This is a genomic window from Paenibacillus sp. P3E (assembly GCF_001909045.1).
Lineage (GTDB): Bacteria > Bacillota > Bacilli > Paenibacillales > Paenibacillaceae > Paenibacillus_AQ > Paenibacillus_AQ helianthi.
In genome coordinates, this window is the sequence record NZ_LVWH01000171.1 from 1 (window position 1) to 57,671 (window position 57,671).

At 49.6% G+C, this 57,671-nt stretch carries 36 protein-coding genes (1 of these 36 running past the window's edge); 29 read left to right on the forward strand and 7 right to left on the reverse strand.

Annotated features, from left to right (window positions below; genetic code table 11):
- Positions 1–39: 39 nt before the first annotated feature.
- Entirely contained in the window at positions 40–864 is an 825-nt protein-coding gene (locus tag A3842_RS17245) for an AraC family transcriptional regulator (RefSeq protein WP_074102204.1), read from the forward strand.
- Positions 865–884: 20 nt separating this feature from the next.
- Here A3842_RS17245 and A3842_RS17250 read toward each other — a convergent pair whose 3' ends face one another.
- Complete coding sequence (locus tag A3842_RS17250) at positions 885–1,475, reverse strand: P-loop nucleotide/nucleoside kinase family protein (RefSeq protein WP_074102205.1); 591 nt, start codon at positions 1,473–1,475, stop codon at positions 885–887.
- Between the two features lie 143 nt (positions 1,476–1,618).
- Between A3842_RS17250 and A3842_RS17255 the strand changes: the two genes are divergently transcribed.
- The 4 genes from A3842_RS17255 to A3842_RS17270 are packed head-to-tail and all read left to right on the forward strand — an operon-like array spanning position 1,619 to position 5,008.
- Positions 1,619–2,770, forward strand: a complete 1,152-nt coding sequence (locus A3842_RS17255) for a DUF116 domain-containing protein (protein WP_178382370.1) — start codon at positions 1,619–1,621, stop codon at positions 2,768–2,770.
- A gap of 50 nt (positions 2,771–2,820) precedes the next feature.
- A complete protein-coding gene (locus A3842_RS17260; protein ID WP_074102207.1) occupies positions 2,821–3,996 on the forward strand; it encodes a YARHG domain-containing protein in 1,176 nt (391 codons plus the stop codon).
- 56 nt (positions 3,997–4,052) lie between these two features.
- Positions 4,053–4,616, forward strand: a complete 564-nt coding sequence (locus A3842_RS17265; protein ID WP_074083405.1) for a TetR/AcrR family transcriptional regulator — start codon at positions 4,053–4,055, stop codon at positions 4,614–4,616.
- On the forward strand, positions 4,616–5,008 hold the full coding sequence (locus tag A3842_RS17270; RefSeq protein ID WP_074083404.1) for a DMT family transporter: 393 nt from the start codon (positions 4,616–4,618) through the stop codon (positions 5,006–5,008). Before A3842_RS17265 ends, A3842_RS17270 begins: the two co-directional genes overlap by 1 nt.
- A gap of 98 nt (positions 5,009–5,106) precedes the next feature.
- Here the strand turns inward: A3842_RS17270 and A3842_RS17275 are convergent, their stop codons facing one another.
- Both A3842_RS17275 and A3842_RS17280 read right to left on the reverse strand, forming a co-directional pair.
- On the reverse strand, positions 5,107–5,649 hold the full coding sequence (locus A3842_RS17275) for an NADPH-dependent FMN reductase (RefSeq protein WP_074102208.1): 543 nt from the start codon (positions 5,647–5,649) through the stop codon (positions 5,107–5,109).
- A gap of 119 nt (positions 5,650–5,768) precedes the next feature.
- Entirely contained in the window at positions 5,769–7,226 is a 1,458-nt protein-coding gene (locus tag A3842_RS17280) for an alpha-L-fucosidase (RefSeq protein ID WP_074102209.1), read from the reverse strand.
- Between the two features lie 121 nt (positions 7,227–7,347).
- On the opposite strand from A3842_RS17280, the gene A3842_RS17285 reads away from it, so the two are divergent.
- The 7 genes from A3842_RS17285 to A3842_RS17315 all read left to right on the forward strand — a co-directional run bounded on the left by A3842_RS17285 (position 7,348) and on the right by A3842_RS17315 (position 15,538).
- Complete coding sequence (locus tag A3842_RS17285) at positions 7,348–8,184, forward strand: AraC family transcriptional regulator (RefSeq protein ID WP_074102210.1); 837 nt, start codon at positions 7,348–7,350, stop codon at positions 8,182–8,184.
- Between the two features lie 389 nt (positions 8,185–8,573).
- Positions 8,574–10,049 carry a spore germination protein gene (locus A3842_RS17290; protein ID WP_371916008.1) on the forward strand — a complete coding sequence of 492 codons (1,476 nt, stop codon included), beginning with the start codon at positions 8,574–8,576 and terminating at the stop codon, positions 10,047–10,049.
- Between the two features lie 26 nt (positions 10,050–10,075).
- Positions 10,076–11,179: a GerAB/ArcD/ProY family transporter gene (locus A3842_RS17295; RefSeq protein ID WP_074102212.1), complete on the forward strand. Its 1,104-nt coding sequence runs from the start codon at positions 10,076–10,078 to the stop codon at positions 11,177–11,179.
- Complete coding sequence (locus A3842_RS17300) at positions 11,172–12,368, forward strand: Ger(x)C family spore germination protein (RefSeq protein ID WP_074083398.1); 1,197 nt, start codon at positions 11,172–11,174, stop codon at positions 12,366–12,368. The genes A3842_RS17295 and A3842_RS17300 overlap by 8 nt, the downstream gene beginning before the upstream one ends.
- A 382-nt stretch (positions 12,369–12,750) precedes the next feature.
- Complete coding sequence (locus tag A3842_RS17305; protein WP_074102213.1) at positions 12,751–14,136, forward strand: DHA2 family efflux MFS transporter permease subunit; 1,386 nt, start codon at positions 12,751–12,753, stop codon at positions 14,134–14,136.
- A 194-nt stretch (positions 14,137–14,330) separates the two neighbouring features.
- Positions 14,331–15,101 carry an NAD(P)H-dependent oxidoreductase gene (locus tag A3842_RS17310; protein WP_074102214.1) on the forward strand — a complete coding sequence of 257 codons (771 nt, stop codon included), beginning with the start codon at positions 14,331–14,333 and terminating at the stop codon, positions 15,099–15,101.
- 50 nt (positions 15,102–15,151) lie between these two features.
- A complete protein-coding gene (locus tag A3842_RS17315) occupies positions 15,152–15,538 on the forward strand; it encodes an FMN-binding protein (RefSeq protein ID WP_256701743.1) in 387 nt (128 codons plus the stop codon).
- Positions 15,539–15,725: 187 nt separating this feature from the next.
- On the opposite strand, the gene A3842_RS17320 is transcribed toward A3842_RS17315, so the two are convergent.
- On the reverse strand, positions 15,726–17,369 hold the full coding sequence (locus A3842_RS17320) for a cellulase family glycosylhydrolase (RefSeq protein ID WP_074102215.1): 1,644 nt from the start codon (positions 17,367–17,369) through the stop codon (positions 15,726–15,728).
- A gap of 199 nt (positions 17,370–17,568) precedes the next feature.
- On the opposite strand from A3842_RS17320, the gene A3842_RS17325 reads away from it, so the two are divergent.
- Positions 17,569–18,390 carry a methyl-accepting chemotaxis protein gene (locus tag A3842_RS17325; protein WP_074083393.1) on the forward strand — a complete coding sequence of 274 codons (822 nt, stop codon included), beginning with the start codon at positions 17,569–17,571 and terminating at the stop codon, positions 18,388–18,390.
- A 70-nt stretch (positions 18,391–18,460) separates the two neighbouring features.
- Here the strand turns inward: A3842_RS17325 and A3842_RS17330 are convergent, their stop codons facing one another.
- A complete protein-coding gene (locus A3842_RS17330; RefSeq protein ID WP_074102216.1) occupies positions 18,461–20,128 on the reverse strand; it encodes a ribonuclease J in 1,668 nt (555 codons plus the stop codon).
- Between the two features lie 215 nt (positions 20,129–20,343).
- On the opposite strand from A3842_RS17330, the gene A3842_RS17335 reads away from it, so the two are divergent.
- From A3842_RS17335 to A3842_RS17380, 12 genes are all read left to right on the forward strand, one after another.
- Positions 20,344–22,980, forward strand: a complete 2,637-nt coding sequence (locus tag A3842_RS17335) for a sensor histidine kinase (RefSeq protein ID WP_074102217.1) — start codon at positions 20,344–20,346, stop codon at positions 22,978–22,980.
- Entirely contained in the window at positions 22,973–23,689 is a 717-nt protein-coding gene (locus A3842_RS17340; protein WP_074083390.1) for a response regulator, read from the forward strand. The genes A3842_RS17335 and A3842_RS17340 overlap by 8 nt, the downstream gene beginning before the upstream one ends.
- Before the next feature lie 202 nt (positions 23,690–23,891).
- On the forward strand, positions 23,892–24,035 hold the full coding sequence (locus A3842_RS32595; protein ID WP_167374605.1) for a hypothetical protein: 144 nt from the start codon (positions 23,892–23,894) through the stop codon (positions 24,033–24,035).
- Between the two features lie 91 nt (positions 24,036–24,126).
- Entirely contained in the window at positions 24,127–24,264 is a 138-nt protein-coding gene (locus A3842_RS32960) for a hypothetical protein (RefSeq protein WP_178381886.1), read from the forward strand.
- The gene (kdpF, locus tag A3842_RS33790; RefSeq protein ID WP_074083653.1) at positions 24,261–24,338 is read left to right on the forward strand and encodes a K(+)-transporting ATPase subunit F; all 78 of its coding nucleotides are present in this window, start codon (positions 24,261–24,263) and stop codon (positions 24,336–24,338) included. Before A3842_RS32960 ends, kdpF begins: the two co-directional genes overlap by 4 nt.
- A gap of 53 nt (positions 24,339–24,391) precedes the next feature.
- Positions 24,392–26,068: a potassium-transporting ATPase subunit KdpA gene (kdpA, locus tag A3842_RS17350; protein WP_074083389.1), complete on the forward strand. Its 1,677-nt coding sequence runs from the start codon at positions 24,392–24,394 to the stop codon at positions 26,066–26,068.
- A gap of 15 nt (positions 26,069–26,083) precedes the next feature.
- On the forward strand, positions 26,084–28,117 hold the full coding sequence (kdpB, locus tag A3842_RS17355; RefSeq protein ID WP_074083388.1) for a potassium-transporting ATPase subunit KdpB: 2,034 nt from the start codon (positions 26,084–26,086) through the stop codon (positions 28,115–28,117).
- 39 nt (positions 28,118–28,156) lie between these two features.
- Positions 28,157–28,741 carry a potassium-transporting ATPase subunit KdpC gene (kdpC, locus tag A3842_RS17360; protein ID WP_074102218.1) on the forward strand — a complete coding sequence of 195 codons (585 nt, stop codon included), beginning with the start codon at positions 28,157–28,159 and terminating at the stop codon, positions 28,739–28,741.
- A gap of 68 nt (positions 28,742–28,809) precedes the next feature.
- On the forward strand, positions 28,810–31,146 hold the full coding sequence (locus tag A3842_RS17365) for a histidine kinase (RefSeq protein WP_074102219.1): 2,337 nt from the start codon (positions 28,810–28,812) through the stop codon (positions 31,144–31,146).
- Positions 31,147–31,474: 328 nt separating this feature from the next.
- Entirely contained in the window at positions 31,475–32,953 is a 1,479-nt protein-coding gene (locus A3842_RS17370) for an Lsa family ABC-F type ribosomal protection protein (RefSeq protein WP_074083385.1), read from the forward strand.
- 31 nt (positions 32,954–32,984) lie between these two features.
- Entirely contained in the window at positions 32,985–34,112 is a 1,128-nt protein-coding gene (locus A3842_RS17375; protein ID WP_074083384.1) for an NAD(P)/FAD-dependent oxidoreductase, read from the forward strand.
- A 305-nt stretch (positions 34,113–34,417) separates the two neighbouring features.
- Positions 34,418–35,065 carry a FusB/FusC family EF-G-binding protein gene (locus A3842_RS17380; RefSeq protein WP_074083383.1) on the forward strand — a complete coding sequence of 216 codons (648 nt, stop codon included), beginning with the start codon at positions 34,418–34,420 and terminating at the stop codon, positions 35,063–35,065.
- A gap of 442 nt (positions 35,066–35,507) precedes the next feature.
- Here the strand turns inward: A3842_RS17380 and A3842_RS17385 are convergent, their stop codons facing one another.
- Together A3842_RS17385 and A3842_RS17390 are read right to left on the reverse strand one after the other, a co-directional pair.
- Positions 35,508–36,788: an MFS transporter gene (locus A3842_RS17385; RefSeq protein WP_083609628.1), complete on the reverse strand. Its 1,281-nt coding sequence runs from the start codon at positions 36,786–36,788 to the stop codon at positions 35,508–35,510.
- Complete coding sequence (locus A3842_RS17390; protein WP_074083382.1) at positions 36,785–37,435, reverse strand: TetR/AcrR family transcriptional regulator; 651 nt, start codon at positions 37,433–37,435, stop codon at positions 36,785–36,787. The genes A3842_RS17385 and A3842_RS17390 overlap by 4 nt, the downstream gene beginning before the upstream one ends.
- A gap of 298 nt (positions 37,436–37,733) precedes the next feature.
- On the opposite strand from A3842_RS17390, the gene fabD reads away from it, so the two are divergent.
- The 4 genes in view from fabD to A3842_RS17410 are tightly spaced (at most 27 nt apart) and all read left to right on the forward strand, a layout consistent with a single transcriptional unit that may run on beyond the window.
- The gene (gene fabD / locus A3842_RS17395) at positions 37,734–38,966 is read left to right on the forward strand and encodes an ACP S-malonyltransferase (protein WP_178381888.1); all 1,233 of its coding nucleotides are present in this window, start codon (positions 37,734–37,736) and stop codon (positions 38,964–38,966) included.
- On the forward strand, positions 38,950–41,547 hold the full coding sequence (locus tag A3842_RS17400; RefSeq protein WP_074083381.1) for a non-ribosomal peptide synthetase: 2,598 nt from the start codon (positions 38,950–38,952) through the stop codon (positions 41,545–41,547). The genes fabD and A3842_RS17400 overlap by 17 nt, the downstream gene beginning before the upstream one ends.
- Positions 41,548–41,569: 22 nt before the next feature.
- Positions 41,570–53,482 (forward strand): non-ribosomal peptide synthetase, encoded by an 11,913-nt coding sequence (locus tag A3842_RS17405; RefSeq protein WP_074102220.1) that lies wholly within the window; start codon positions 41,570–41,572, stop codon positions 53,480–53,482.
- A gap of 27 nt (positions 53,483–53,509) precedes the next feature.
- Positions 53,510–57,671: the 5' portion of a non-ribosomal peptide synthetase gene (locus tag A3842_RS17410; RefSeq protein ID WP_074102221.1), read on the forward strand. It continues 2,810 nt past the right edge of the window; only the first 4,162 of its 6,972 coding nucleotides appear in the window; the start codon lies at positions 53,510–53,512; its stop codon lies beyond the right edge, outside the window.

A 57,671-nucleotide genomic window follows, 5' to 3' on the forward strand; every position in this document is an offset into this window, starting at 1 on the left:
ATTCACTTCTATATCATAATATGAAACAGGAGAACTGACATGGAGAGTACATTGATCTTTTGCGAAACAGAAGAAATTGAGGCGCTTCCACTATATGCAACAACTATCGGATTCTGGGAGCATCAACCGGAATTGGAGCGGCCCACGGGGTTCCCGGACTATCAAATGCATCAGGTTCTTGAGGGCAAAGGGGAGCTGTTTATAAAGGATAGACGGTACATTGTGGAGCCGGGGGATGTTTTCTTTCTGTTTCCGCATGTTGCTCATGCCTATGCGCCAATCAGCGCTGAATGGAGACTGTCCTGGGTATCTTTTAATGGAAGAGAGGCGGGAAGACTTATGACGTATGCCGGAATCCGGGAATCGGGACCAGGACGGCTGAACGATCTCTCCTTGCTGAATCCTCTGCAAAAAATGCTGGAGCTGTCCCATGGCAACAGTCTTGCTGTGAATATGGAACGTTCGAAGCTGATGTATGCATTGATGCTTGATCTCAAAGCACAGTTGTCGGCACCGACAGACGGACAGGATGAGCTGGAACGCATCAAGCCGGTGCTGCAGCATATCGAACAGAATCTGCACCGGACACTGCCGCTCAAAGAATTAGCTGAGGTAGTTTCGATCTCTCCTCAATATTTATGCCGTTTGTTCCAGCGGACACTTCATGAACGGCCTGTAACTTACATTAACAAGCAGCGGATCAACCGCAGCAAGCAGCTGATGTTCAGCGGCAGGGAGAAGAAAATTTATGAGATTGCAGAGCAGGCGGGATTTGAGAATACCAGCTACTTCTGTGCGGTCTTCAAACGTGTCACCGGTATGCGGCCTGAGGAGTTCAAGCAGCTTCATGGGCTAGAGGGGTAAGCCTTAGGGATGGCGTTGTATTAAGCCGAACCGAAAATAAACGTTTCGACTGCGTCGACCGCACCTTGAACATCCGGATTCGAATTATCAATCTGCATGATATTTTCCGCCGGAAGCGGCCAGGCAACCGTTCGGCTTCCTAATGATGTGCGGAACATCTCCCAATTCTGGAACTTCCAATCATCCAGCGGCGAGTGCCTGCCTTCAATCCGTGCCCGGTACAGCTCGGCGTTACCCAGGCTCACCAGCACGACCTTAACTTCAATCTCTTCCAATGTCCGGCCGATCCGGGCCAGCTCACTACTTATCCATCCAGGGTCTTCGGCTTCCTTGGTAAATGGACCCACTACAAATACATCACATTCCAGTCCCATATTGTCGAGCGCAGCATCCATGGTGATCCGGTAGCCCAGATCGCGGCAAAGCTTTTTATATTCGGCTGAATCCCTGTCATCGGGGTCCAGACCGTGCATATTCATGATCACATCTGCAGCAGGCCGGAGCAGAATGTCCATATCCAGGACAGCAGCTTTACGGCGTGACGCGACCGCTTTGGCCAGGGTTGTTTTGCCGGCACCCGCCGGTCCTAGAAAAAATACAAGCTGGTTCATCTCAGTCACTCCTTACCTATAAATATCGTCCCACTATCCTATCACGTTTCTATCGGAAAATCTTTAGGTCCGGACGTAAAGTCACTGACAGTCTGCAGGTGAAATGCTACCTTGTTGGTATAGTGAAACGGGAGATGATCTCTTTGGGCGAGCGTAGCGATGCACCAACGTATTCCTTAACCGGTGAAGACGGAGGAGCAGATCAATACTATACAGATGTTGCTGTGTTTACCGATGAAGTTCTGGAGAAATTGCATGAAGATCAGTCTATATCCAAGTTCAGCCAGTATATCGCATTGCGAAAACTGGAAGTCTGGGATCATAATATCTATGCACTTGAATTGCTGATGATTGGTGTACTGTGGAATGTATACAGTTCAAGGGCGACTGCGGGAAGTGTGTACATGGGTAAGCTGTTATCCTCACTGTACGCACTTAGAAGCCGAAGCCAAGAGGCGCGCCGAGTCGTAGACCGACTTAAGGGGATTGCTGGAACTTCGGTGTTGGCCCGGCGCCGACATGTGGATGAACGAATACAGCTGCATTCATTTGCCAAATTGCTAGGGTGGCTTCGCGCCAGTGGTGAGTTTGAGCAAGAGAGCAGGCGGCTAAAGGTCTGGCTGGATTTTCTGCGGGGATTGCCGGAGAAGGAGAGCGAAGGCATATTGCAAAGGGCGGTTCGGAAGGCTGTATGGTTTGAACGGCGGAGTCTGGAATGTCTGGGCAGGTACACCTCGAACGTAGACACTTATATTGAGAACAACCGCCAACGTCTGAGATGGCAGGAAAACCGTATATTCTGCAGCAGGAATCGGGTGGAGTACCATTTGAACATGGTCGGTGCCGAGATCATGAACCGGGTATTTTATGACGGCTTTCATGCAGCACCTGGAAAAATAGTTTTTCTGCCCATTTGCATGCGTAACAAAACCGCCGGGAAATGCCAGGCTGTACAGGAGGGGCCCGGGTACGTCTGCAGACGCTGCTCCAAAACCTGCCGGGTACAAGAAGTAACAGCTCTGGCCGAAGTCTATGGCTGTAAGGTGCTGATGATACCGCATGCCTCTACCGCTTTTGGTCAGGAGCGTATACGTGTGGGAGAGGTTGGCATTATCGGAGTAGCTTGTGTGCTGAATCTCATCTCAGGGGGCTATAAAGCACGGGAAATGGGATATCTGCCGCAATGTGTGCTGCTTCATTATTCAGGCTGTGTGCTGCATTGGCATCGGGAAGGAATAGAGACTTCCATAGATATGGAGCGGCTGGAGCGGAGTTTGCGTGAGGGGCAGACCTGAAGATTTCTTATTTAGTTTCTACTTCAACTACATGAAAGGAGGATGCTAAATTGAATAGTCATAAACTCCAACTGTTATTACTCATAGCAGCCTTGCCGCTGCAAATTGTCGGATGTGATACCCCAAAAGACGCACAGCCGGATAAGCCGCCTGAGGTGCACCAAACTACAAAAAACGATCAAAGCAAGGATACTCAAGCTTTCAAGGGCAGAGATTATATATTTCGGGAAAGCAGTACAACGTTATTAACGGAAGACAATCTCAGCAACATCGACAGCAGAATGCTGGAGCTGGCCCGGAATGAGATTTTTGCCCGGCATGGATTAGTGTTTGAACGGGCCGGCCTCAATACCTTCTTTGCGGGTAAACGTTGGTACAAGGCGGATGGGAATTATAAGGGTGATTTAACGGAAATAGAGAGCCAAAATATCAAGCGGATTCAGAAATACGAAAAACTGCTCTCGGCAAACAAGCTGGAGAGACAATGGGATGTGGATTATCACTTTCTGGGATATCCGCAGGAGAAGAATTCAATCGGACTTCAAAATGCCCATGTGGACATGAACGGTGACGGAGCTATTGATCATATCCATATGACGTTAAGCAAACACTTCGAGGTAGATGACGAATGGATTCTCATGGTGAATGATACTACAGCGAAGATTTCCCTGTCTAATAATTCCATCCCCCATTTCAAGGTCGTAGATGCCAATATCCAAGACCCGTACTTTGAACTCGCCTTGGAGGATACCAATGAGAGTGCGCAGCATTCCACATATTACTATTATTACAATGGAAAAAGGCTGATAAGCATGGGGACCCTGGACGGGTTTACCGGTAATGCGCAAGCCATGGATGGGCAGGGAACCGCGGTTTCTCCGAGACAGGCCTATGATTTTCAATGCTGGTTCTATCTTGAAAATTATAAGCTGGACAGCAATCACTTGTGGAAAGAAGCTCCTGCAGACTTTTATCCGATGGAGCCGCCAACGCCCTGGGTAGCCAAAGTACGGTTTCCTATCTACAAAACCTCCGGGAAGCAGGACATCCTCAAATGGGTAGCGCCGGGAGAGACGGTTTATTTTCTGGGCGGTGACACTAAGAAGTATGGGAAGATCAAGATGGCTGACGGCACAACCGGCTGGATTCAGCTTGAAAACCATAAGCTTTCCGGGACGGATACGGATATCAACGACTGTTTTGACGGGAGATTATTGTACGGGTAGATCATTTGACATCTAAACCGTCCAGACGGTATAGTTATTTCAGGACGGTGATGAGTATGGATTCGCAAGCTCAAGAGAAAGAAAAAATCCCCAAACGAAAACTAATTCTACTTGCTGCCGCAGCTGTGATGAAGGAACTGGGAGGAGAGCAATTGACCCTGGATTTGGTTGCCAAGAAGGCGGGCGTCAGCAAAGGTGGCCTGTTGTACCATTTTCCCAGTAAAGAAGCGCTGGTGCTCGGTGTAGTGGAGGAGATGACGAAGACCTTTGAGGCCGATATCGCCAGAAGGATGGAGCGGGATAAGGAAGTAAAAGGGAGATGGAGCAGGGCTTATCTCGAATCTACCTTAGATGATATTGGTGTCGGTAATGACATGGGTCCGGTGCTGGCTTCCGCGCTCTTTTTCAATCCTGAATCATTGAATAGTATCCGGTCTGCATATGTACAGTGGCAGCACAACATTGAGAATGACGGCCTTGACCCTGTAAAATCGACCATCGCCAGACTTGCGGCTGACGGGTTGTGGTTTGCGGAAATGTTTGGCCTTGCTCCCCCTGACAAGGAATTGAAGGAGCAGATCCTAAACGAATTACTGCTCTATGCGAAGGAGGTGAAATGATGGCTTATTTGTTATTAGCCTTATCCATTTCCAGTGAGCTGCTCGGAACCTCGATGCTAAAAGCTTCTCAAGGTTTTACCCGGCTGTATCCGTCCATCGTGACGGTTGTTGCTTTCGTGTGTTCGTTCTATTTCCTGTCCATATCGCTGAAGACCATCCCGCTCAATACTGCCTATGCAATCTGGTCTGGGCTAGGCACAGTAGTAACTGTGATAATTTCGGTAGTTATTTGGAAGGAAAAGATTAATACGGCAAGTGTTGTGGGCATTGCCTTTATCGTCATTGGAGTGGTTGTCCTGAATCTGCTCGGACCGGGTCATGGTTCCTCTGATGATGCGGCCTCTTCGAAAGGGCCAATTCATACAGTACAAGAGCAAAGCTCGCTACATTAGAGTCTCAGCATCCAATTGCCATTCATGCCGCTGTCCCGGGTCATAGAAAAAGCCACTTCAACATCTGAAGTGGCTTTTTGGGTCTTAGCTAGCTTTATTTATGAACGCAAGGTCTTTAAGGCACCGCTCCATGCGAGCACTTGATCAAGCATGGCATTTACGTTAGGTGTGTGGAGGTCAGCCGGCTTGAAGACAGAACCGTTCTCAAAGTCGGTGAACAGGGACAATAGTGGATGTACACGAACATCGGCGACCATCAATTCGCCAAGAATTCCGCGCAGGTGCTCGGCTGCACGAACGCCTCCAGCAGAGCCGTAGCTGACGATGCCCGCTGCCTTATTGTTCCATTCTTCACGGGCGGAATCCAGTGCATTCTTGAGTGCGCCCGTAAGGCTATGGTTATATTCCTGTGCAATGAAGACGAAACCATCGAGGGTAGCCAGCTTAGCCGCCCAAGCCTGTGCAGGAGCATAGTCATCCGATTCTCCAAGGAGAGGCAATTTATAGTCGGCAATATCTACGATTTCATAGTTTGCATCTCCGCGTGCATCCGCTATACCTTTCACCCATTCGCCTACCTGCGGGCTCACGCGTCCTTGACGGGTGCTGCCCAGAATAATTCCGATGTTTAAGGTTGTCATTTAATTTTCCTCCTAAGTAGTTGTATTAGCTTCCTAATCTGCTGTGTAACTTAACATACTTTTATTATAGCATATTACTTTTATATAGCAAGTGTTAATTTGAAACCATAAAATTTTTACTAATCAAGCTCAATTTTAAAAACCACAGGTACGTTGCTTGTAACAGTAGTTGTTGTAAGGATAAGTGCTTCTTCCGTTCTCTGCCAGGCGGGTTTCTCGTCGCAGCCCAATATACTGATATTTTGGATGATTCCCTGGAAATGATGGGATTTCTCTTTAAGTGACTCAATGTGGACCGTACCTTGCTCAGGATACACAAGAACGGTGGCATATAGAACAGAACCTTTAACCGTAAAGCGGATATCCTCGCTTGTGAACAGCTTGGTCTGGCCATCTGTAAATTGGCCTTCCTGGATTTCTGTCGGCCCTTCACCGAAGGTGCGCCAGTATGACGTATCATAGATGGCTTCGCCATTGACTTTTAGCCATTCCCCAATCTCCAGAAGAATATTCTTGTCCTCCTCGGGAATGGAGCCATCCGCCTTAGGGCCAATGTTCAGCAGCAGATTGCCGTTTTTACTGACGATATCGACCAGATCCCTGATAATCTCTACAGCAGATTTGTAATTGTTGTTTTCAGTGTAGCACCAGGAATTCTTAGCCACGGCGGTGTCTGTCTGCCAGAAATAGGGCTTCAGCCCGGCGAATTGGCCCCGCTCCACATCGGGAACGGCAGCGCCGAACATAAAGGCATCATGCTTGTAATTGATTGCCACCGGATAACCCCATTCTTCACCCCGGTTGTAATAATAAGCAGCGAATTTCTTAAGGTAAGGCTTGAAGGCAGCGGTATGAATCCACCAATCAAAATAAAACACCTTAGGCTGATACTGATCGACCAGCTCGCAGCAACGGATCAGCCAGTCCTCCAGATATTCATCTGTCGGGGGAGAACCATATAAGTCCTGATGCTCCGGTTCAAGCATTGCCGGCCAGTAGAAATCTCCGGGAACGAGCGGTTCATGAATATCGGATGCGAATTCTTTACCATGCGACATGAAGAACCAGTGCTCTGCACGGTGTGAAGACACGCACAGCTCCAGCTTCTGTTCGGCAAAGGCAGCCTTCATTTCACCCAGCAGATCACGTTTTGGCCCCATTTCGTACGTGTTATAATGAGAGAAAACGCTTTTATACATCTGGAAACCGTCATGATGCTCTGCAACTGGCATAATGTATTTGGCACCGGACTGCTTGAAAAGCTGTGCCCATTCGGCCGCATCGAAGTGCTCTGCTGTAAATAATGGAATAAAATCCTTATAACCGAAATCTGCATGCTTACCGTATACAGCCAGATGATGTTCATATTCCGTGGAGCCCTGAATGTACATATTGCGGGAATACCACTCGCTGCCAAACGCAGGAATAGAATAGAGGCCCCAATGAATGAATATTCCGAATTTAGCCTGCTCATACCACAAAGGAACCCGGAACTCACTTAACGAGTCCCAATTATCCTTGAATCTGCCACACCCAATCGTATCATTGATCACCTTTAAGTAGCTGGCTTTGTCCATTATTGTTCCCATCCTCTCGAAGTTCTTGTACCGCTCTCATTGTAGCGGGGGATGGAGAGAATAGGTATGTAGATCATTAACTTGTTGATGTACAAAAATAACCCTCTAAGGCGGTTTATTTATGAATAACTCTACGCTGCTCACCAGCTACATATCTAACCTGAAGATTGATTTAATTATGGCGGACTATAATCTGTGCAGTACGGATTGGAAGGATCTCGGCTACACCCCTGACTATAGCAAGTTCTATTTCATATGCGAAGGCGAGGGCTGGCTGAAGATCGGTGAACAAGAGTACTATCCCAAGCCCGGTGAGCTTTATTTGATGCCGGAGGGAGTGAAGCAATCTTATTCTTGTATCAGCAGCCAGCCCTTCCGCAAATATTGGTGCCACTTCAGTGTGAAGGCAGGAGATATGAATCTGTTCAAAATACTGGGGCTGAGTCATATATGCAGCTCCGTAGACCGCGGAATCGTCAAGGAGATGTTCAGCAGCATTGTATTCCATGCCAAATCGAGTGAGATTTACGCCCAGCTGCTTGCGAAGAGCAAGCTAATGGAGCTATTTGCCTATTACCTCAGCAAGCTGGACCTAAATGAAATTACCCTTAAGAATTTAACCACCGTTGAAAAACTAACCAAAATCCTGAATCATATTGAAGCGAATATTGAACAAAATATTACAGTCCATGAGCTTGCCGAGATTGCCCACATGCACCCCAATTCCTTTATCCGCCTGTTCAAGAAGCAGTTAGGCGTGCCTCCCATACAGTACATTACACGAAAAAAAATCGAAAAAGCCAAGGAACTGCTCACTGCTACAACCAGCACGATCAGTGAAATCGCCATGCAGCTCGGCTTCAGCGACCTGTTCTACTTCTCCAAGCAGTTCAAGAAGAATGCAGGGCTTACGCCTACGGACTTCAGAAAACAGATGCAGATCCTTCATTTCGAATAACAGACTCCTGCCAGAGAAGTATTCCCTGGCAGGAGTTTTTGTTATGGGAACATCCTTTAACAACGATGGATGAAATTACCTTTGGAGAGTTTTATTAACTGTGACTAAAGAAATCTTTATTTTGGCACACTTTAGGTTATAGCCTCTCACCTGGAAACTGCAGATTTCATCACGGAGCGTTATTTCAAAAAAAACTACAGTTAAGGATGATCAGGATGTGGTCAACTATCGTTTCTTTTATTCCTGATTGGAAAACATTTATGCAGGCTGCAATAACGCTAGTGTGTCCATTAGGAATTTATTATCTATATAATTCGCTGTACTCTGTAGTGGGGAGCGGAAGGGCCTCGAAAGCGGGGAAAGCCTCTGGTCCTGCTTCACATGAGAAAATGGCTACTCAAACCAGTCCACAGATTAGCGGGAATTATAATGCTGATCTTATATCCATTAAACAAGCCATAGGCGAAAACAGTGATGTGCATTTTCGTGAATTTATGGTGTATGGGTTTAATGTACGGGCTGTGCTTATCTTCATAGATGGCATGCAGGATGAAGAGGTGATCAACAAACAAGTGCTGCAGGTTTTGATGCAAGACCTCAAAGTTGATAGTGAGGCTATAACCTTATCCAGTATAAAAGAAAAAATCCTTCCGCTTACGGAGCTTAGTGAAATCAATGAATTGGAAAAGCTCCAGGAGAAGATTCTGTTTGGCTATACAGCATTAATCATAGAAGGGATGTCCACAGCGCTGTTGGTGGGATTGCCAAGCGGTTCCAAACGGGCGATTACAGAACCAGTCTCAGAAGGATTGCTTCGCGGGCCGCGAATTTCATTTTCGGAGGTCCTAAGCGAGAATACCTCCATGCTGCGCCGCCAAGGTCTTAATAAAAATCTGGAGATGAAGCTCTATGAGGTTGGAACCCGCATCAAAAGAAAGCTGGTTATTGCCTATATTAACGATATTGTAAATCCTGAGCTGCTTCAGGAGGTTAAGGACAGGATTTCAAAAATTGATATGGATTTTATCGCTGAATCCGGATATGTGGAGCAACTGATTGAAGATAATTATATGAGCCCTTTCCAGCAGACTCAGAATACGGAACGGCCCGACCGGGTTATTAACTCTCTGCTGGAAGGAAGAATAGCAATACTGCTGGACGGCACTCCGTTTGCACTCATCGTTCCTGTGACCTTTAGTATGCTGCTGCAATCCCCAGAGGATTATTATGAACGGTGGCTTCCAGGAACCATGTATCGGATCCTGAGGTTTTTCACAGCCTTTCTGGCGTTGCTGAGTCCGGCTTTGTACATTTCTTTTATCTCGTTCCATCCGGGGTTAATCCCCACTCAGCTGGCGATAACCATCATTCAGACCCGTCAAGGCGTTCCATTTCCATCCGTTATTGAAGTTATGATTCTTGAAGTGTCCATTGAGATATTACGTGAAGCTGGGATTCGGCTGCCCAAACCCATTGGACCAGCAATGGGCATCGTAGGGGGCTTGATTATTGGCGATGCCGCTGTGGCAGCCGGAATTGTTAGTCCATTCCTGGTTATCGTCGTGGCGGTGACAGCGATCTCTTCCTTTTCAGTACCGATGTACAGTACGGGCATTACACTCCGCATTTTGCGTTTTGCTGGCATGCTGTTTGCATCCGTACTCGGGATGTTTGGAACGATATTGTTTTTTCTGCTGATCATCATTCATCTCAGTAAATTAAAGAGCTTTGGGGTGCCTTATGTTACTCCCTTTGCTCCCATACGCTTTAGTGACTGGAAGGATCTCTACGTTCGCGCACCTCTGTCACTTATGAAACGAAGACCTGAAATGATGAAAACACAAAAGAAAAAGCGCAGATCCTAGCAAGTAAAAGGAAGGGGGGGGAAGAAATGTTTGTACGCTCTGATGATAAAATCACATCGGGTCAGGCATCGTTATTCTTGACGAATACGGTACTGGGGGCGGGTATTCTGACTCTGCCCAGAAGTGTGACGCAATCAGCCAAAACTCCGGACTCCTGGATGTCCGTACTGCTGGGCGGGCTAATTGTAATGTTGGTTATTTTCGTAATGGTGAAATTAAGCCAGCAGTTTCCAGGGAAAACCGTTTATCAATACTCCAAAGGAATTATTGGTAAATTCCCGGGAGGTTTTTTAAGCTCGCTGCTCATTATTTACTTTATTATCATCGCCGGATTTGAAATTCGGGTATTGGCTGAAATTACGATGTTTTTTCTACTTGAAGGAACTCCCGTTTGGGCAATCGTCATTCCATTTATCTGGGTGGGGGCCTATCTGGTGTTTGGAGGCATTAATTCCATCGCCAGAGTCTATCAAATCATTTTCCCCATAAGCCTTTTTATCTTGATTTTATGTTATATCCTTAGCATAAGAGTATTTGATATTAACCATTTGCGTCCTGTACTGAGTGAAGGTCTTATGCCTGTAATTAAGGGACTGAAGTCCACTGTACTCGTCTATACGGGATGTGAGGTAGTGATGACGATTACAGCCTTCATGCAGCATCCCCAGCATGCGGTTAAATCCATGTTAGCGGGGATTGGCATACCTATGGTCTTATACCTTCTGACTGTGATTGTGGTTGTAGGAGGCCTGTCCATAGATTCTGTGACTACGAGCACTTGGCCTACAATTGATTTAGTCCGCAGTTTTGAGATCTCCGGATTCTTTTTTGAACGGTTCGAGTTTCCGCTATTGGTGATTTGGATGATGCAAATGTTTTGTAACTTCTGCAGTTTTTTCTTCAATGCTTCCCTCGGGATCTCTCAGGTGTTCAAGTTGAAAATTGTCCCTGTGATCTTCGGGCTAATGCCGTTGATTTTCATCTCGACCATGGTTCCCAAACGTATGAATGATGTATTTGCCGTTGGTGATGCCATTGGAAGGATGGGAATAATATTGTTTATTTTGCTTCCTGTGCTGCTTTCGGTAGTTTTGATCATTCGAAAGAAGGGATTGAAGCAGAATGTGTAAACGTCATCCTCTCCTTGTATTGCTAGCGGTTACGCTCCTGATCACGCAATCCGGCTGTTGGAGCAGTAAGGAAATTGAAGACCTAAGCCTCTATACCGGTGTGGCTCTTGATACAGGGGAACTATCTTCGACAGAGCAGACATTGGTGGATGAGGGCGGGGATTATTTTAAGAATAATAAGCTTACGGCGACACTTCAAATAGTTCCCAAAAAATCAGCTGGCGGTGCATCCAAATCATCAAATAGCGTAAATAAGCCACAATATATCAATGTCTCGGAAACGGGCGACTCTGTGCTGGAAATTTTTCGCCAATTCTCGGTTCGTCTGGACCGCCCGATCATTGGTCACCACCTGAAGGTAATCGTTATTTCTACAAAACTTGTGGAGCAGCAGAAGATAGAGCAATTGATGGATTTTATGCTTCGTGACAATGATATCCGTCCCAGCTGTGTTGTCTTCTTAAGTACCGGGCGGGCCTCAGATACTTTTACATTGAAAGATAAGGATGATATTCCTTCCTTTCATCTCAGGGAAATGGTCCGCAACCGCTTTAGAAGCAGCAAAGTAATGAAACCCGTCAACTTATCCACTCTGGATGCACGGATGCACTCTAAACAAAGCTTTGTGCTGCAAAATATTATAGAAGCCAAAGGTGATATCGAGTTGTCTGGGGCTGGGATCATCAAGGGGGAAACCGGCAAATGGATTGGGTCATTAGACCAGGACGACATGAGGAGTATGAACTGGATTAAAGGAGATGTCAATGGAGGGACGATCAAGACGTACAATAATAAACATGAAACCATAACCTATGAAATCAAGTCCGCAAAAAGTAAAATAACTTCTAAAATCACGGAAGACAACAAGGTCTCATTTCACGTGAATATAGAATCGGATGGACGCTTAATTGAAAATTGGGACCCGGAGCAGCGCTCAACTAAAATAGGCTCCCTTAAAGAGAGGGAAAAAATTTTTGAAGAGAGATTGAGCATTATGCTTAATCATTTGATGCAACAGATGCAGTCCACTTACAAGGTGGAGGTTGCCGGCTTCGGAGAACGCCTAAGTATTGAACACCCTAAGGTATGGAAAAAGCTGAAGGATCATTGGGATGATACTTTTAGCAAAGTACCGGTAACCTTTAGTATAAAGTTCACTATAACTGATTATGGGTCATTTAATGAATAAACGCACTTAGCAGACTTCTCAGTACTTGGTTGAACAGGCTCCTGACACACTAATTTGGAGAAAATCAATCTACTGGGCCGTTTCTATGGCTGTCTTATGTATGTACTCCATGCACGGGATCACCTTTACACCAGCGCCGCCCATAACCCCGGGCGGCGTTTTGCTCCATGTTTAATATTCTCCACGTTGAAGTTTTGTTTGACAAAAAAACCATATAAATATATTCTGGATATATTAAGTCCGTGATTAAGCTCGTATGTATCGCTTACCCGGCAATGAACCCTTTTGTTAATGTACAAGTAGTGAATTTTTTCGGGTTAATTAGAGACTTAATAAGCCTTTAATATATTTAATCAAACAGACAGATAAGGTGGGGTAAGGAATGAGAAGTAAACCTGGGATTATGGTCTCCTCACTGGTGATCGCAAATTTTCTGGCACAGCTGATGCAGACAATGCTGAATACTGCACTGCCGCGTATCATGGTGGACCTGAGAATCAACGAGAACAAGGTGCAATGGCTGATTACAATTTATTATCTGGTTGCAGGTATTACTGTGCCTGTTGCCGGATTTTTGGTCGGAAGATTCACTACAAGAGCACTATTCTTTACTTCCGTAGGATTATTTGCCACAGGTACACTGCTGGCTGCAATCGCTCCAGAGTTTGGTTGGGTCCTGACAGGCCGTATCATTCAGGGGATAGGAGCAGGCCTGTTGATGCCGCTGTTTCAGACTACGATTCTAAGAGTTTTTCCAAAGGAAAAGATCGGTTCTGCGATGGGGCTGATCGGTCTGGTGATGGGACTCGCTCCGGCACTGGGCCCGTCGTTATCCGGTTTGGTCGTTCAGGAGCATTCCTGGAGAATTCTGTTCTACGCTGTGCTTCCCGTCGTGATTGCTAATTTGCTGCTGGCTACAGTTAGTCTGAAGAACGTAGGGGATACTCATCATGAGAAGCTGGATCTGAAATCCATCCTTTATTCAACCCTTGGATTTGCAGGATTACTGTATGGGGTAAATCGGGCGGGAGAACAGGGAGGTTCACGTTTGATCACGTGGGCAATCATTTTTGCGGGGATAATCATTATTGTTATGTTTATCCATCGTCAACTTAAGCTGGCCGTTCCGCTCTTGGATTTCAATATATTCCGCAACCGAAGATTTACCCAGTCCTCTATGATCGGAGTGCTGATGTTCATAGTCATGGTCGGGGTGGAACTGCTGATACCGCTATATGCCCAGAATGTCAGGGGTTTGACTCCGAAAATATCTGGTCTGTTGCTGTTGCCGGGGGCTGTCCTCCTGGGTATAGCCAGTATGGTCTCTGGCAGGCTCTATGACCGGTATGGTATACGGCTGATCATACGGGGAGGCTTTTCTATCATTGCCCTCGTTACACTGCTTTTGACTCTTTTGTTGTCAACGCATACTTCAATGGTTCTTGTGGCCGCTATCTATGCGCTGCTTATGGTTGGCATCGGGTTCATTATGACACCGGTAACGGCCTATGCGATGGCAAGCGTTCCCGTCACCATGATTGCTCATGCTTCTCCTATGACAATTACCATACGCTCCTTGAGCAGTTCGATGGGTGGGGTAATGTTAATTTCCATAATGACTGCCTCGATGAGCCATAGTTCCATTCACTTCCCTGAGAGTATGCTCCACGGGCTGCATGCCTCCTTCTGGACATTGACAGGGATCGCAGCAATTGGACTCTATATCTCCTTTTATCTGCGAGACCGTAAAGTGAGCCAAGTATCATAATCATAAGGTATGAAACAAATCTATTGTTAGAAAAGATCACCGCCCGCATCCAAATTTCAGGATGTTGGGCTATTTTCATGTAAAGACAGAATAACCAGACAGAAATATGGATCTGTGCTACAATATGAATGAATATTTTATTATTCATTCATTTAACTGGAAATAATAAGACACACTCTAAAAGGAGGACTTCGATGAAAAAAGTTACGGTATTTCTTGGCACTCCACGAAAGCAAGCAACGTATAAGGCGGTACTTGAATTTGAAAAGTATCTGACAAATGATGCAGAAATTGAATTTGAGTATGTGTTTTTAAAGAATTACCGGTTGGACTATTGTCTTGGCTGCAAGCTTTGTTTTAACAAAGGTGAGGAACATTGCCCTTTAAAAGATGATCGTGATTTGCTGTTGGAGAAGATGCAAGCGTCCGATGGCGTTATTTTTGCGACTCCGTTATATGCCTTTCAGGTATCGGCTCCTATGAAGAATTTGCTGGACCGGCTCGCGTTTGTATTCCATCGGCCGCAGTTTTTTGGCAAGACATTCACAGCAATCGTCTCACAAGGAATACTCGGAGGGGGGAAAATCGTGAAATACCTTGACGATATGGGAGGATACTACGGCTTTCAAGTCGCCAAGGGTTGTGTATTGAACGCATTGGAGCCGACCACAGCAGCCGTAGAGGCAAGAAACTCCCGCAAATTGAAAAACGCTGCAGCCAGGTTTCACAAGGAACTCATGCGTACTGCCATTCCTGTTCCTTCTTTGTTCCGTCTGCTGTTATTTCGAATGGCCCGAACAAGTATAAAAAGCATGCTGAATCCCCAGTACCGTGATTATCGGCACTACGAGGAGAAAGGCTGGTTTGAGTCTGGCTATTATTATCCTGTATCACTGGGGCCATACAAAAAATTATTAGGCCGCCTGTTTGATGTATTGGGGACACGTATGGTTAAACGCCCTTAACGGTTGAAGAAAGGAATATAACGATGAAGAAATTATGCCTGAAAATAGTAATGGGAATCTTCGTTCTGCTGATTATAGGCGGCGCTCTATTGTGGAACATGTTATCCAAAGAACATCGTGAAGCCAGGAACCTGTCACTTGATTCGCATTATTTTAAACATCTCCAAGACGGCATTTATACGGGGAAATATGAAGGCGGGATGTACAAGTGGAGAGCCAACTCCGTTCAGATTACAATCTCCTCCGGAAAGGTTACAGCCATTGAACTGCTGCAGAACAAAGAGAATAAACCCCTTGAATTCACGAATACATTATACGGCAAGGTGATAGCTTCACAGTCTCTGCAGGTAGACACGTTGAGCGGTGCAACCCTCACTTCCAAGGCCTATCTCAAATCAGTGGAGAGTGCACTGTCCAAAGCACAAATTCCTGAATGAGCTGGCTAACGTTTTTCATTCACTGATAACCAGCTTGAAACGAATGGCATGAAATTCGAGACTGTGATTCAGCGAAAAGAATAAACCTATACCCTAAAAATTATGCAAGGTGTCCGATCATTGAGGTATGCGGACACCTCGCCGCGTTTTCATCCAGGTATTATTTTACGATATAAATAATTGTACTTTAAGGCTCAATCCCATAGATCAGCTTCCCTTTATGATAGATTGTGATATGATTATTCGCTGCATAGCTGGTAATGGCCGGTTTGAAGGAATAATCATCCACTTGATTGTAATTCGTCCAATTGTTTTTATGAATGCGGAACTGAATGTCACCGGTTGTGCCGGATGCTGCAAGAGAGCCTGCGCTTGCTGTAAAACCGATCTCTGCATAGGTGTCGGCACCGCTCAATGGCTGCGCCATGGGAACAATCGATGCCAGCAGTTTTTCTTTTCCAATGGCAGCATAATCAAATTCCAAGGTCTGAGCGGTGTTTCCATCACTTGTGTACCAATAGCGGATCGTGAGTTCATTTAGAGGAATAGAGGTGCCTGACTCGTTCTTAAGCTGCAGGCTCGCCCCGATTGAGTTAACAGCAGTCCCCGTTTCACCCACCCGATAAAGAGATATGGCGTGCACGTCACCCGGGTTATCTCCCGGATCAGGAGGAAACGTAACCGGCTTCATGATAGGGTCAAGCATCGCTTGCTTAGGCTCATTCCACGAAACCCAGTCATCCAGTAATAGCCCCCCGGTATCTCCACTGTTAGGATTAAGACTCCAGTAGGTCCAGTAGAGATTATTCTGGCCAATGTAGCTTACAAGCGCATTTTGCCATTTCCCTTCTACGGTAAGGGTATCTACACTGCGGCCGCCGAATTCACCTGCAAGAATTGGGGCGATTTGTTCCTTGCTGATATACCCCCAGGTATCGTCCCACAACTTAGGCAGGTTGTTCGGGAAATTGGCAGCGCTGAACCAAGGCTGTGAAGCTACCCCGGGCCCGTAATCATGCGGAGAATAGACTACACGGTTCGGCTGGGTAAGCACGACCGGATGACTCCGCACGCCTGATAGGTTGCCGCCCCACCAATAGCTGGTGGAGTTTCCCTGCACGTTGGTTTCTACGCCTTCGACGATGATCAGCCAGTTCGGATTCGCGGCAAGAATCGCATTTCCCGCACGCTCACTGGCCAGCTGCCAGTCTGTGGCAAGATTCCCGGTGCCCCAGCTTGCCGTGCCGTGCGGCTCATTATGCAGATCTGCCCCAATGACCGTGGGGTTATTCGCGTAGCGTTCAGCCAGCATCACCCAATCACTGATCCAACGGGTTTCGGGATAGGACGTAGTGTACCAGAGTGTCGATTGCCCTCCCGAATCTGGACGATGACGGTCCAGAAAGATCCGAATACCACGTTTCCCGGCTTTTTCAACCAGTTTATCCATGATCTGAATCGGCTTTAGACCCACGAGGTCTGGATTTTTGGCATAATCGATACTGTTGGCGGCAGAACCTGCATCCAACATCTGGTTGCAGTAGGGCAGGCGGATCAAGTTATAGCCTTCTGCCTTAATTTGGTCGAGCACATCATCCATGGAACGTGACCACAAGCCGTGCGGAGAATAATTTGCGGTTTCGAAGCCAAACCAATTGAGTCCGTTGAATACTGCGGGGTTGCCTGATGAATCCACGATCCGGCTGCCTGAAGTGTGATAATAGCCCTCTGCACCTTGAGCCTTAACCTTTTGGCCCGGAGACGCATAGGCACCTGCCAGCAATACCAAAGCAACGAACAGTAAACCAAATTTTCTGAAACCAAACGACATTCATTTTCCTCCTCTTAGTCATTTCAATGAGGTCAGACTGTATAGCATACGATAGAAATGTAAACGTATTCGTTAGAGCCAAGCTGTAAATATGTAGAAACAGCGACATCACTATAACTTTCATACAATTTCTCTCTAAATTTATGGCTGGAATGTGACGATAATAATGGAAAAATGCTTGAATTAGGAGAGAGACGTCATGGACAACTTAAATGCCTTAGTTTTAGCTGCACCATTCTTCAAACAGATTCATTCCCAGGATATTATGGTCGGGATCACCGACAAGGAAATATTCCATTATTATGCTCCCAGCAAGGTGCTGGATTTCGGTCTGACCAAAGGAAGCCCTATTCCTCCGGATGACCCTTCCCTCGGAAATGCGCTCGCAGGACGAGCCACAACCAACCGGCTGTCGCCCGAGCTGTATGGGGCTACCGTGATTTCTTCAGCTGTCCCGATTTATGATGCTGCAGGGGAGATCATTGGTGCTTTTGCGATCGCCTATACCTTGGAAAACGAGGATAAAATGGAGCAACTGACCGGCAGCATTAATCAAATCAGCGGTCAACTGGTTGATATGGTTCAAAATGTAGCTGCCCAGTCTGAAGAGTTATCGGCTACCACAGCACAGATTCTTGAGAATTCACGAAAGACGGTGGAAGAGTCTAATCAGGTCAGCAAGGTAGCGAGCTTTATCCGTGAAATTTCCGAACAGACCAATCTGCTGGGGTTGAATGCAGCCATCGAAGCCGCGCGTGTTGGACAGGAGGGGGCTGGCTTCGGTGTCGTCGCCACGGAAGTGCGTAAATTGTCCGTACATACGAGGGATGCGACCAAATCGATTGAGGATTCACTTCATACGGTTCAACGCTCAATCCGTCAAATGGAAACGGAAATCGAAGCCATAGCCGCTTCATCCTCTGAGCAGGCCGAAAGGGTCATCGAGTTCAGCGATGTTATTGAACGGCTGAACCAGACCAGCGTCGAGATGGCAAAATTCATTAACTCCATGATTCAGTAACGTCAAATCCCGTAAAAAAAATCCGCAGACAGGACTTCAAAGTCCATAATCTGCGGATTTTTACCCATTTCTAGACCTCAATGATAATGGGCAGAATCATAGGTCTGCGTTTCGTGCGTTCATACAGGAATTTGCTTAATGTTCCTTTGATGGTTTCCTTGATGATATTCCATTGACCGAGATCTGCGGTGCTCATCTTCTGAAGAGTAGCTGTAATCAGCTGGTTGATCTCCTCCATCAGCGTATCCGAGTTGCGCACGTACACAAAACCTCTGGAGATCGTATCCGGCTCATTCAGAATCCGCCCGTCACTTTGGCTTAATGTAATGACTGTAATCAGAATCCCATCCGCAGACAGCTGCCTGCGGTCGCGCAGTACAACACTGCCAATATCCCCGATTCCCAGTCCATCCACGAAAATTTGTCCAGCTGTGATCCGTCCGGTTTGGCGGACATCTCCGCCGTTTGACTCAACAATTTCCCCATTTTTCAAAATAAAGATATTCTCACTCTTCACCCCTACAGCTTCAGCCAGCAAACTGTGATGATGGAGCATCCGGTACTCCCCGTGAATCGGGATAAAATATTCGGGTTTCATCAAGGTCAGCATCAGCTTCAATTCCTCCTGGCTGCCATGCCCCGAGACATGAAGCTCACTGCGTGATCCGTAAATTACTCGTGCACCCAGCATATACAGATTATCAACGATTCTGGAAACGTTGCGTTCATTACCTGGAATCGGATTCGCCGCGAGAAGTACGGTATCTCCCCGGCTGATCTCAAGCTGCCTGTGACTGGAATTCGCGAGGCGGGATAGTGCTGCCATAGGTTCACCCTGGCTTCCGGTACATAATATAGCGATCTTATCGCGTTCCACTTTGCCCGCCTCAGCCGTCTCTACCAGCATGCCCTCGGGGATATGTAGATACCCCAGTTCTTGTGCTACTCCAACGACATTGACCATGCTTCTGCCCAGCAGGGCGAGCTTGCGTCCTGTATGCTCAGCTGCGTCAACAATCTGCTGCAAACGGTGCACGTTCGAAGCAAAGGTAGAGATAAAGATTCGATTCTCCGCTTTTTGAAAGGCTTCCTCCAAATGAGCGCCTACCAGCCTTTCCGAAGGAGTAAAGCCAGGCCGTTCAGCATTTGTACTCTCCGATAAAAGAAATTTTACCCCCTTTTCTCCGATCGCCGCCATTTTATGTATATCTGGATACTGCTTGTTAACAGGAGTCATATCGAACTTGAAATCGCCGGTATGAACCACTGTTCCTTCGGGTGTATCGAAGACAATGCCAAGGCAATCCGGAATACTGTGGTTTGTCCGGAAAAAGGTAGTGGTGATGGAACCGAAATTCAGCGTGGACTCCGTATCAATACAATGAAGCTCGGTCTGGCGCAGAAGTCCATGCTCTCTAAGTTTGATCTCAATTAAGCCGAGTGTCAGGCGGGAAGCATACACCGGAATATTCAGTTGTTTGAGGAAATATGGGATTCCGCCAATATGATCTTCATGTCCGTGGGTAACCACCAAAGCCCTGACTTTATCTATATTACTAAGTAAATAGGAAATATCGGGAATAATTAGATCAATACCAAGAAGCGTCTCATCCGGGAATTTTGACCCGCAATCAATGACAATAATGTCTTCGGCGTATTGCAGAAGATACATGTTTTTGCCAATTTCATATACACCACCCAGAGCTGCAATCCACAGCCGGTCGCCCGTCATCTTCATGCTGATGCCTCCTTTATTTAGATAACGTATAGTATGAGTAATTCTTTGCAGGTTTATCCAGAGAGACTTGAATTCATATATTCTGCAGGAGAATCTTAATACAATCTTAATGCTTGATCCAAAACCGTAATGCTATGCTGATTTGCCTCATGCTATACTTACAGTAAAACGATTACAGCTGCATTAGCTGCGGATAGACAGAAAGAAGGCATGGAATGGCAGTACGGGGAAAGCTAAAAATATATTTCAGCTATGCGGCAGGAGCCGGCAAAACCTGTGCCATGCTGAGTGCTGCCCGGGAAGAGCAAAAAGACGGAATGGATGTAGTTGCCGGGATCATTGAGAACCGGGACAGGCCGGAAACGGAGGCACTGCTGGTTGGTATGGAACAGATTCCTCCTCAGGAAATATCCCGGGAAGGAACGGTCACGCATGAATTTGATTTGGACCGGGCGATCCGGAGACATCCCGAACTGATTCTGCTGGACGAGCTTGCACATACCAATCCTGCGGGAAGCCGGCACAAAAAAAGATATCAGGATATGGAGGAATTGCTTCGCGCTGGAATTAATGTCTATACTACCGTTAATGTCCAGCATATAGAAAGCCTGCAGGATCTGGTGGTATCCATCACTGGTCTTTCCGTACACGAACGCATTCCGGATCATGTATTAGACAGTGCCGATCAAGTGGAACTGATCGATATTGAACCTGATGATCTGATCGACCGTCTGAACAGAGGGAAAATCTATCATGAACAACCTCACGGCCAAAATGCGAGCGGGTTTAGCCCGGAAAAGCTGATTGCGCTCCGCGAGATTGCCCTGCGCTACACGGCAAGCCAGCTGAACCGGATTGCGCTTCAAATTAGTAGCCAGGAAGCTAACCAAGAGCATTATTCCAATGAGCATATACTCGTTTGTCTGTCATCGGCAGCGTCTAATAAGAAGGTAATCCGTACTGCCGCGAGAATGGCTGAGGCGTTCCACGGGGATTTCACAGCGCTGTTCGTGGAAACACCGGAAACGAAGGGGCTCACCCAGAAGAATAAAACAGAGCTGAGAGCGAACCTGCGGCTTGCGGAACAGCTTGGTGCTCAGATTGCGACAACTTACGGGGAAGATATTTCAGGACAGATCGCAGAATATGCCAAAACAAGCCGGGTCTCCAAGATTATTTTGGGCCGCTCACACTCTAAAAAGAGCTGGTTCGGTAACACTAATATCATGGACAAACTGGCTGCGGCCTCCCCGAATATGGATATTTATATCATCCCGGATACCCTGCCTTCCCTTTACAACAGATTTCCGCAATATCGGATTTCGCCGCGGCTGTCACTGACCAGCACCTTCATAACTTTTGGAATACTCCTGGTCTGTACTCTCATCGGCTTGTGGTTTAGTGCACTGGGTTTCAGGGAAGCAAATATCATCACTGTATATATTCTGGGCGTTCTCCTAAGTGCGATGATTACCGAAGGAAGACTCTATAGTGCCGCAACCTCTATATTCAGTGTTCTGGTTTTCAATTATTTTTTTACCGCACCTTACTTTTCCCTGCGGGCATATGATTCGGGATATCCGGTCACCTTCCTGGTGATGCTGGCCGCTTCATTTATAACCAGTACGCTGACAATGCGGGTTAAAGAGCAGGCAAGACAATCTGCGAAAAAAGCCTTTCGTACCGAGGTGCTGCTGGAGACTAGCCGCAAGCTGCAGCAGGCCAAAGATCCGGCTGCCATCATCAATGAAACGGCGCAGCAAATGGTTAAGCTTTTGGACAGGACAGTGATTTTTTATTCTGTATTACCCGGTTCCTTGTCGGAACCTCTTATATTTCCCAAAGAAGACTCGGCTGCCAATCTGCATATCTATACAAGCAGCAGTGAGCGTTCAGTAGCCGACTGGGTCTACAAAAACAATAAACGAGCCGGTGCCACCACGGATACTTTTTCTGCTGCCGGCTGTCTGTATCATGCGGTTCGCGGGGGAGACAGCGTTTTTGCCGTAGCCGCTATTGTGATGGAGAACGAAGACCCGCTGGAGGTTTTTGACAAGAGCCTGGTGATTGCTATGCTGGGAGAGTGTGCGCTTGCACTGGAGAAAGAGCAATTGAATGAAAAACAAAAGGAAATCTCCATCCAGATTCAGCAGGAACAACTCCGGGCGAACCTGCTTCGGGCCATATCGCATGACTTACGCACACCGCTCACCAGCATTTCCGGAAATGCCGGCATTCTTATAGGGAATTCTGGCGTACTGAGCGAGGAACAGAAGACAGGACTGTATACAGATATTTATGACGATTCCATATGGCTGATCAATCTGGTAGAGAACCTGTTGTCGATTAGCCGGATCGAAAATGGAAGCTTAAATCTGAATGTTCAGGCAGAGCTTATCGAGGAAGTCATTGCTGAAGCGCTGATGCACCTGAATCGAAAAAGCAATGAACATATCATTCGGACCGTGCTGAGTGATGAGCTGATCATGGCCAGAATGGATTCCAGATTGATTATCCAAGTGCTGATCAACCTGCTAGACAATGCGATAAAGTATACAGGAACCGGCTCTCATATCACTGTTTCGGCCAAAAGGGATAAACAAATGGTAGTGGTTGAGGTCGCTGATGACGGTCCTGGTATCTCTGATGAAGCCAAGACCAGGATATTCGATATGTTCTATACGGCGGATAATATCCGTGGGGATGGACGCCGGGGACTTGGTCTGGGCCTGTCTTTGTGCAAATCTATTATTAATGCCCATGGCGGCACATTTGCCGTGCATGACAACTTCCCGCAAGGGGCCCTATTCCGCTTCACCCTGCAAGCAGAGGAGGTAAATGTTCATGAATAAACCTTTGATTCTCGTTGTTGAAGACGACAAACCGATCCGTAAGCTGATTACCACCACACTAGAGACACAAGGGTACAAATACCATACGGCTGAAACCGGAGAAGCTTCTATCCTTGAAGCGGTATCAGGGCAGCCCGATCTTATGATCCTTGATTTAGGTTTACCGGATATGGATGGTGTGGATATTATCCGAAAAGTACGTTCCTGGTCCAATCTTCCCATTATTGTGGTCAGTGCCCGCAGCGAGGACCGGGACAAGATAGATGCACTGGACGCAGGAGCAGATGATTATTTGACCAAACCATTCAGTGTGGAGGAACTGCTGGCCCGGCTCAGGGTGAGTCTGAGGCGCATCCGGTATGACAGCGAGAAGCTGTTGAAGGATGCCTCTGTTTTCACGAATGAGGGCCTCAAAATCGACTATGCGGCAGGCTGTGTATGGCTGGATGAAGAAGAAATTCATCTGACCCCTATAGAATACAAGCTGCTGGGCCTGCTCGCCAAAAATGTGGGTAAAGTGCTGACACATAATTACATTCTTCATGAAATCTGGGGCAGCCACACGTACGATATTCCCGCCCTGCGTGTTTTTATGGCCACCTTAAGGAAAAAGATCGAGAGAACTCCCTCGCAGCCCAAATTCATTCAAACGCATATTGGTGTCGGATACCGGATGCTGCAGGTTGGCGATGACAACAAAGCCATTTGAACGGGCATGTGTAAAAAGCGGAAGACCAAGGCTTATACTTACAGCCTTGGTCTTCCGCTTTTTTTTGTCCGGAAAATGATCTTGATTCTCCTCCTTACCTTAACGTGATCTTTATCTGCTCCGGCAAATCCTAATCCTGAATAAATGGCTTCAGTGATACGCTGGAAGGGTAGTGAACAGCTGAAGAGAGAAGGAGTTATGTATGAATGAATTTTTTGAAAATGCAGGTCTTATCTCCATCATAACCGGAATTCTATTTGTTGTGAAAAAATTCTATGACCATTACTATTGGCAAAGCCTGCTTGATGAGGAGAATGAGGACGATAAAGAGACACGCCAATCTTAATGCAATCTTAATTCGCTGCCGGAATCTCTAATCCTTAACTAATGGCAGAAATGTTACGCTGAATTTAAGAAAAAGAGAAAGAGATCAAAAGATGATAGTGAGAGGAGTGGCAAAGAACATGATGGATGTGTATATGGTGGCAGCTCTGGCGGTGCTTTTCGTACTCCTTTACGCCTTTGCACAGTGGTGCGGACATATGACTGACGATACAGGGGGGACGGAACAATGACGGTGGTTATTGCTGCAACTTTACTTCTGTTTCTGTATTTGGTATATGCCTTGATTCATCCAGAGAAATTCTAAAGGTTCATTGAATGATGCGAAAAGAGAGAGTGTCAACTTAAGGAGGGGCCTTCGTGGGTATTGTGCAAATTGCCGCAGTCATTGTCATACTGCTGCTGCTGGTTAAGCCAGTAGGAACTTATTTATATCATGTATTCTCAAATGAACCGAGCCGAACGGACCGCATATTTGGCGGCTTCGAACGTGGAATATTCAAACTGAGCGGACTAAAGAACCGTGAGGGAATGACTTGGAAGGGATATGCCATCAGCTTCCTGGGGACAAACATTGTACTGGTTGCTTTCAGTTACTTGTTCCTTCGTCTGCAAGGCGCACTTCCGATGAATCCCAATGGAACCGGGGGCATGGAACAGTCACTAACGTTCAATACAGTCATCAGTTTCATGACGAATACCAATCTGCAGCATTACAGCGGAGAAACGGGTCTATCCTATTTCTCGCAAATGGCTGTCATTACAATGATGATGTTTACTTCAGCGGCGAGCGGCTTCTCCGTGGCAGTCGCTTTTGTGAGAGGCATTACTGGAAGAGAAACCGTAGGGAATTTCTTCGAAGATTTCGTGAAATCCATCACCCGCATCTTTCTCCCGCTGGCCCTGCTGGTGACATTGGTATTGGTGGCCCTGCAGGTTCCGCAGACACTACAGCCATCGCTACATGTAACAACGCTTGAGGGTGGTTCACAGCAGATCGCTATCGGTCCGGTTGCCTCACTTGAATCGATCAAGCACCTGGGTACGAACGGCGGCGGATTCTTTGGAGCCAACTCGGCCCATCCGTTTGAGAACCCTTCACCTTTGACGAATGTCATTGAAATCCTCTCGATGTGGACGCTGCCCGCATCCCTGCCTTATATGTACGGATTATTTGCCAAAAACAAACGTCAGGGCTGGATGATATTCAGCGCGATGATGACCTTGTTCGTATTGCTGCTGGGCCTCAACTATTACGCGGAAACGGCAGGGAATCCGGCAATCAATGCCATGGGTATCGACGCCTCCCAGGGCAGTATGGAGGGGAAGGAAGTCCGATTTGGTATCGCGCAGTCTTCTTTGTTCACTGCCGTAACAACGGCGGCAACTACCGGTAGCGTTAATAATATGCATGACACCCTCACCCCGCTTGGCAGCATAACTCCGCTGTCCCTGATGATGCTGAATAATGTGTTCGGGGGCAAAGGTGTAGGTCTAGTCAACATGCTGATGTATGCGATCCTGGGAGTGTTCCTCTGCGGTCTGATGGTAGGGCGGACGCCGGAGTTCCTTGGACGGAAAATAGAAGCGAGGGAAATGAAGCTGATCGCCATCGCAATACTCATTCATCCGCTGATTATTCTGGCACCTACCGCTGCCGCCTTCTTGACCGAGCTGGGTAAAGGGAGCATCTCGAATCCGGGCTTCCATGGAATGACGCAGGTGCTCTACGAGTTCACCTCTTCTGCGGCCAACAACGGTTCGGGTTTCGAAGGGCTGGCCGATAACACCACCTTCTGGAATGTACTTACAGGGATTGTCATGCTGCTCGGAAGATATGTATCCATTATCGCCATGCTGGCGGTGGCCGGCTCCATGATCCGTAAGAAGCCCGTTCCGGAGACGATCGGCACGTTCCGCACCGACAATGGCCTATTTACAGGAATTCTGATCGGTACGGTGCTGATTATCGGTGCACTGACCTTTCTGCCGGTTGTGGTTCTCGGTCCGGTTGCAGAATATTTGACCTTACGTTAAGAGAGGGAGAACAAGATGAGTACCATACCTAAAAAGAAACTGCTAACCGGCCCTATTCTGCAAAGTGCGGTCAAGGACAGCTTCATGAAGCTGAATCCGGTGACCTTGATGAAGAATCCGGTGATGTTCGTTGTAGAAATCGGCACTATTGTCGTACTAATGATGGTGTTGGCCCCCGGATATTTCCATACCGAAGACTCCATAGGCTTCAATATTACAGTGTTTTTGATTTTGCTGGTTACAGTATTGTTCGCTAATTTTGCAGAAGCACTGGCTGAAGGCCGCGGCAAGGCACAGGCGGATACCTTGAAGAAAACGAAACAGGATATTTCCGCAAACAAGCTGGTGGGCGGAGCTGTTAAGATCGTTTCTTCTTCTGATCTGCGCAAAGGAGATATCGTGGTCATCAGCCAAGGAGAACTCATTCCCGGTGACGGCGAAGTCATTGAAGGCCTTGCTTCCGTGGACGAATCTGCGATTACCGGAGAATCCGCTCCAGTCATCAAGGAGGCTGGAGGAGACTTCAACTCTGTCACAGGCGGCACAAGAGTAGTAAGTGATCAGATCAAGGTTCGAATCACCAGTGATCCCGGTGAATCGTTTCTGGACCGTATGATCTCGCTTGTCGAAGGGGCCAAACGCCAGAAAACACCCAATGAAATTGCACTCAATACCCTTTTAATCAGCTTAACCATTATCTTTCTGATTGTCGTAGTCACATTGCGTCCGATTGCCGCTTATCTGAATGTCGATTTGGAGATCCCCGTCCTGATCGCGCTGCTGGTCTGTCTGATCCCTACTACCATCGGCGGTCTACTGTCTGCAATCGGAATCGCAGGCATGGACCGGGTTACCCAGTTCAACGTGCTGGCGATGTCAGGTAAAGCGGTTGAAGCAGCCGGAGACATCAATACGATGATTCTCGATAAAACAGGCACCATCACCTTCGGGAACCGTATGGCCAGCGAATTTGTCCCCGTAGGGAATGAGAATGAAGCAGAACTGGCGGGGTGGGCTGCAGTCAGTTCACTGAAGGATGAGACACCGGAAGGGCGTTCCGTGATCGAACTGATCAAAAAACAGGGTCATCCTTATCAGGCCGGTCTGGCAGAAGAGGCAGAAATCATTGAGTTCCGTGCCGAAACGCGAATGAGCGGACTGGATCTGAAGGATGGACGCAAGGTCCGAAAAGGGGCTGTTGATTCCATGAAGCGCTGGGTCTCTTCCCAAGGCGGGCAGATTCCCGATAATCTGGACAAAAGGTCGAATGAAATAGCCGGTAAAGGCGGAACTCCGCTTGCAGTAGCCGTTGACGACCGGATATTCGGACTTATTTATCTGAAAGACACCGTGAAGCCCGGAATGAAGGAACGATTTGACGAGCTGCGCAAAATGGGCATCAAAACGATTATGTGTACCGGAGACAATCCGCTAACCGCTGCAACGATTGCCGCCGAAGCCGGAGTAGACGGTTTTATCGCCGAAAGCACGCCGGAGAACAAAATTGAAGTCATTCGCCGTGAGCAGCAGGAAGGCAAGCTGGTCGCCATGACGGGTGACGGAACGAACGATGCTCCTGCTCTGGCCCAGGCGGATGTGGGGCTTGCCATGAACAGCGGAACCTCTGCCGCCAAGGAAGCGGCGAATATGGTCGATTTGGACTCAGACCCGTCCAAGATTATTGAGGTCGTAGCCATCGGCAAGCAGCTGCTGATGACCCGTGGTGCCCTGACTACCTTCAGTATTGCGAATGACATCGCCAAATATTTTGCAATCATCCCTGCTATGTTCACGCTCGCGATTCCGGAAATGGAGGTGCTGAACGTAATGGGGCTGGGATCGCCAAGCTCCGCTATTATCTCGGCACTGATCTTTAATGCGATTATTATTCCGCTCCTGATCCCCCTTGCCATGAGAGGGGTATCCTATAAGCCAATGAGCTCTGTCAAGCTGCTGCGCCGGAATATCTTCATCTATGGATTTGGAGGCGTACTGGTTCCTTTTCTGGGCATTAAGCTCATTGATATGCTCGTTAGTATTTGGATATAAGCTTAATAGGATTGTTAAGATAGAGAGGATGGGTCACGAATGAAGAACACTAGTTCTTATATACTCAGCATAGTAAGACTCAGCGCCATATTTATTATTCTTTGCGGAGTTGTGTATCCGCTGGCTTCCACTGCTATTGCCCAGGTGCTAATGCCTTCACAGGCGAACGGCAGCCTGCTGAAGAACAGTGCGGGCCAGGTTATTGGCTCCGAGCTGATTGGTCAGAACTTCACCAATCCGGCGCTGTTCCACGGGCGTGTGTCCAGCATTGATTACAAAGCGGAGGCTTCGGGCTCGAACAATTATGGCCCATCCAATACGGATATGCTGAAGCGTACCAGCGACTTTATCGCCCAGTGGAAGCTGGACAATCCGCAGGTTCCTGTGAATCAACTGCCTATCGATCTGGTTACGAACTCTGGCTCGGGCCTGGACCCGGATATTTCCCCCGCCTCGGCTATCGTGCAGGTTCCCAGAATCAGCAGTCTGACCGGTCTTTCTTCGGATAAGCTTGAACAATTAATTCAATCACATACAGAGGGCCGCGAACTTGGATTGTTCGGCGAAGAACGTGTGAATGTGCTGAAGCTGAATAAGGCTTTATCTGAATTGTCTGCTAAGTAATCAGGCGGTTACCCTGTTCGGTTCCACACGGACAGGGTAATTTATCTTCCTATAAGGAGGCCACCCGGATGTCCCCGTATAAACGTAAAACTCCGGAAGAAATTCTGTATTCCATTTACCGCCTGCGCCGGGGCCGTCTCAAGATCATCATCGGTTCTGTCAGTGGTTCAGGCAAGACCTATCACATGCTGGAGGAAGGCAAGCTTTTGCAGCAGCAAGGGATCGATGTGGTGATCAGTGCGGTCTCGACGATGCAACGGGCGGAGACTGTTCAGCAACTGGTGAATTTGGAGCGTGTACCCAGCCTTCACTGGATCAAGGATGGAAAGGAACAGAAGGATCTTCCTGTCGATATTCTGCTTCAGCGCAATCCTGAGGTCCTTTTGGTGGACAGTCTGGCCCACCGCAACCGGGAAGGAGCCCGTTTCGAGACAAGGCTCGAAGATATCCGTTATTTAATGGATCACGGCATTAGTGTGATTACAACCATTAACGTGTATGAGCTGGCTGGGATGGCCGAAATTATTCAGCAGAAAACGGGCATCTGTGCAGAGGAAACGGTTCCGCTCAACACGCTGGAGCTGGCAGATGAGGTGCGACTGATCGATGTGTCCCCCGAAACCATATTAAAACGTATTGAAGAAGGGGTTCTTGGCGGAGAGACGCCTCCGGCGCTGACCCGGCGTGGCAATCTGGGCGTCCTCCGTGAGCTCTCGCTCCGTCTGGTTGCCGAGGGGGTCAATGATTCGCTGGAAAGACACCGGGAGGAGCAAGGGTTAATTGGCCCTTCCGGCGCCACTGAGCGGATTCTCGTATCCACGCAATATCATTGGAACGGTTCGCTGTATGTCAGAAGAGGACAGCAAATCGCCAAGCGGCTGAACGGTGAGCTTATGGTGGTAACCTTTGTGCTTACAAAACGTCAGTTAACGAAGGATCAGCAGAGCTTCAAACGCGCGATCACCAAGCTGGCCCAGCGGGTCGATGCCCGCTACGAAGAGCTGTCTCTTCCAAGTCTGCGTCTGCTCCCAGCAATATTGGTACGTTATGCCATCCGGAATAACGTCACCCGGATCGTCATGGGGCACTCCAAAAAAAGCCGCTGGCAGGAAAAGTGGCAGGGCTCCATCGCTAACCGGGTCCTCCGAAAGTCACGGAACATCGATGTATTCCTGATGGCTGACCGGGCAGAGCAGGAAGGGGAACGGATATTGCCGATCAAGCCTGGCTCCAAAGGGAAGGAGGAACCTTTTCACCGGTTAACCAGTCAGGAGATGGAACAGAAGATTGAGCGGATTCACCGCGGAACATTCAAGGTCTATATTGGTGCGGCGCCTGGTGTTGGAAAAACCTATAAAATGCTGCAAGAGGGGAATCTGCTGCTGACGAAAGGCATTGATGTTGTCATAGGTCTGCTGGAGACACATGGAAGGAAGGAGACCCAACGGCAAATCGGGGGATTGACCCTGATTCCGCGGGCCCGCATTCAGTATCAGTCCTCACAGCTGGAGGAGATGGACACAGATAGCATTATTGCCCGTCACCCGGAGGTCGTGCTGGTGGATGAATTGGCACATACCAATGTCCCCGGAAGTGTGACCAAAAAGCGCTATGAGGATGTTATGCGGCTGCTCGATAACGGCATTTCCGTAATCACAACCGTGAATGTTCAGCATCTGGAGAGCCTGAATGACGCAGTGGCACAGCTGACGGGCGTTCGTGTCCGGGAAACGGTCCCTGATGCGGTTTTGAAAATGGCCGGTGAGGTTGAACTCATTGACGTTACGCCACAAATGCTGCAGGAGCGGATGCGGGAAGGGAAAATATATGCAACGGAGAAAGTGAACCAGGCCTTAGAGTCTTTTTTTAAGATTGGGAATCTGATTGCTCTGCGCGAACTGGCTCTTCGTGAAATTGCGGACGATGTTGATGAACGGCTGGAAGCGTGGGACCGGGAGCCCTCCCTGCGGGGCCCATGGAGCCGCCGTGAGGTCATCTTTGTCTGTGTCGATCTCGGCCCGCGTGCAGAGCGCTTAATCCGCCGCGGCTTCCGTATTGCCCACCGGCTCAAGGCAGAATGGTATGTGCACTATGTGCACTGCGGAGGGCACCATACCCCCGAAGAGCAAAAGCGGCTGGGGTCCCTGCGGCATTTGACGGAACGGCTGGGCGGGAAAATGGAGGTGGCTCTGGCGGGCAGCAGTGCTGTCGTACATCAGCAGCTGCTCTACAGAATGAATGAAGTACAGACCACTCAGCTGATTATCGGACACTCACGCAGGCCGCTGTGGCGCAGCTTATTCAAAGAAAGCTTCGTCCATTATTTGCTCCGGCATGCAAGGCATATGGATATGCTGATTGTGGCGGACTTTGACCCGGAGGCGGCCGAAGCGGTAAAGTATTGACAGATAGGCATACCCTAGTTGATCATAAAAAAAGTGTATGCTAAACTACAATTAATTAAATGAACGGAGTTGAAGAGGATAATGTAGGATTTTCTTGCTGATCGATATGAGAATAAAACCACTATAAGACTGGACTTCATGTTCAGCTATTGTAATGCGATCGATTTCGCATGTTTTATTTCTTGTTAAGCAAGAAAGTTACATTTCCTTTCACTCAAACGGTAGATCCTTAATCAGCCCCTCGGGGGCTTGATTTTCTGTATCTATTTGAGCTGCAAGAAATTAACTTTCTTGCGGCTTTTATTTTTTTATACAGGAGGATCACCAGATGTCATTAATTAATGTTACCAACCTGACGTTTGCCTATGAGGGCAGCTACGATAACATATTTGAAAACGTGAATTTTCAGATCGACACGGATTGGAAGCTGGGATTTACGGGGAGGAACGGAAGAGGGAAGACCACCTTTCTGCAGCTGCTGCTCGGTAAACATGAATACAGTGGAGCCATTTCTGCTAATGTAACATTTGAATACTTTCCATACCCTGTGCCGAACAAGGAAAATATGACCCTGGATGTCATCAGCGAAATCTTTCCGGATTATATTCACTGGCAGTTGATGCGAGAGCTTTCTTTGCTGAAGGTAGATGATGACGTTCTCTATAGGCCCTTTGCTTCACTATCGAACGGAGAGCAGACGAAGGTGCTGCTCGCCGCATTGTTTATTAAGGAAAACAGCTTTCTGCTCATTGATGAACCTACTAATCATCTGGACATGCAAGCAAGAACATTAGTCAGTAATTATCTCAATACCAAAAGCGGATATATTCTGGTATCTCACGACAGAGCCTTTCTGGATAACTGTGTAGATCATATTCTGTCTATCAACAAAACCAACATTGAAATTCAGAAAGGGAATTTTTCGAGCTGGTGGGAGAATAAGAGGCGATTGGATAACTTTGAGCTGGCACAAAATGAGAAGCTGAGAAGAGATATTAACCGGCTTGCGGATTCATCCAAAAGAACAGGGAACTGGTCACACGAAGTGGAAAAGACAAAAAACGGGACACGAAACTCCGGCTCCAAGGTAGATAAGGGGTACATTGGCCATAAGGCTGCCAAAATGATGAAACGTTCTAAATCTATCGAGCAAAGGCAGCAATCGGCAATTGACCAGAAGTCCAAGCTGCTGAAAAACATTGAAAGCTCGGAAACCCTGGAGATTGCACAGCTTCCTTATCATAAAAGTACCTTTGCAGAGCTTGAACAAGTTTCCATTTATTATGGTGAGAAACTAGTCTGTTCAGATGTGGATTTTACAATTGAGCAAGGAGACCGCATTGCACTTTCGGGTAAGAATGGCTCCGGCAAATCCAGTATCCTGAAACTGATTTGCGGCGAGGACATACAGTACACAGGCAGCCTCAGTAAGGACAGTCAGCTCAAAATCTCCTACGTGTCCCAGGATACCTCGCATTTACAAGGCAATCTTACGGAATTCGCCCGCGACAATGGAATAGACGAGAGCCTGTTCAAATCCATCCTGAGAAAACTTGATTTCTCCAGAGTACAATTTGAGAAGGATATTTCCACTTTCAGCGGCGGCCAGAAGAAGAAGGTGCTCATCGCCAAAAGTCTAAGTGAGCACGTTCACCTGCATATTTGGGATGAGCCGCTGAACTTTGTTGACGTTATTTCACGGATGCAAATAGAAGAGCTGCTGTTGGAATACACCCCGACCATACTTTTTGTGGAGCATGACCGGGAGTTCTGCGGCAATGTCGCTACGAAGATCATAGAGCTCTGAGCTTGCTGAAGGAAGGGAAGAAAAGGGACTTATGAAGAAAGTCATCGTAATCGGCTCAGGAATTCTAGGGGCATCTACCGCCTATCACTTAGCCAAAATGGGGGCAGATGTCCTGGTCGTTGACCGCAAAGATAAAGGGCAGGCCACCGATGCTGCTGCCGGCATTATCTGTCCTTGGCTGTCGCAGCGGCGTAATCAGGCTTGGTATCGTCTCGCCAAAGCAGGTGCCCGTTATTACCCGGAGTTGATTGCACAGCTTCGGGACGAAGGGGAGACTGATACCGGCTATGCTCAGGTAGGTGCTCTTAGTATACATCATGACATGATGAAACTGGGACAGATGGAGGAACGGGCAAAACTACGAAAGACAGATGCACCGGAGATAGGAGATGTTACACGGCTCAACACAACACAGACCCGTGAGCTTTTTCCTTTGCTGGCAGAAGATTATTCCTCCATTCATATCAGCGGTGCCGCCCGGGTAGATGGTCGTGCACTTCGCGATGCTCTCATACGGTCGGCACAGCACAATGGGGCTGTTATAGTCAGCGGGGAGGCCAGGCTTGAACATCTTGCAAACCGTGTAACCGGAGTGAATGTAGGAGCTCAACACTTTTCGGCTGATCTCATCCTTGTATGTGCGGGTGCATGGGCCAATCTATTGCTGCAGCCTTTAGGCATTGATTTTAAAGTCCATTTTCAAAAAGCTCAAATCGTTCACTTAGAGGTTCCGGACCGTCAAGACACAGATGCCTGGCCAGTAGTTATTCCGCCAAATGATCAGTATTTGCTTTCAATGGGATCACGTAGGATTGTTATTGGATCGACACACGAAAATGATATAGAAGGGTACGATACCAGGATAACTGCTGGCGGAATCCAGGAAATTCTGAATAAGGGGATCGATCTTGCACCTGGTTTAGCAAACAGCACATTTCTGGAGACGAGAGTCGGTTTTCGCCCCTTTACGCCTGGGTTTCTTCCTGTTATCGGGAATGTGCCCGGCTGGGAAGGTTTGCTTACAGCAAATGGCCTCGGAGCTTCAGGGTTAACCATGGGCCCTTATTTGGGAAGGCAATTGGCGAGGATGGCTCTTGAAAGGGAAATGGAAATAGACGTAAGTGATTATGATATCCGGAATGCAGTAGATCAAGGCTGATGAATTGCGACTTTCTGAATTCCCTGCTATACTTTTTTCGAAAGATAAGAAGTTATTAGCTTCACGCTGTAAATGTTCCTTGTCTTTCTTACAGTAAAGTGTTCATCTGACAGGGGGTTGTACTGATGGCAAAACCGAATTGCTCATTAGCTAGGAAGACCTCATGCAAAGCCTAATTCAGGGGCGATACTTTGCGTGAGGGCGAGAGAAGAGAAAGATCCGATCGCCCATACTTGACTTTATCGTTTCTAATAACGGGCTTTGCACCTTATGTTTTTTCAACAAAAATAAGGGGCTGAAGAGCTATGAATACACCATTTATTAGAAACCATCAATATAATGTCATTAAGAAACAAGCCGAATTTCTTCAGAAAACACTGCGATCCGTCGCGGATCAGAGTGTCTTGAAAACAGTAAGATATCGTACAGCTGTGAATATGATTGAAGCGTTTTCTTCTCTGACAACAGAGCGGGAACACCAGCTGGAGCAAGTATCGAGCTTGGAAACAGCACATGAATTTCAGAATTATCTTATTGCATTAGAACCCTATCTGGAGCCATTTCCACCGATTACACTGAAGCAGATTCAGAAGCTTTTCCCTAAGAATAAGAAGTTGAAGGTACCTGATCTGCAATCCATCGACTTTAGATATATCACGTATCTGAGCTGGGTAGACATCGCCACGAACAAATTATTCATGGTCTATCCATTCGAAGGACAGTTCATCGGCATCGAGGGAAGAATAACACCGACACACAAAAAAGGGTATTGCATGTTCTGCAACCGGCATCAGGAGCTTGCGTTCATAACAGTCAAGACGAAGCCTGCGGGTGCTTTGCCCGATCAATATTCTTCCATTGGCCAATACGTATGTATGGACGGCCATGCATGTAATCAGAGTATCACCGATACTAGTTCGCTGGAAAAGTTCATTGTCTCCGTTCGTAAATAATTCATCGATGCGGTTGCCTTTAGAGGCAGCCGTTTTTTAGTATAAATCTATGTTCAACGGTTGAAGAGATTCTCAGGTGAAAAACAAAGAGTACTTCTACCCAAAACCCGTAATCTTTTAATTTTGAAAATACATTAATGAAGCAGGGCCTATATTCTGTACGATTTTTTTTGCCTGCTACACGTTAAAGTATTCTGACTATGTTTGGGAACAGATTTTGAGAAACCTTAACAGTCTTGATGAGCAGTATGCAACAATTATTCTTTTATTAATTGACATATTAAACTTGAGGCAAGATTGTTTGATAGAAATTAAGGGTCAATTCGATGTACAGTCTGGTAGAACTAACTCCAGAGATGAATTTCCAATGGGGGAATAGACTGCAACAAGGCCGGGGACAAGCCCCGGCCCTTCTATGTTGTGGGCAGAACGAAAAATATAATTATGCGCGCTCCCCTTCCGCGATTGTCCCTTCCGACGTCACCTTCATCATGCGCTTGCGGACCAGCGGTGGTAGTGCAGCCAGATAAAATAAACTGACCACTATGGTGCAAAAGCCAAGTATGTAGTGAAGCCAGGTGACGGAGATCAAGGCCGGAAAGGCTAGCGCGATGCCCCCCAAAGCCAGTGAATGGCCCAGCATCATTACCGGCTCAATCAAGGCGTTAACACGGCCCATATTCTGCGGAGGAACAAGCTCTGGCAACCAGCTGCCGAGCGCGATATTGATGGGCGCGATGGCGATTCCAGCCAGCATTACAAGGAAAAAATAGACTTCAATCCTTTCGGTTAACCCAAGTCCCGTAATGAGCAGGCTGGAGATGAACAGACCCGCAATCAGGATCGGCGCTCTTGTGAAACGGCGAATCAGCCGGGGGCCGAAGACGCTGCCGAGCAGAAAGCCGACGCCCAGAAAGACGGTAATCAGCGAAGAGTGGACGACATAATTATCGGGACTGAGCTTGTATTTCATGGCGAAGATGGGAAGCACGGCGAATACGCCGTTCACAATGCCAAAGAACAGAAAACCGCTGATCAGAACCATAAGCAGTCGATTTCCTGTAATATAGCGGAGGCCCTGCCAAAAATCCTTCAGCAGCAGTGAGAACCGGAGCTCACGAATACGGTTTTTTCCGTTGGGGGTACGGGCATGTTCTGGGAAATCCCCCCAGGCAAGCAGCAGGCCGGACAATAAAAAGCTTAGTCCGTCGACGATGATGGCGCCTTCAATTCCAATAAAATGATAGGCCGTAGCCCCCAGGCTCATGCCGAAGAGCATAAACAGCCCCATCACCATTTGATTCAGCCCCGAAGCCTGGACATATTGGTCCTGGTCGATACTGCCCTGCAGAAGTCCCATTTCCGCAGGACCGAAGAATTTGGATATCGAGCTACGCAGAAATAGCACCAAAAAACAGGCGAAAAGCACGTTGAAATGAACAAACAGCAGCAGCAGCAAGGTTAGTCCCGCCCGTATCCAGTCGCTATAGGCGGCAATATTCTTGCGGTCGAACCGGTCCGCGATGACGCCGACGATCCAGAAGACCGCCAGGGTGGGCAGAGAATACATCAGCTCTGCTGTAGTGGCCAAAGCCGGCCGCTCGCTGTACCTGTCGATCAGATAGTAGGCGAATGCCATGTTCCCCACCACGGTGCCCAGCTGCGAGGCAAAAGCGGCAATGAATAACTTGTTGAACATTGGATTGCGAAAGAGCGTCCTCATTCAATTTCCTCCCTATGGTGCTCTCTGATAAGCACAGGTTTGAGCAGAACTTGCAAGTAGTGGACGAGCGACTCAAGCTGCATTCGGGTGTTCGCCTTCTCCAGACCCACAGTGATGGTATGGGTCATAATGCCTTCCTGATAGGAAGCGGCTAGTCTGGAGATGTCCGTAACGTCCATGACAGGGAAAAACTCACCGCGGTCAATTCCGGTCTGAAGCAGTTCTGCAAATTGGGCGATTCCCCGTTCATAACGGTTGAGGAGCAGTCCACGGCGTGTCTCATCGCGCCATCCGATCAGGAAATATTCATAGAAGGCCGGCATTAATCCGCCTTTGGGTGATTGCTGAAGGTCTTGCAGCTGCTGCGAATACAGCGTAGTAATTACATCCCAAATGGACGGCGAAGATTCCAGAATCATCTCTAGGTACCGATCATGCTCCATGTCCTGATGGTCCAACAGAGCTTCGAAGATCTCATCCTTGGTCTGATAGTACAAGTAAATCCAGCCCCGACTCATACCGATTTCATCGATAATATCCTTTAGTGTGACTGCCCCGTAGCCCTTCTCGGCAAAAACCCGCTTAGCCGCATCGAGGATTTGCAGGCTTCTCCATTCTTTTCGGCTGCTCGATAATTTAGGCGACATTCCGTTGCTTCCTTTCCGTTTTCGCAAAATGAACCGCGTGTCATTTATTATATTAATGACATGTTGTTCATTTTGCAACGAAAAATAACGTAATAATCTATAAATAATAATGATTGATATGTTTTTGATTATCTTGTTATAATGTATTAAAATTCCATTTGATTCGCCAGTATATTCCCCTTGCTGCTAGTTTCCAGCTTTTCCGATTTCCCCGTCTTACCTCACATCTATGATTACATCCATGATTACATCTATGATTACATCCGCTATTAATAGTTTATCTGAAGGGAATGTGATTATGAAAACGGCACTGCTGTTTCCAGGACAAGGTTCGCAGTATGTAGGGATGGGGAAATTTTTGTTTGTCCGGTTTGAAACGGCCCGAAGGACATTTGAAGAAGCCTCTGATGCGCTGGGCTACAATGTATCCCGTCTTTGCTTTGACGGAAGCCTCGAAGAATTGACGCGGACCGAGAATGCACAGCCCTGCATTCTTACTGTGAGCATCGCGGCTTATCGGGTTCTCTTGGAGAATCTGGACATTGAGCCGTATTATTGCGCCGGCCACAGTCTTGGCGAAATATCCGCGCTGACTGCATCCGGGGCTCTTGCTTTTACTGATGCGGTGCGCCTGGTTCGCCTTAGGGGACGGTTGATGCAGGAGTCGCAACAAGAGGGAGAAGGCGGAATGCTGGCGGTTCACAGACTGGACAGTTCCGTCATTGAAGCGGAATGCGGTCGGCCAGACGTTCGTGGAACCGTTGCGGTATCCAACCTGAATGGTGGCGGACAGACCGTTATCTCGGGACTTCAATGCTCCCTGAACCGCATAAGTGAAAAACTTGCATTGCTCGGAGGAAGAGTTGTCCCACTGAACGTGAGCGCCGCTTTTCACAGCCCCCTAATGAAAGAGGGCGCTGCAAAGTTTGCGGCTGAATTGTCCCGTATTCACTTTCAGCCTTTGCGCCATTGGGTATTGTCGAATGTGACGGCTCATCCTTATCCGGATGAGAATTTCATTCCGGCATTATTAGCCGAACAGATGGTCTCTGTTGTGAATTGGTATTCTTGTATGCGCTTTCTTCTCAAGCGGGAAACGGAGCGCATGATCGAAGTTGGGCCCGGAAATGTGCTGGGCAATATGCTGAGAAGAGAGAAGCCGATTTCTTGCATCATTCAGTCGACCGATCAGGAAGATGACTGGAGGAATCTTCTCAGCGCCGGAAGCCGCGTGGCCACGGGAACGGATTACGATGCTTATCTTAAAGCCGCATTGTGTGCAAAAAATTATAACGTTATAGATACCGCCTCTGACTATATGAACAAGATTGCAGAACCGTTTCGGGAACTGGAAAGCATGGCCTCTGGAGCACGAAAGGGAGAAGCCGAATCGGAGAGATGGAAGAGCCTGGCCGTTGGTGCCCTGGATAAGATTCTGGATGTCAAGATGACTCCTGCCATCCGACGAGTGGACATCTTAAACCGTTTGGCTGAAGAAGGGGGAAACGTGCAGAATGTACAATACGCTTAACGAAGCGCTAAGAAGCGAAGCCGCCAGAGGGGAACGGGGAATTACCTTCATCTCAGGTGAATTCGAGAGTGTATTTTGCAGTTATCCCGAGCTCTACGAGTCCGCCATGGGTACTCTGCATCACCTAAGAATGAAGGGGATAGGGGCCGGAGATGAAGTTATCCTGCAGCTGGACAACAACCGGGAATTTCTTATTGTCTTCTGGGCTTGCCTTCTCGGCGGTATCATTCCTGTTCCGTTATCGGTAGGTAATAATGAAGAACACCTTGCCAAGGTCGTCCGGATCGCAGCTGTGCTGAACAATCCTTTTATTGTCTCGGACCCACAGCATTTTGAGAAACTCGGAGATTGGGCGTCCCGGTTCGAGAATGCAGTCGATCGTCAACTGTCCATCGGAGACCTAATGAAGCAGCCAGAGGAAAAAATATCCGGTGAGAACGGAGCGGTGTTGCCCGGAGATATCGCTTTTATCCAGTTTTCTTCCGGTACCACAGGCGACCCCAAGGGAGTGGTGCTGACCCACAGCAATCTCCTGGCAAATATCCGGGCCCTGAAAGAACGTATTGGAGCCGGCGATGAGGATGCCTTTCTCAGCTGGATGCCGCTGACTCACGATCTGGGGATGATCATGTTCCATCTCCTTCCATTATTCTGCGGGACAAGCCAATACCTCATGCCAACCTGGCTGTTCATCAGGCGTCCGATTCTCTGGATGCAGAAAGCCGACCAGGTTGGAGCGACGATTTTGGCTTCCCCAAATTTCGGGCTCAAATATTTCCTAACCGCTTACCACAAAGCTGCATCGAAACGAGATTTTGCTTGGGATCTGACACGCATCCATGCCATAGTCAACGGCGCCGAACCGATCGATGTCGGGGTATGCGAACAGTTTCTCGAAGAACTGAGCCCGTATGGCCTTGAAAGAAAGGCAATTAAAATGGGCTACGGAATGGCCGAAGCCTGTGTCGGCGTATGCATTCAGGAACAGGACGAGTCTTTTAGAACCTATTATGTGCGAAGGGATTTTTTGCGGGTTGGAGATTCAGCGGTTTTTCTACCCGGTGATGGTCAGGGTGACACCTTGGCGCTGGCCGGAACGGGAACACCCATACAGGATTGCCGTGTAAGGATATGCGATGATCTGGACCACCCGCTGCCGGAAGGCACTGTAGGCCATATCCAGATCGCCGGAGACAATGTGACATCGGGATACTATAACAACGCGGAGGCCACAGAGAAGCTGTTCACATCCGACGGCTGGGCCCGAACAGGAGACTTGGGATTTCTGGTAGAGGGCCGACTGACCGTAACCGGAAGAACTAAAGATATCATTTTTATCAACGGGTCCAATTATTTCCCCCATGATATTGAGCGAATCGCGGAAGAGTGTGCGGATTTAAAAGTCAAAAGAATGGTCGCATGTGGAATCTACAATGAAAGGACAGGTACCGAGGAAGCAGCATTATTCGTACAGTTTAGGGACAAGCCCGAAGAATTTCTGACGGTTTCCGAACAGATACGCAGACATCTGAACCGCGTGTTGGGTCTACAGATCTCTGTTATCCTTCCGGTTCACAAGTTATACCAGACAACCAGCGGCAAGCTGCAAAGATACAAATATGCTGCGAAATACAAGGAAGGCACCTATCGTGAGATTGAATCTGAACTGGCCCGTCTGCAGCGGGATCAGGAGGTCGCAGCCGCTTTAACGAGAAGGAAACCGGATGGCGAAATTGAGCAAGCGTTGTTCCGGGTATGGAGCGACCTTCTGGGAAGAGAGCGCTTTGATCTCGAGGACAGCTTCTTTGAACTCGGAGGCACGTCTATGCTGGTTGTGCAATTGTTCGAGCGGATCGAGGAGCTTTATCCAGGCGTCATTACGCTGACCGATATTTTTGGTTCTCCCTCGGTAACCTTGCTGTCCCGGCTGATATCGGGCTCACACGAGCCTAAGCAGACCCGGTTTCATATGGAGACAGTGCACCTTTCTCCTCAATATTTCCAAGCGGCGGAGAACGGGGCGGAGAACCAGTACCGAATGAACTTATCAGGAACGGATCGAAATCGGTTGCGGTCATTATGTCTGAATCGTCGGGTCGCAGAAGAGGCGGTATATCTGGCTTTGCTGGCTAACACTCTGTATGAAATCTGCACAGAATCGAAAGTGGTTGTTCATACCATGATGGACGGACCCGGATGGGTCATTCCCTTTTGCGTCGATTTTGCCGCCATTGATACCATCGAGGAACTACTCGATTTAGCCAACGTGAAGAAAAATCCGGGGGAGGCCCTCCTGTACCATATCGGTGATATTGGCAAAGAGGTCGCCCGTCCGAAGGAAGGTCAGGCACTATGCTACCTGGGCAGAAAGGAATGGAGGCCACAGCAAGGCGGTCTGCCGGACCATTTCGATATGATGCTCGAGTGGGAAGAAGCTCCCGGTACAGCTGTGTTTACCTTTGGATACAACGCCGCAAGAATGAATGGACCCCGGATGCGCGAGCTGTTTCTGTCTTTTGCTGACGCATTGGAATCCCTGCTGAGCCTGGATATTATGGCCGCCGAAACGGCACCGCAATAATACGGAAGGGAGAGGACTAGCGATGAAGAAGAATTTGCTGTCTCGGATGGGGAAAGAAAGAAGCGCGCCGCCTGCAATTGAGGAACTGTCGGGACGGGATATAGCGATTATCGGAATGGCGGTGAAGGTGCCTGGAGCCGATACGCTGGATCAGTTTTGGAGCAATCTTTGCCGGGGCGAGGAATGGATCGGAGAAGCGCCGCCATCTAGGCTGGAGGCCGGAGGTCTCCGCCTGTCCCTAGATCCTCCACCGCGGGGAGGGTATTTGGCGGAAGTGGATACCTTTGACTCGCTGTTCTTCCGTGTTCCTCCTAAAGAAGCCGATTTAATGGACCCGTATCAAAGGCTGTTTCTCGAAACAGCATGGAGCGCAATTGAAGATGCGGGATACGGAGGAGACAGGCTGAAGGGCAGCCGAACCGGAGTTTATGTCGGCTCCGGGCATGAACACGAGTATAAACAAATGATTGCCACCACGAACCCTAATCTTCTCTCGGCGGCTGCGGCCGGCAACCTGCCGCCTATCATTGCCAGCCGAATATCTTACCTGCTGGATTTGACAGGCCCTAGTCTGGTCGTTGACACGGCTTGTTCCTCATCCCTTCTGGCCGTTCATCTCGCTTGCCAGTCTTTGGCACTGCGGGAGTGCGACATGGCCATTGCCGGAGGCATTCAATTAATGGTCAATCTGTCCGGTCACCAGCCCAAGATCGGAATCGAATCGTCTTCATCGACTGTGAAGGCATTTGATGAAGATGCGGACGGCACGGTCAGGGGAGAGGGAATGGGAGCGGTGTTACTTAAGCCTTTGTCCAGAGCCATCGCCGACAATGATCTTGTCTATGCAGTGATCAAGAGCAGCGTATCCAATCAGGATGGGAAGTCCATAGGCATTACAGCACCGAATATGGCGGCTCAGGAGCGACTGCTGATCAGCGCATGGGAAAGGGCCGGCATCGATCCGGTATCAATATCTTATATTGAAACCCATGGTACGGGGACCCCTATTGGTGATCCCATCGAGGTCCATGCCATTCAGAACGCTTTTCAAGCGTACACGGACAGGAGACAATTCTGCGCCATCGGTTCGCTGAAGCCCAACATCGGGCATTTGTATCATGCGGCGGGGATCGTTAGTCTGATCAAGTCGGCGCTGGCTCTGCACCGGGAGCAGATCCCGCCGTCCATCCATTTTGAAAGACCCAACTCCCGAATCAACTTTCAGCAATCACCTGTATATGTCAATGCTGACCTGGCCGAATGGAAGAGGAGTGAAGAAGTCCGAAGATGCGGCGTCAGTTCGTTCGGAATGAGCGGAACAAACTGTCACGTCATTCTGGAGGAAGCCCGGGAGAATACGCGGCACCGTCTGTTGCCGATTGATGAAGACCAGCCGGCGATCTTGACCCTGTCAGCCAAATCAGTGACATCACTGCGTTCATTGATTGAGAAATACCGTCTCTTCTTGATCACGGCCGATCCGGACTCTTTCAGGGACATCTGCTACACCACGAATATTGGGAGAGGGCATTATGAATACAGGCTGGCCGTTGTGGCGCGGGACCCGCAAGAGCTGAGAGAGAAACTGGCTGGACTAAGGTATGAGTCTTTCTCCTGTACGTGCGGCGAACTGGAGGTAGGCATCTGGTTCGGCGGGCCGGAAACGGAGAATAAACCGGATCCGGGTGAAAAGAAGGAATGTGACCTCGAACAACTCAAGGACGACTTCTGGCGGCAAGCAGCATACCACTATGCCAGCGGCGGCATGGTCGATTGGAATAATCTGCATGCTGGAAGGAGCAGAAGAGTCGTGTCGGCGCCGACCTATGCATTTGACAAACTCAGGCACTGGACAGCCTTTTCCGAAGCGAACACTTCAGGTAACGCTGTCGAAGGCAAGACGGAGAACAAGGAGGTTGTTCAGGGAATGACGGTCATCAGTCAAACGGATCACAACCATTCTGTTACGGAGGCGGTACGCGGAATTATCGCCGACATTTCCGGATACGGACATGAAAACATTAGAAGCGATATAAGCTTTATGGAAATGGGTCTGGATTCCATCATGCTGGTAAATGCAAGGCATGCCATAAAGGAGCGGTTCGGTATCGATATTCCGTTACGGCTTTTCTTCGAGGAACTATCTACGGTATCGGATGTGGGACGATATATAGCCGGACTGTCCCCGGAACTTCCGATGCCGGTAACCGAGCTGCGGGATGAAAAGGCGGTGCAGGAGACGGCTAGTGCGCTTGCGGTGGATGAGAATGAGAGCAGGGAATATCCAGTCGAACAGGATGCCGGGATGCTGGCGGGAATGGAGGGAATCATCCATAAGCAGCTGGACCTTATGGCCCGGCAGCTCCTCATGATGGAGAACCGTTCATCCACTAAGCCGAGTCCTATTCCGGCCCCGGTGCTTCATATCGCCGCGAAGAAGGCTGAAAGCGAAGCAGTCATCATCAATCACCAGACGGAAAGACAACAGGAGCCGGCTATGCCGTTGTCTGCCCGTTCCCAGGACCGCTCATATGTGCCATACCAGAAGATTGAGACGTCGGTAAAGTCGGGTTTTACTTTGCCCCAGCAGCGGTTTATCGATGAATTTATCGTTAGATATACGGAGAAGACGAAGAAGTCACAGCTCCATACGCAGGCATATCGCGAGGTTGTCGCCAACAACCGGAACGTAGCCGGGTTTAGACCTTACTGGAAGGATATCGTATACCAGATTGTAGTGGATCGTGCCGAAGGCTCGTCCATCCGGGATATCGACGGTAACGAGTATATTGACCTGACGATGGGCTTTGGCGTGAATTTATTTGGGCATAATTCCTCCTTTATCAATGAAGCAGTGGACAGAGCCCTGGAGAAGGGAATGTGCATCGGACCGATTAATGACACAGCGGGTCAAGTGGCATCCGCTTTGCGCGATTTAACCGGTATGGACCGGGCCGCCTTCTTCAATTCAGGAACAGAAGCGGTTATGGTCGCCCTACGTCTGGCTCGTGCCGGAACGGGAAGGTCCAAAATCGCCATTTTCTCGGGCTCCTATCACGGCACCTTTGACGGTGTGCTGACGATGAGCTCCGGTACGGACGGTGCCGGAACACCGATTGCTCCGGGCATACCGGCCGGCATGATCGATGACGTTATCGTGCTGAACTATGACCATCCCGAATCGCTGCGCATCATCGAGAAGCGGGCGGGAGAACTGGCCGCGGTTCTGGTCGAACCGGTGCAGAGCCGAAAACCGGACGTGCAGCCTGCCGAGTTCCTGAAGCAACTCCGCGCCCTGACTGCCCGGCACGGAACCGCCCTTATCTTCGATGAAGTCATTACCGGCTTTCGAATCCATCCGGGAGGGGCACAGGCTTGGTTCGGCGTAGAAGCCGATATGGCGGTGTACGGCAAAATTATTGGCGGAGGGCTGCCGATCGGCATTGTCGCGGGCAAACCTCAATATTTGGACTGCATTGACGGCGGCATGTGGGCCTTCGGCAACGGTACATTTCCCCCGCATGAAGAGCGGAGGACCTTCGTGGCGGGAACCTTTTGCCAGCATCCTCTAACCATGAATGCTGCATTAGCAGTATTGCGGCGGCTGCAGGAGGATGGTCCCGCCCTGCAGGAGGAAGTGAACCGGAAGACGGCTGTACTGGTCGATACCCTTAACGTTTATTTTAAAGAAGAACAGCTGCCGCTTCACATTGCCCGTTTCGGCTCTTTATTCCGGTTTGTCCAAAAGACCGATTTGGAGCTGCTTTATTATTTGTTGATTGAAAAGGGCGTTTATATCTGGGAAGGCCGGAACTGCTTTCTGTCAACCGCACATACGATGGGGGACGTTGAGAGGATTATCGGTGCTGTCAAAGCCAGCATAGTAGAGCTGCGGAATGCAGGTTTTCTTCCGCCGTCACCCTCACCTGGAAGCGGACAGGAACATCCGGAGCAGTCCAAAGACTCCAAGGAGACCCAGATCTTGCCGCTTACGGAAGAACAACGGCAGCTTTGGTTCGTCTCGCGGATGAAGCCGGAGATATCGGCGGCCTACACGGAAACGGCCATTCTGAGACTGCGGGGAAACGTGAATGCGGGCCGGCTGCAGACTGCTATACATCAAGTGATTCGAAGACACGGCATGCTGAGAACGCGGTTCGCCGAAGACGGAAGCGTTCAATATACGGAACCTTTTGGAGACGTTCTTTCGCGCTACGCGCTCTATGAAGCCGATGTGGATGATAGGTCCGGTGAGCTTCCGACCCCCTTGCTGCCAGAGACGGCGGAAGCTTTCGATTTGTCAACGGACCCATTAATCCGGTTCGGACTGCTTCATGTCGGCAAGCAAGATCATCTGTTTGTTGTTCAGGCGCATCATATCGTGGCAGACGGATGGTCATTTATCCGGATTTTGGAGGAAATTTCCGGATACTACACGGAGCAGGACCGCTATCGGGTAGCGGAAGCTGTGCCGTTCTCTGCTTTCGCGGATTGGCAGCGCCGGATTTCTTCAGAGGAATCACTCCGTGCCCGGGAGTACTGGTCCGCCAAGCTGTCAGCTCCCGTTACGGATTTGATCTTTCCCGCATCGAACGGTCTGGGCAATACATCCGCGCGACTGGGAAGAAGAATCCGTAAGGTTATCGATTCGCAGTTGACCGCAGATCTGAAAGCATACTGCAGACAAAACGGAACTTCGTTGTACATGCTCATGCTCGCAACCTATAATGTCTTGTTATCCAGAATTTCGGGTCTTCAGGATATCACGATCGGCATTCCGACATCCGGCCAGCTCCAGATGGGCGCCGCGCATTTGGTCGGCCAGTGTGTTAATCTGCTTCCTTTTTCAAGCAAGCTTCCGAAATCAGCAAGCTTTGCCTCATACCTGTCCCTGATGAAGAAAGAGCTGCTTGAAATGTTGGATCATCAGCAGTGCTCATATGCAGATATCGTCAAAGAACTAGGCATAAAGGGGGCGGCGGTGTTTCTTCCGTCCATCCGCACGATTTTTAACTTTGACAAGCCTTCGGTATTTCAGTTCGGAGATCTGGAAGCGACGCTGGAGTCGGCTCCGGCGGATGCAGTCAAATACCCTGTAAGCCTGAATGTTCTGGATCTGGAACGGGAACTAGTTCTCGAATTGGACTATGAGAACGGTGTATGCGCCGATGAAGACGCAGATGCCTGGCTGATTACCTACTGCCGTCTGCTTGAAGACATTTTTGCCGATGACGGGAAAGAGCTCCGGCTGTATGGATTGCCTGATTCTACGGAAACAGAATGCGGAATACTGGAGCTTCCGCTGCCAGGGTTGCTCGACGAAACGTTCGACTTGGACGGAACCGGCTTCGTAGCGGACGGAACCGGCGTTCCCTGTCTGCCGGGGGTTCCGGGCCGACTATACTTGAGGGCAGACGGAGAAACCAGTGAAGGACATGCCACAGAAATAGCGGCGGTGCGCGGGGCAGAAGGACACATTCGCCTGCTTGGCCGTATGGAGCGGCTTGTCTGTGTAAGCGGCTTCCGCGTACATCTCGATCAGTTGGAGGCTCAACTGGAGCGGCTTCCGTGGTTTTCTGCCGTTGCGGTTGCGCTTGAGTCTGACGTCCATGGCGCTGTTCGGCTGGTTGCTTACTATGAAGCAGTCAGCGGGAATGAACCGGATGATCGCGAAAGACGAGAATACGCGGCTTCGGTGTTGCCGGATTCACTAATTCCGGCCAGCTGGGTAAAAGTCTCAGGACCTTTGCCCAAGAAATCCGGAGGTGTGGATTATGAATCGTTGTCCACTGTAAACGCCGAGCCGGTCAAATCTCCCGCCGTTCCCGTTACAGACATGGAGAAGCTGCTGCACCGATTGTGGCAGGATGTTTTAAAGCGCAGGTATATCGGTATAACCGATCATTTTTTTGAACTGGGTGGCAATTCGCTTGCCGCCACCATTATTGCCGCCAAGCTGCAGGCTGAGCTCGGCAATGTGATTCCATTAAGCCTGCTGTTCCAACATACGACGATCGCGGAATTGGCCGAAGTATTGGACAACAAACCGAAAACCGGAGCCGCGCAGATTCCAAAGGCGGAAATGGCAACATACTATCCGCAGTCCGCGGCACAGCGTTCCATATTCGCAGTTGAGCAGCTTGGCGGCGCCGGAACGGCGTACAATGTCACCGGCCTGATTACAGTCGACGGGGAGCTGGACCTCAATCGCTTGAAGCAGGCCGCCAATGAATTGATCCAAAGGCACGAAAGCCTGCGGACTTCCTTTCACCTAGAGGACAATGAACCTGTACAACAGATTCATGCAGAACTATCCATCGACATTGTCGTCCATACGCTGGTTCGTTCAGGGGACGTGGCGTCGATTTTGGACACTGTCAAGCCATTTGATCTGGAGTCTGCGCCTTTATTGCGGATAGAAGCGTGGCGAGGGGAGACAGGCGGCAGGCAATATCTGCTTCTGGACATGCATCATATGATTGCGGACGGGATATCGGCCAATATGATCTTTGATGAACTGATCCGGGTGTATTCCGGGGAAAGCCTGCCGGATATGAAGATTCATTTCAAGGATTACACCCAGTGGCAGCTTGGTAGAATCGGAGCCGGTTACATGCGGGAAGGGGAAAAATACTGGAGCCGACAGCTTCAAGGCGACATCCCCCGGCTTGATTGGACGACGGATTACCCTCGGCCCGCTGTCCGCAGTTTTGAAGGAGAACGCTATTCCTTCAGTCTTGCCCATGAATCACTGAAGAGCATCAGGGAATTCGCCTCGACTAACGGGATTACCATGTACAACTATTTGCTGGCCGCTTATTGTGTGCTGCTATCCAAATACGCCAATCAGGAGGACATCATGGTCGGAACGTCGGTATCCGGGCGGGTCCATCCCGATATTGAGCGCGTTCCCGGCATGTTCGTCCATACGATTCCTCTCCGGAATCGCGTATCCCCGGACAATGTATTCGCCGAGCTGGTTCAAGCGGTGCAGGCCGGCTCGATTCAAGCGTTCGAGCATCAGGAGTTCCCGCTGGAGCGGCTGCTTCCCCGACTGAACGATGACCGGGATATGAGCCGGAATCCGCTGTTTGATGTGATGTATGTATTTCAGCATGAAGCGCTTGAACCGCTGACCATGGCGGGCGGCAGCGCCGTCTTTACAGCGGCGGAATGCAAAAGCCGCACCGCCAAGTTCGATCTGACTCTGGAAGCGGTGGAGACGCCAGACGGAATGAGCCTACATTTGGAGTACTGCACGGCATTGTTCCATCCCGCCTCGATTGAAGCTATGGGCGGTCATTTGCTCACGATACTTGGTACGGTTGCCGCGAATCCATATATTCCGTTGTCCGAGATCGGACTGTTGTCTCCGGTGGAGAGGGAGCATCTCCAGCACGGATTCAATGACACAGCAGCCCAATATCCAGAGAACAAGCCGGTGTTCAGGCTGTTCGAGGAGCAGGCGCTGCGAACGCCGCTGGCCATCGCGATCTCGTGTGAAGGAGAGCATCTCACCTACGCCCGGCTGAACGCTGACGCGAACCGTCTGGCGTCCCTTTTGAAGAATAAGGAAATCGGACCGGATGCCGCGGTTGGACTTGTGATGCGCCGATCCCCGGAGTTGATCGCGGCGATACTCGGAATTTGGAAAGCCGGTGGTTGCTACGTACCGATCGATCCTTCCTACCCGAAAGAGCGGATCGCCTATATTCTGTCCGACAGCGGGGCGCAATGGGTGATCACGGATGGAGAATACGAAGAATTGACCGGATACAAAGGGGATATTATCAGGGCAACGGATGGCATTTCCGAAAGCAGTGGGCCGGTCGACAATCCGGAGCCCGCAGCCAGTGCGGACAATCTAGCCTATATCATTTACACTTCCGGTTCAACAGGCAAACCCAAAGGGGTGATGGTCGAGCACAGGGGTCTGACCCATTATATCTGGTGGGCCGATCAGATGTATGTGCGAGGCGAAGAACTCACTTTTTCTCTGTATTCCTCCATATCATTTGATCTGACAGTCACCTCGATGTTTACACCGCTGCTGTCCGGCAACCGGATAGTGATCTACCCGGAAAATGTGGAGACGGCGCTTGGGCGGATCATTGAGGACGGCGAGGCGGGGATCATCAAATTGACGCCTTCCCATTTGAAGCTGCTCCACTTATACAAGACGGAACGTTCTGGCCTGAGACGTTTTATTGTCGGCGGAGAAGCGTTGGAGACGACCGCTGCCGCGGAAATTGTGGGTCTCTTCGGCCCCGACACCGAAGTGTACAACGAATACGGACCTACGGAAACGGTAGTAGGCTGCATGATCAAACGGTATGAGCCAAGGGATGTGCGAAATCAAGTGCCGATCGGCTTGCCGATCGACAATATAAGGCTCTATATAGCCGACTCTTCGGGCAGACTTCAGGCCAAGCATCTTCCGGGTGAGCTATGCATCGCCGGAGCCGGTGTAGCCCGCGGGTATTTGAATAGTCCTGAGTTGACGAAGGAGAAATTTGTCGCCGGAATGTTTGGAGAGCCGCAGAGAGTGTACAGAACCGGCGATCTGGTCCGCTGGCTGCCCGAGGGCGGCATGGCGTATATGGGCAGATTGGATGAGCAGGTCAAGATCAGGGGCTATCGCATCGAAACCGGTGAAATCCAGAACCTTCTGCTGGGTCATCCTCACATCCGTGAGGCAGCGGTAGCTGCCAAAACGAGAGCAAGCGGTGAGAAACGCCTTTGCGCCTACTATACAGCGGAAGATGAGTTGGAGGCTGAAGGGCTGGATGCTTACCTTTCCGCGAAGATTCCTTCGTACATGCTTCCTGCAGAATACATCCGGATGGACCGGCTTCCACTGTCTGCAAATGGCAAGGTGGACTATAGGAAGCTGCCAGAATCAGCGCGCAAGCCAGGTGGTGGAAACGAACCCGCCTTCCAAGAACATTCCCTCGAAGCGGAGCTGATGGAAGTCTGGCGTGACATTCTCAGAGTCCCGGATGCCCATATCGACGAGGAGTTTATCAGGCTGGGCGGAGATTCGATCAAAGCCATACAGATTTCAGCACAATTGAAAAAAAGGGGCATTCGGCTGGAGGTCGGCGATATTCTGCGCGGACAGACCGTCCGGAGAATATCACGGCTTGCTGTCCGTCTGAGCGAAAGGACAGCGGCGCCAGCACAGCTTTCGCTGGAGGGGGAGGTTCCCCTGGCCCCGATTCAACAGTGGTTTTTCGACCAGCATTTCGCGGAGATGAATCACTGGAACCAGAGCTTGACACTGGCTGGAACCGTACGGTTTGACGGGCACAAGGTCAAGGAAACGCTAGCCCGGCTGGTGCGTTACCATGACGCGCTGAGAATGTCATACGTCCGAGCTTCCGGCGGCGGGATCAAGCAGCACTGCAATGGAGCGGAGCAGCAGGCCTTCGCCTACCGGTTCGTCGATGGAACCGATATGGGTGTGGAGGCAGCAGGCACGGCACGCGACCGGATGATTCTGGATATGCACCGGTCCATTAATCTGGAGAACGGGCCGCTAGTTCAGGCCGGGCTGTTCAGAAGTAAAGACGCAGATGAAGTGACCCTTGTGATCCATCACCTCGTGATCGACGCGGTTTCGTGGAGAATTCTGTTGGATGACTTTCACGACATCTACTCGGCGCTCCGGCAGGGAATCGAGCCGAAGCTGCCGGTGAAAACGGACTCTTACAAATTGTATACCAAAGCGCTGATTGATTATGCTTCAAGCGGGTTGCAGACCCGTGAATTGCAGTACTGGGAGAAGCAATCCCTTCTGCCCGCTTCGCTCATTCCCAAGGACACGGATGTCGGTAATGGTACGGTGCGGGATGCGGTTGCCCGCAGCCTGAATTTCACGGGAACGGCCACATCCGCACTGCTTGAAGTGGCAAAGGGACACTACCGTTCTGACACGGCCGTCCTGCTTCTAGCAGCACTGGGCCACACCTTGGGCAACCTGGGCATTATGGACGGAGCCTGGATTAATATGGAAGGTCACGGAAGAGAGCCGTTCGGCGGTCATCCCGATTATTCACGGACTGTGGGCTGGTTCACCTCTCATTATCCCGTGTATCTTGACACCGCCGCCGCAGGAGCTCCTGATCAGTATGCCGTGCTCCTGAACCATGCGCTGCGCGGGATTCCTCACAGGGGTGCGGGCTATAATGTGCTCAAATATTTACTGCAGGAGGAGCCCGGCGCAGGCAGGGAGGCACTGCGCATTCGTCCCGCCATCAGCTTTAATTATCTCGGGGAGATGAATGACGAAGCCTACCGCGATCTGTTCAGATTGGCCGAGCTTCCCTTGAATGGAACGGAAAGTCCGGATTCGGAACGGCCATTCTCCATCGCAGTCAACGCGCTTCTCACCGATAATCGGTTGACCGTTGAGGTGGAGTATAACAGATTCGAGTATGGTGAGGGGACGATACAGCGTTTCCTGCAAGGTTTTCTTTCCGGGATTGATAGGGTTATCTCATACAGTGGGCAGACCGGACTTATGGGGCCTGCGCCGGAGTACTGCGACCTCGTGCCTCCCGGGGAGCTTACTGCCTTAATGGCAGATTCCAGGGCCGATATTCAGAAGGTGTATCCGCTGTCCCCGATGCAGGAGAGCATGCTGTTTCATCACCTGCGCTACCCGGATTCGGAAGCTTACTTTGAGCAGTGCGTCATCCGCTTCAGGGGACCGATGAACCCAGAATTGCTCAAGCGCTGCTTCCAGACTGTGTCGGACCGGCATGACATCCTTCGCACGAGCTTTGCTGTTTGGCGTCTGGATCGTCCATTGCAGACGGTGGCGGAATCCTGGGATGTTCCTTTCCGTTACGAGGATTGGACGATAGCCGGAGAGAGGGGCGGAACGCGAGAACTGAACCTTTACTTAACGCAGGACAGGGACAAACGCTTTGATCTGCTGGGCGATATACCGCTGCGGGTCTCGCTGATCCGGACCGATGAGGAAGAATACTGCATAGTTTGGAGCTTCCATCATATTCTCCTCGACGGCTGGAGCGTCGGCATGATTATGCGGGAGCTGCTTAGTCTGTACTCTGCTCTGGACTCGGGAGATCAGCCACGAATGATTCATGCACCCGCATACGGCGAGTATATAAGATGGGTCGAGAGCAGAGACCGGACAGCCGCTGAGGGATACTGGAGGTCATATTTGTCAGGCTATAGGGGAGCCCCTCTGCTGCCGAGGGATATTGATGAAGGTGAAAGCTCCTATGATCATGGCGAGCTGACCCGTACTCTGGCCGATGATCTTCGGGATAGTCTGATTAAGCTGTCCGCGGAACGGAGTGTTACGCTGAATATTCTGATTCAGGCCGCCTGGGGAACGGTGCTGCACAAGCTGAACGATACCGATGACGTGGTGTTCGGCGCGGTTGTATCCGGGAGAAGTCCAGAAGTGAAGGATATCGACGAAATGATGGGGCTATTCATCAACACGGTCCCCGTACGGGTAAAGGCCGGTGCTCAGACCTTTCTCGAACTGGCGCTGGGCCTTCAAAGAGATATGCTGGACAGGGAGCCCAATTCGTATCTTCCTCTGTCGGCTATCCAGAATGCGGGAGGGGGCGTCAGTCTCGATCATGTGCTTGTCTTTGAGAATTACCCGCTGCAGCTCGATCTTCCCCGGGGGCTGGAAATGGCGGGATACGAATGGTTTGAACACACCAACTATGATTTTAACGTCATTGTAGAGCCGCAGGAGGACATTCTGATTCGTTTTGTCTACAACCGGACGGTTTTTGATGAACTGGAACTGGAGGATGTGCTTGCCTGCTTCATCGCCGTTCTTTGCCGGATCGCCGATAATCCCGAAATTCCGCTGAGTGAGATTGCGCTTGAAGAAGCTACCGATGGGATGGAAAAAACTGGAACCGCCATTGAATTTCATTTTTGAGCCATGTGCCAAGGGGGAGAAGAACGAATGAAGACGGACGACGTTATTCCGGAGGGCGGTCCCTCCGTTCAGGAGATGAGAAGACAAAAGAAGCATTGGGTCAAAAAAATGCTGGAGCTGAAAGAAGAAGAGACGCTGCTTACGCTCTCTTCCTCACATCCAGCTGAAGGCCCTGTTGTCTATCAGGCCGCTTTCGAAGTACCTGAGGATCTGGATGAGCGTCTGCAGAAGATGAGCAGAGCGTCGGCAGAAGCGCTGTACCTGATAATGCTGTCCGCATTTAAATGCATGGTGTACAAGCATACGGGCAGCGAATCGATTACGGTAGCCTGTCCACAGCGCAAGCTTCCAGCTCAACAGGCTGTGGCTTCAAGCGGTTCTTCCTGGATCCCTCTTATTGATCAGCCGCCGGGGGATCGGTCTTTCCGGGAATGGCTCTACGAGGTCAAAGCCACCTATGAAGCGGCATACAGCAATGGGAATTATCCCATTGAGAAGGTTGTACAGGATATGAAGGTGATTCATGACCGGGATTATTCTTTTTTGAAACACCTCCGTTTTGCGATGAAGGAGCTTCACGGTGAGTCGAACCCGGAGGAACACACTAGCGGTCTGTTCGTTGAATTCAGCCGTGAAAAGGGTGTTATTCAAGGCATCATTGCCGGATCAAGCCGATTCTTCTCCAGACAGGCGGTGGAAAGCTTCGCCAGACAGTATATCCACATGCTCGGCGAGCTGACCGCTCTTCCCAACTGTCCAGTGAAGGAGAGCGGTTGGCTGTCTGGCGATGAACGCCACAGGCTGCTGACCGAGTATGCCTCCGGCGCAAGTCTTCCTGGTGTATCAAATATTATGGAGCTGTTCGAGGAACAGCTCCTTCGCACACCGGAAGCAATCGCAGTTATTACCCCTGAGCAGACCATGAGCTACCTTGAACTGAATGAAGTGGTCAATCGGTGGGCCAAGGCTCTGGTCAAGAGCGGAACAAAGCCCGGACAGGTCATCGCGCTGTATCTGGAGCGTAGCGTGGAGGCGGCGGTTGCGGTGCTGGCCGTATTGAATGCGGGCGGATGTGTTCTGCCGATTGATATCCAGACCCCGGACGACCGCATCCGTTTCATGCTGGAGGACGCCTCTGTAAGCCAACTGATTACGCATTCGCGATATATAGAGAAGCCCGTCTTCGCCGGCGTGGAAAGGGTGCTCGAATGCGAATCCCTGAATGCCGAAAAGGAAAGCGGGGCAAACCTTGGCAGGGCAATCAGTGGAACGGCGGCATATATCATCTATACTTCCGGTACGACCGGAAAACCCAAAGGCGTGGTTGTCCGGCATGTGGGATTGGCGAACTCCATCTCCTGGAGAAGGAACGAATACCGCCTGAATTCTCAGGACCGGACGATCCAACTCTTCTCCTATTCATTTGACGGCTTCATGACCGGTTTCTTCACTCCGCTTGTCTCGGGAGCCAGCCTGTTCCTGCCGACCGAAAGTCAGGTGAAAGATCCGCTTCGCCTGAAGCAGCTGATCCATGTCCATCGGATCACGCATTTTATATGCGTTCCCGCCCTGTACCAGCTGCTGCTGGAGCAGATGAACACGGAAGACGGAGCCTCCCTTCGGATTATTACATTGGCTGGAGAGCGGTTGGCACCATCCTTGATCGGGGAAAGCCGGAGAAGGCTTCCCGGGGTCGAAATCGTGAACGAATACGGTCCTACCGAAGCCAGTATAGTCGCCGTTTTCAAAAGAAATGTAGGAGAATATGCGGAAATTGCAATCGGCCGTCCGATTGCCAATATGAACGCCTATATTCTCGATGAGCGGCTTGAGCCGGTGCCGACCGGCATCACCGGTGAGCTCTGTTTGTCTGGTCACGGTCTGGCAGTTGGCTACCTTAACCGTCCGGAATTAACCGCGGAGGCGTTTATTCCCCATCCGTTCATCCCTGGAGAACGGATGTATAGAACGGGAGACTTGGCAAAATGGACGGAGGACGGTGAAATCTGCTGTCTGGGCCGGAAGGATACCCAGGTCAAGCTGAGAGGGTACCGGATCGAGCTTTCAGAGATCGAGCAGCGCCTTATGGCTTATCCGGGGATTCAGGCGGCAGCCGTTCTGTGCATAGAAGAAGATGGCATTCCGTCCCGGCTTGCCGCCTATCTTCAATGTGAAGTGGTGCATGCAAAGGAAATAAGGGCTTACATGGCCGATGAGCTGCCGCACTACATGCAGCTTGCCCGTTACTACCGGGTCGACCGGATGCCTCTATCCGAGAACGGGAAGACGGACAAGAAAGCGCTCCTTTCGCTTGAGGAACCTGCCGATCTCGATGTGGAATTCAGTGAACCGGCAAATGAAATTGAGCAGCAATTGTGCGAAATCTTCTCGGACGTCCTGCAGATCAAACGGGTGTCTGCCGAAGAAAGTTTCTTTGACGTCGGGGGGCACTCGCTGAAAGCGACGATGCTGATGTCCAGAATCCAAAAAGTGTTTGGTGTGAATATCGGTATCGATGACATCTTCGAGAAACAGACCGTCAGGGCGTTGGCGGCAGCGATCGTTGAGAAAGGGTCGAAGTCTTATCACGCAGTGACTCCGGCGGAACCGGCAGCCTGGTATCCGTTGTCTTCCGCGCAAAAACGAATGTATGCCTTGTTTTGCCATGATCCGCATTCGACCGCATACAATATGCCGGAGGCGCTGATAATCGACGGGGACCTGGATAGAGAAAGACTTGAACTTGCGATTAATATGCTGACGGCCCGGCATGAGATTCTTCGAACGTCTTTTGAGATGGTGAACGGCGAGCCGGTTCAGGTGGTGCATACCGACAGTTCCTTTACCCTGGACTATACCGAAGAACCTCCCACAAATACGGAGGAGACAATCCGAAATTTCGTGCGCCCCTTCGACCTTGGAGCACGTCCACTGTTTCGCATCGGCGCTGCGCGGATGGAGGAGCGGAAACACCTCCTCTTGATCGATATTCATCATATCGTTGCCGATGGGGCCTCCGTGGGAATCTTCATCAACGAGCTTGCGGCACTATACAACGGTGACAAGCTTGCTGAAATATCGTTACATTATAAGGATTTCTCGGTATCGCAGCAGGGAAGAAGAGATCATAACGAATTTCAGGCGCAGGAGCAATACTGGCTGAAGCAGTTTGAGAATGGGGTTCCTGTATTGGATTTGCCGTATGATCTTCCTAGGCCGAGGTTTAAGAATTTTGAAGGGGCACGGATTCCCTTTACTGTCGATGCTGCCACTACGGCTTCTTTGAAGAAGCTGGCCGCCGTACATGGCGTTACTTTGTTTATGCTGTTGTTGTCAGCTTACAGTCTCATGCTATCCAAAATATCGGGTCAGGAGGAACTGGTTGTCGGCTCGCCGGTTTCGGGCCGCATGCAGGCGGAGCTGGAAGAGACGATGGGTATGTTCGTTAATGTCGTACCGCTTAAAAACACAGTGTCACCACAGCTCGATTTCACCCAGCTTCTGGCACAGGTCAAGAAGAGTGCGCTTGGAGCCTTCGAGAACCAGGCCTTTCAATACGAAGAGCTTGCGAGCAAGCTGGATTACAGCCGGGATACCGGCCGAAATCCTCTGTTTGACGTCATGTTCGTGCTGCAGAACATGCCGGAGAACCGCTTTGACTTCCGGGGACTTCATTTCACACACTGCGGGTTTGAGCAGACCATTTCGAAATTTGATCTTACCCTCGCCGGCTTTGAAGGAGGCGACGGGGTGCTGTATTTCGACTTGGAGTATAGCACCAGTCTGTTCCGGAAAGAGACGGCAGAGCGATTCGTTGCTTATTTCATGCATATAATACAATCCGTCATTGAAGAACCCGGGAAGCGGCTGGATTCCATTACCCTGCTGCCTGCGGAAGAGCTGCATCGGCAAATCGCCGGCTTCCACGCTTCCACAGGAATGGATGTGCCGAAGCTTACCCTGCCCGAGCAGTTTGCGGAACAGGTGAAACTGCATTCAAACCGGGAAGCCCTGCGGTTCGGGGAAGCACACCTGACCTATGGGGAGCTAGATGCCTTATCCGGTCGCTGGGCAGCGTGGCTGGAACATAACGGCATCGGCTTTGATGATGTCGTGGCCATCAAGCTGGAACGGTCTTTCGAAATGATCATCTGTTTCCTCGCCGTATTGAAGGCGGGAGCGGTTTATC

Excerpts from the sequence above, each read along its gene's own strand:
- A3842_RS17340 (WP_074083390.1), top strand. The coding sequence starts at position 22,973 with ATGAATAAACCTTTGATTCTCGTTGTTGAAGACGACAAACCGATCCGT.
- A3842_RS17400 (WP_074083381.1), top strand. The coding sequence starts at position 38,950 with ATGTACAATACGCTTAACGAAGCGCTAAGAAGCGAAGCCGCCAGAGGG.
- A3842_RS17250 (WP_074102205.1), bottom strand. The coding sequence starts at position 1,475 with ATGAACCAGCTTGTATTTTTTCTAGGACCGGCGGGTGCCGGCAAAACA.
- A3842_RS17370 (WP_074083385.1), top strand. The coding sequence starts at position 31,475 with ATGTCATTAATTAATGTTACCAACCTGACGTTTGCCTATGAGGGCAGC.
- A3842_RS17280 (WP_074102209.1), bottom strand. The coding sequence starts at position 7,226 with ATGGACAAAGCCAGCTACTTAAAGGTGATCAATGATACGATTGGGTGT.
- A3842_RS17305 (WP_074102213.1), top strand. The coding sequence starts at position 12,751 with ATGAGAAGTAAACCTGGGATTATGGTCTCCTCACTGGTGATCGCAAAT.
- A3842_RS17275 (WP_074102208.1), bottom strand. The coding sequence starts at position 5,649 with ATGACAACCTTAAACATCGGAATTATTCTGGGCAGCACCCGTCAAGGA.
- A3842_RS17365 (WP_074102219.1), top strand. The coding sequence starts at position 28,810 with ATGTCCCCGTATAAACGTAAAACTCCGGAAGAAATTCTGTATTCCATT.
- kdpF (WP_074083653.1), top strand. The coding sequence starts at position 24,261 with ATGACGGTGGTTATTGCTGCAACTTTACTTCTGTTTCTGTATTTGGTA.
- A3842_RS17375 (WP_074083384.1), top strand. The coding sequence starts at position 32,985 with ATGAAGAAAGTCATCGTAATCGGCTCAGGAATTCTAGGGGCATCTACC.
- A3842_RS17300 (WP_074083398.1), top strand. The coding sequence starts at position 11,172 with ATGTGTAAACGTCATCCTCTCCTTGTATTGCTAGCGGTTACGCTCCTG.
- A3842_RS17285 (WP_074102210.1), top strand. The coding sequence starts at position 7,348 with ATGAATAACTCTACGCTGCTCACCAGCTACATATCTAACCTGAAGATT.
- A3842_RS17265 (WP_074083405.1), top strand. The coding sequence starts at position 4,053 with ATGGATTCGCAAGCTCAAGAGAAAGAAAAAATCCCCAAACGAAAACTA.
- A3842_RS17325 (WP_074083393.1), top strand. The coding sequence starts at position 17,569 with ATGGACAACTTAAATGCCTTAGTTTTAGCTGCACCATTCTTCAAACAG.
- A3842_RS17315 (WP_256701743.1), top strand. The coding sequence starts at position 15,152 with ATGGGAATCTTCGTTCTGCTGATTATAGGCGGCGCTCTATTGTGGAAC.
- A3842_RS17270 (WP_074083404.1), top strand. The coding sequence starts at position 4,616 with ATGGCTTATTTGTTATTAGCCTTATCCATTTCCAGTGAGCTGCTCGGA.
- kdpB (WP_074083388.1), top strand. The coding sequence starts at position 26,084 with ATGAGTACCATACCTAAAAAGAAACTGCTAACCGGCCCTATTCTGCAA.
- kdpC (WP_074102218.1), top strand. The coding sequence starts at position 28,157 with ATGAAGAACACTAGTTCTTATATACTCAGCATAGTAAGACTCAGCGCC.
- A3842_RS17390 (WP_074083382.1), bottom strand. The coding sequence starts at position 37,435 with ATGTCGCCTAAATTATCGAGCAGCCGAAAAGAATGGAGAAGCCTGCAA.
- fabD (WP_178381888.1), top strand. The coding sequence starts at position 37,734 with ATGAAAACGGCACTGCTGTTTCCAGGACAAGGTTCGCAGTATGTAGGG.
- A3842_RS17405 (WP_074102220.1), top strand. The coding sequence starts at position 41,570 with ATGAAGAAGAATTTGCTGTCTCGGATGGGGAAAGAAAGAAGCGCGCCG.
- A3842_RS17320 (WP_074102215.1), bottom strand. The coding sequence starts at position 17,369 with ATGTCGTTTGGTTTCAGAAAATTTGGTTTACTGTTCGTTGCTTTGGTA.
- A3842_RS17310 (WP_074102214.1), top strand. The coding sequence starts at position 14,331 with ATGAAAAAAGTTACGGTATTTCTTGGCACTCCACGAAAGCAAGCAACG.
- A3842_RS17245 (WP_074102204.1), top strand. The coding sequence starts at position 40 with ATGGAGAGTACATTGATCTTTTGCGAAACAGAAGAAATTGAGGCGCTT.
- A3842_RS17385 (WP_083609628.1), bottom strand. The coding sequence starts at position 36,788 with ATGAGGACGCTCTTTCGCAATCCAATGTTCAACAAGTTATTCATTGCC.
- A3842_RS17380 (WP_074083383.1), top strand. The coding sequence starts at position 34,418 with ATGAATACACCATTTATTAGAAACCATCAATATAATGTCATTAAGAAA.
- A3842_RS17335 (WP_074102217.1), top strand. The coding sequence starts at position 20,344 with ATGGCAGTACGGGGAAAGCTAAAAATATATTTCAGCTATGCGGCAGGA.
- A3842_RS32960 (WP_178381886.1), top strand. The coding sequence starts at position 24,127 with ATGATAGTGAGAGGAGTGGCAAAGAACATGATGGATGTGTATATGGTG.
- A3842_RS17290 (WP_371916008.1), top strand. The coding sequence starts at position 8,574 with ATGGCTACTCAAACCAGTCCACAGATTAGCGGGAATTATAATGCTGAT.
- A3842_RS17330 (WP_074102216.1), bottom strand. The coding sequence starts at position 20,128 with ATGAAGATGACGGGCGACCGGCTGTGGATTGCAGCTCTGGGTGGTGTA.
- A3842_RS32595 (WP_167374605.1), top strand. The coding sequence starts at position 23,892 with ATGAATGAATTTTTTGAAAATGCAGGTCTTATCTCCATCATAACCGGA.
- A3842_RS17295 (WP_074102212.1), top strand. The coding sequence starts at position 10,076 with ATGTTTGTACGCTCTGATGATAAAATCACATCGGGTCAGGCATCGTTA.